Source organism: Lactimicrobium massiliense (genome assembly GCF_900343155.1).
Taxonomy (GTDB): Bacteria; Bacillota_I; Bacilli_A; order Erysipelotrichales; family Erysipelotrichaceae; genus Bulleidia; species Bulleidia massiliensis.
In genome coordinates this window covers 403,071-460,741 of the sequence record NZ_OUNG01000001.1, presented here as the reverse complement: position 1 = coordinate 460,741, position 57,671 = coordinate 403,071, and the positions used below count along the sequence as shown (strand labels likewise).

The following is a 57,671-nucleotide window of genomic DNA, read 5'->3' as shown; positions in this document are numbered from 1 at the left end:
CGCGGCATTGATGTCGGCGCCAAGTATGAAATCTATGAACTGATTATTCAGATGGCAAAGCAGGGCAAGACAATTATCGTTGTTTCTTCGGAAATGCCTGAAATTCTTGGTATCACAAACCGGATCGGCGTCATGAGCAACGGCCATCTGTCCGGCATTGTCAATACGAAGGAAACAAATCAGGAAGAGCTGCTGCGGCTCAGTGCAAAGTATCTTTGATTAGAAGGGGAAAGCAAAATGGAGAATACAAATAAGGATATTCTGACGGCAGAGCAGGAGGAACAGCTCCGCGAGCCGATCAGTGCATATGTAGAAGACATCCAGAAACAGATTGATGCAATGCGTGCTGAGGGAAGCACAAAGATTCAGACGCTGCGCAACGAGCTGATTCATGTAAAGAATGACAAGACACTCGATGCCAGAGAAGCCAATGACCGGAGTGTGGCGATTCACAAGGAGATTGAGGACGCCAAGGTTGTTGAAAACAAGCATAAGGATGAGATCAAGGCGCTTGTCAGCAAGGCTGAGGGATACCTCAAGGAGAACTACAAGAGCAAGTATCTGGACAAGGTGAATGCCAGCTGCGATGCCGAGCTTGATCAGGCAAAGCAGAAATACGCTGCTGCGCTGGATACCCTGAAGAAGGAACATGATGCCAATCTTGCCAAGCTGAGTGACAAGCATGAAATCAAGGATGAGAACTACGTTTACAAGAACCGTCAGTTTGATGCCAAGATGACATATCAGAATGAACTGCAGGAAATCAAGGACAGACGTCATGAGGCCTTCACTTACCAGTATCATCTGATTGATAATCTGCGCATGTCCAGATTCACATTCGGACAGAAACAGGCTCAGAAGTGGGAGAACTACCGCTACACATTTAATAAGAAGCAGTTCTTCCTCAAGAATGGACTGTACATTGTCATTGTGGCAATCTTCATCTTCCTGGCAATCATCACGCCGGTTGTCAAACATACTCAGTTGTTTACTGTCACCAATGTGCTGAACATTCTGCAGCAGGCAAGTCCGCGTATGTTCCTGGCACTGGGTGTTGCCGGACTGATCCTGTTAACCGGTACCGATCTGTCTGTCGGACGTATGGTCGGTATGGGTATGGTTACCGCGACGATCATCATGCACCAGGGAATCAACACCGGTGCTGTGTTCGGACATATCTTTGACTTCACATCTTGGCCGCTGGTCGGCAAGGCACTGTTTGCATTGCTGGTATGCATCATCCTGACAACAGCATTTGCTACTGTGGCTGGCTTCTTCATGGCAAAGTTCCGCATGCATCCGTTCATTTCCACAATGAGCAACATGCTGATTATCTTCGGTATTGTTACCTATGCGACAAAAGGTGTATCCTTCGGTGCTATCGATGCCAAGATTCCTCAGATATTCATTCCTAAGGTCAATGGTTTCCCGACAATTATCCTCTGGGCTGTGGCTGCCATCTTCGTTGTCTGGTTCATCTGGAACAAGACAACTCTTGGCAAGAATCTGTATGCCGTCGGCGGCAACCCTGAAGCAGCGACTGTTTCCGGTATCTCTGTCTTCAAGACAACACTGAGTGCCTTCATTCTTGCTGGTATCATGTATGGTATCGGTGCATGGCTCGAGTGCAACAGAATGGTTGGTTCTGGTTCTGCTGCGTATGGACAGGGCTGGGATATGGATGCCATTGCTGCCTGCGTGGTCGGCGGTGTCTCCTTCACTGGTGGTATTGGTAAGATCTCCGGCGTCGTCGTTGGTGTTCTGATCTTCACTTCTCTGACATATTCCCTGACGATTCTTGGTATTGATACCAACCTGCAGTTCGTCTTCGAAGGTATCATCATTCTGGCTGCCGTTACACTGGACTGCCTGAAGTACGTTCAGAAGAAGTAATCAATTGCTGTATCTCCTCCTGAGTTATGGGAAATTGGGACTGTGCAGGATGCACAGTCTCTTTTTCATGGGAAAATGTGGGAAAGAGGTATAATAAAACATATGTTCATGAAAAAGAAAGAAGCGGATCACAGCCAGTATCTTGAAGACTGGCCACTCCATTACTATGAGATCAAGGATATCAGCCTGCGTGAGAAAATCCTGCAGGAAAGGATCGCACAGTATGATGATCCTGATGATCAGCGGCGTCTTGTGATTCTGCAGAAGCGATATGGCAGAGCGCAGCTGAAACAGCGGCCGGACAACTTCATGCATACTTTGCTCATGATCCGGCAGATGGCAGACACAAAGCCAAATGCTTTTAATCGTAAGACGATGAATGAACAGCTGATCACGCATCTGGAGACACTTGGTGTCTATGATGAAGATCCTGTGATGGAGGCAGAATGGGCGGATCTGTTTGACTGTTATCTGACTGTTTCACGCAAATCTTTCTCCCGGCCGGCATTTCTTGGCATGGGCAGAAGGGATCAGGATACGGTCAGTGCAGCAGTGATGGACGATCTTTCACAAATGTTGGAAGAAGTGCCTGCCCGCTTTCATCTGCAGCAGGATGTAGCAAGCCTGCTTGCCATTGCCAGAAAACGGGCAGAAGTCTTTCTGGAGCAGAATTGAGACGACTGCATCACAAGTCCGCTGGCATCTGATATAATAAGAGCACATAAGTTTCAATAGAGGTGATGGGAATGAGCAAGAAACATGGGTATTGGATTCATCACAGAAAGCCATCTGACACAGTCATGGGCGGCTATCTGTATCTGCCTGCCTGCGATTGTTCGGAGTGCGGCCATACAGTGAATATCGAAAAGCCGATCTGTCCATACTGCGGCACGATCATGGACCGGACCGCACCTGCAGATCAGGAAGGCCCGATTGAAGGCGAACCGGAAACGGATAAAAAAGATTGAAAGGACTTGCAAAAGCGGGCAGGATCCCGCTTTTTTAAACGAAGAAGATGGAAGATAACGAAGAAGCAGTACTGGAAGACAAGAGTGCCGGCATTGTTCTGACAAGGGCGATTTTGCATATTCTTGACAGCAGTACAGATACCGAAATTCTCTCACAGCAGACATTGGATCTGGAAAAGCCGGAAATCCAGAAGTATGTCTATGGGCATACGAGAAGATGTTTCAATGACCTGCGCAGCCGCCATGGCACGTTTCTGCCCGACAGTCCGTTTCAGGTGCTGATGCATGACTTTTTTCATCAGCACAAAGACTTTGAAGAAACCAGTGGTGATGCGGCAGGGGTGCTTTCAGCCTGGCTGAAAGAGCATCCTGGTGCCTGCCTGGATGTACTGGCTGTGGATTTTCGGGCAGATGAGGTACCATACTTTGGCATCATGCTGTTAATGAACCAGAGTGCCTGGACGCATACAACACAGATGAATGGTGACAGGGTGGCTAACAGCTTTGCACACCAGCCGATTCTGCCTTCTGCCACCCGGAAGCTTTCTTCCTTCTGCTTTGTCAATCTGCTCAATGATGAGATTCTGTATACAGATGAAACAAACTGGCCGGATGATACAGCCCTGCTGCAGGATGTGCTGCTGCACTGCACTGGGAAGAAATCAGATCAGGAAGTCATTTCCCAGATGACACAGATCGCCAATGAGGTTGCCCAGCAGTATGATGAGAATCCATCGATTGCGGTATCCGGCATCAAGCGGGCGGTACGCACCAGTGCAAAGGAAGAAAGGCCGCTGGCGATGGAGGAGGCAGTGGAAGAAGCATTTGCCGGTTATGATCACCAGGAAGAGATGGCTGCTGCGTTTGAGCAGAAGCGCAAAGAGGCCGAGGTGCCGGATGCGCTGGAAGTGCCAAAGGCAGCCGTGGTGCGCAAAATGAAGAACCAGAAGCTCAAGACGGATACCGGTATTGAGTTGAGCTTTCCGGTGGAGTACTTTCAGAATCCGGATCTGATTGAGTTTATCAAGCATGAGGATGGCACCATCACGATTGAGATCAAGCACATTGGGAAAATACTGAATCGAAGCTGAACAGGACATTGTGCCTGTTTTTTTGCGGGATAACCTGAATCAGTATGGACCGACTGGGTACGTTGTCTTCAGTTCAATTGCCCTGGGAACATTTTTCGGCATCGATGGCGAGAACGAACATGAGGCAATATAGTGAGTCTTCGTCCTTTTTGACATCAATAACATAGGTGTCGCTGAGGTGGAACAGTTCTTTGCGGATCTCTGCGATGATTTCACCATGGCGGTCAAAGATGGAATAATTCCACCCGGTGAAGGATCCTTTTGCCTGCCAGCCGTTGAAGTCAATGTCATAGACCGGACTGAAGAATGTGAATCGTTTCTGGACAGAGCCGATTTTCTGATCTGCCACATACAGGTCGAAATGAGGCAGAAGACGGAATATTCTTTCCTGTACTGTTCCCTGTTCATTTCCACAGTTATCGAAGATTTTCAGACAGTGTCCCCATGCCAGTTGTCCTTTGACGACGTAAATGGTATTTCCTTCCTCATCATAAATGTCATAGCTGTCGAACCAGCTTAAGATGCGCTGTTTAAATAGCAGTTTCACAGTATTTCTTCCCTGATGAGAATATTATATGACAATATTCATATTCCTTTTCACTTTTGGTGGTTCAGATCAGCTTCTTTTATAATGATTTTTTCTGAAGCAGCTTTTTAATGGTACTTTAGCAAAATGATGCATAAATAAAACGATGATATATATTGGCAGGCAGATGGAAATTTCAATTTGGCAAAGATTTGAAATATATAAAAACAATTTGTGAATAAAAGCACATATTGAACTTTGTTTTACAGAAACCTGATTGAAAATCATACAGGCTTGTGGTATCTTTATTCGTGCATGAGAAAACTTTAACAAGTTGCTCATAAGGAAGGAGACACATCAGATGTCAAAGAAAATTGTTATTGCGAGTGCCTGCCGTACAGCCATTGGTAAGATGGGCGGCGAACTCAGCACCGTTCCGGCAGTGGATCTCGGTGCTGCTGTGATCAAGGAAGCAGTAAAGCGTGCAGGCTTGAAGCCTGAGCAGGTCGACCATGTATATATGGGTAATGTGATCCAGGCTGGTCTGGGACAGAACCCGGCAAGACAGGCTTCGATCAAGGCTGGTCTGCCGGTAGAAACACCGGCTGTCACCGTGAATGTTGTCTGTGGTTCTGGTTTGAACTGCGTCAATATGGCAGCTGAGATGATTGAAGCAGGTGATGCGGATGTCGTCGTTGCCGGTGGTATGGAATCCATGTCCAATGGTCCTTACCTGCTGCCGCATGCAAGATTCGGTTATCGTATGAATACACCGAAGGATGGCCTGGTTGATGCTATGGTCCATGATGCGCTGTGGGATGCATTCAATGACTATCACATGATGATTACAGCTGAGAACGTAGCTGAAAGATGGCATCTGACAAGAGAAGAGCTGGATGAGTTCTCCGCTCATTCTCAGAATAAAGCATGCGATGCCCGTGACAATGGCCGCTTCAAGGAAGAGATTGTTCCGATTGAGGTCAACATGGGCCGCAAGAAGGGTATTGTAACTGTTGATACAGATGAGGGCCCGAGAGAGGGTCAGACACCTGAGGTTCTTGCCAAGCTGAAGTGCTGCTCTGGCAAGCAGGGCGGTGTTGTTACTGCTGGCAACGCTTCTGGTATCAATGATGGTGCTGCTGCGCTTGTCATCATGTCTGAAGACAAGGCAAAGGAACTGGGCATCAAGCCGATGGCAACATGGATTGCCGGCTGCCTGGCTGGTGTTGATCCGGCAATTATGGGTGTCGGTCCGGTTGCGGCAACACGCAAGGTCATGAAGAGAACAGGCCTGACCATCGATGACTTCGATCTGTATGAGGCTAACGAGGCATTTGCTGCACAGAGCTGCGCAGTTGCCAAGGAACTGCATTTCGATCCTGAAAAGCTGAACGTCAATGGCGGTGCCATTGCCCTGGGTCATCCGGTTGGCGCTTCCGGTGCCAGAATCCTGGTTACTCTGCTGTATGCCATGAAGCAGAAGAATGCACACAGAGGTCTTGCAACACTGTGCATCGGCGGCGGCATGGGCTGCGCTACTGTTGTGGAGCGTGAGGACTGACAATGAGCTTTGTCGATTATGAGGTAAACGGTCAGGTTGGCATCATTACCATTGACCGTCCGAAGGCACTGAATGCACTGAATTCTCAGGTTCTGGATGATCTGAGCGCCGTGCTGGATGGTGTCGATGTCAATACAGTGCGCTGCCTGATTGTAACGGGTGCTGGTGACAGAAGCTTTGTGGCTGGTGCTGATATTGGTGAGATGAGCACACTGACCAAGGAAGAAGGAAAGGCATTCGGCAAGAAGGGCAATGATCTTTTCCGCCGTATTGAGACATTCCCGATCCCGGTGATTGCGGCTGTCAATGGCTTCGCTCTTGGCGGCGGCAATGAGCTTGCAATGAGCTGCGACTTCCGTATCGCCAGTGAAAATGCTGTGTTTGGCCAGCCTGAGGCAGGCCTGGGCATCACACCTGGTTTTGGCGGTACACAGCGTCTGGCAAGACTGGTTGGACCTGGCTATGCCAAGCAGATGATCTATACTGCCCGCAATATCAAGGCAGATGAGGCACTGCGCATTGGCCTGGTCAATCAGGTTGTCTCTGCAGAAGAACTGATGCCGACAGCACTGAAGCTGGCCCAGACAATCGCTGCAAATGCACCGATTGCGGTACGTGCCTGCAAGAAGGCTGTCAACGAAGGTCTTGAAAAAGAGATGGATGAAGCTGTGACAGTGGAAGAAGGACTGTTTGGCAGCTGCTTCGAGAGTGAGGATCAGAAGGAAGGTATGGCCAATTTCCTTCGCAAGAAAGATGATCCAAAGAAAGTCAAGCATGTGGCTTTCAAGAATGCATAAGGTAAGACAGGAGGAATAACAGATGAAGGTAGCAGTTATTGGTGCTGGCACAATGGGCCGCGGCATTGCCCAGGCATTTGCCCAGTGCGCTGATGTTGAGAAAGTGTATCTTTGCGATATCAAGCAGGAGTTCGCTGATGGCGGTAAGGCCAAGGTCAAAGCTTCTCTTGATAAGCGTGTTGCCAAGGGCAAGATGACACAGGAAGCAGAGGATGCCATCCTGAACAAGATGCAGACAGGCCTGAACTCTCAGGCTGTGGATCCGGATCTGGTTGTTGAGGCAGCTCTGGAAGTCATGGACATCAAGAAGAGCACATTCAAGGATCTGGAAGAGAACATTGTCAAGAATGACAAGTGCATCTTTGCCACAAATACTTCTTCTCTGTCTGTCACAGAGATTGGCGCAGGCCTGAAGAAGCCTGTGATCGGCATGCATTTCTTCAACCCGGCTCCGGTGATGAAGCTGGTTGAGGTCATCAAGGGTGCCAACACATCTGATGAAGATGTCAAGGCAGTCAAGGAAATCGCTGTCAAGCTGGGCAAGACGCCGGTTGAAGTCAATGAGGCTCCGGGCTTTGTTGTCAATCGTATCCTGATCCCGATGATCAACGAGGGTATCCAGGTTTACAGCGAAGGTGTCTCCAACATCGAAGGCATCGATACTGCCATGAAGCTTGGCTGCAACCATCCGATGGGACCGCTGGAACTGGGCGACTTCATTGGTCTGGATATCGTTCTTGCCATCATGGATACACTGTACAAAGAGACAGGCGATTCCAAGTACCGTCCGGCTATGCTGTTAAGAAAGATGGTCAGAGGCGGACATCTGGGTGTCAAGACTGGCTTTGGCTTCTACAAGTACAATGCGGACAGAACCAAGACACCGGTAGACGAGTTATAAGATCAGTTGCGAACTTCAGCGCTGGACGTATTTGACGCTCAGCGCTGTTGCTATGGTATGCGGGAGATGAAAGAATAGACGCTCCCGGCCATGTTTGAAATATTGGAGGAATATAGAAATGGATTTCCAGTTGGACAAGCCACATCAGATGGCGCAGAAGCTTTTCAAAGACTTTGCTGAAACAGAAGTAAAGCCGCATGCAATTGAAGTGGATGAAACGGAAGAATTCCCGCGGGAAACTGTCAAGAAGATGCAGAAGTACGGTTTCATGGGTGTTCCGATTCCGAAGGAATATGGCGGCCAGGGCTGCGATCCGCTGACATATGTCATGCTCGTTGAGGAGCTTTCCAAGGTCTGCGGCACAACCGGCGTCATCGTATCTGCACATACTTCCCTGTGCATGGATCCGATCAATACATTTGGTACAGAGGAGCAGAAGAAGAAGTTCCTGGTTCCGCTGGCCAAGGGTGAAAAGCTTGGTGCCTTCGCTCTGACTGAGCCGGGTGCTGGTACAGATGCTCAGGGTGCTCAGACAAAGGCTGTCTTTGATGAAGCTACCCAGGAGTGGGTTCTGAATGGTTCCAAGTGCTTCATTACCAATGGTAAGGAAGCAGATATCTATATCATCATTGCTTACACAGACATCGTGCTGGACAAGAAGGGCAGAAAGCAGAAGAGATTCTCTACCTTCATTGTTGAAAAGGGTACACCGGGATTCACCTTTGGTACAAAGGAGAACAAGATGGGTATCCGCGGTTCTTCCACATATGAGCTGATCTTCCAGGACTGCCGTATTCCGAAGGACAATCTGCTTGGCACAAGAGGCAAGGGCTTCCCGATTGCCATGCATACACTGGATGGCGGCCGTATTGGTATCGCTGCGCAGGCTCTTGGCCTTGCGGAAGGTGCTCTGGACCGCTGTGTGGCATATGTCAAGGAAAGAAAGCAGTTTGGCAGATCTCTGTCTCAGTTCCAGAATACACAGTTCCAGCTTGCTAATATGAAGACACAGGTTGAGGCAGCCAAGTTCCTTGTATACCGTGCTGCTGAGGCCAAGGCTCTCAAGCCGCGTTATTCTGTAGAGGCTGCTGAGGCTAAGCTGTTTGCGGCTGAAACAGCAATGCATGTTACAACCGAGTGTGTTCAGCTGATGGGCGGCTATGGCTACATCAGAGAATATGAAGTTGAACGTATGATGAGAGATGCGAAGATCACGGAAATCTATGAAGGTACTTCTGAAGTACAGAGAATGGTCATTTCCGCAGATATGCTGAAATAAGAGAAGGAGACAGAAGATGATGAATATCGTAGTATGCATCAAGCAGGTTCCTGATACAGCGGGCGGCGTCAAGTTCAAACCGGATGGAACCCTGGACCGCGGCGCTATGCTGGCGATCATGAACCCTGATGATAAGGCTGGTCTTGAAGCAGCTCTGGAAATCAAGGACAAGGATCCTGAGAATATCAAGGTTACTGTACTGACCATGGGTCTTCCGAAGGCCGATGAGGTACTGCGTGAAGCAATGGCCATGGGCGCTGATGATGGTGTCCTGGTAACTGACAGAGTGCTCGGCGGTGCTGATACATGGGCTACTTCTTCTACAATTGCCGGTGCTTTGAAGAATATGAAGTATGACCTGATCTTTACAGGACGTCAGGCAATCGATGGCGATACTGCACAGGTTGGTCCGCAGATTGCAGAACATCTGGGCATTCCGGTGATCTCTTATGCAAGAGAAGTCAAGGTTGAGGGCAATGAGGTTGTCGTCAAGAGACAGTTTGATGATGGCTATATGATTGTCAGAGCCAAGATGCCTTGCCTGATCACAGCTCTTTCTGAGCTGGATACGCCTCGTTATATGACACCTGGTGGAATCTTTGATGCATATGCCAAGGATGTGACTGTCTGGGGCAGAAAAAACCTGGATGTTGATGACTCCGATATTGGTAAGGCAGGTTCTCCGACCATGATTGCCAAGGCATCTGATAAGGTTGCCAAGGGCAAGGGTGTCAAGGTGACACCGGATACACCGGCAGATGCAGCTGACTATATCGTCAATGTGCTTGCTGAAAAGCATGTGATCTGAGTAATGGGAGGAAGAAGAGATGATTAAGAAGAATCTGGAAGAATACAAGGGTACTGCAATTTATGCCCAGCAGGTTGATGGAAAGCTTTCTCCGATTACCCTGGAGCTTCTTGGCAAAGCCAGAGAACTCGCTGAGTCTCTGGATGACAAGACAGTCACTGCTGTATTGATTGGTGAGAATGTCGGCGGCCTGGTTGATGAGCTGGCTGAATATGGTGCAGATAAGGTTGTCGTCATCGATGACCCGAAGCTGAAGGATTACCGCACAGAGCCGTATACACAGGCACTGGCTGGCTATATCAATGAGTTCAAGCCTGAAATCGTTCTGGTTGGTGCTACTGCCATCGGCCGTGATCTTGGTCCGCGTACTTCTGCCCGTGTTGAAACTGGTCTGACTGCTGACTGCACAAAGCTGGATATCGGTGATTATCCGCTGGTCGCAATCCCAGGTCAGGAACAGAAGCATAAGCAGCTGCTCATGACACGTCCTGCATTTGGCGGCAACACAATCGCTACCATTGCCTGCCCGAACAACCGTCCTCAGATGGCTACTGTCCGTCCGGGTGTTATGCAGAAGATTGAGCCTCGCAAGGGTGCCAAGGCTGAAGTGATCAACTGGAAGCCGGCTCTGGAAGAGAACAACTGCTATGTCACAATCGAAAAGGTTGTCAAGGAAGTCTCCAAGGTTGCGGATATCTCTGCTGCCAAGATCCTTGTTTCCGGCGGCCGTGGTGTTGGTTCTGCTGAAAACTTCAAGCTTCTGGATGATCTGGCTGCTGTTCTGGGTGGAACAGTATCCTGCTCCAGAGCAGTTGTTGATGCAGGCTGGAAGCCGAAGGAACTGCAGGTTGGCCAGACTGGTAAGACTGTCCGTCCGCATGTTTACTTCGCAATCGGTATTTCCGGTGCGATTCAGCATGTTGCCGGCATGGAAGAGTCCGATATCATCATTGCCATCAACAAGGATGAGAATGCACCGATCTTCGATGTCGCCGACTATGGTATCGTTGGTGATCTGAACAAGGTAGTGCCGCTGCTGACAGAAAAGCTGAAGGCTGCCATTGCCAAGGCGAACCAGAACTGATTGATTCAAAAATAAATCCGGTCTTTCATGGCAAACATGGAGGATCGGATTTTTTTGCGCATAGATGATGAAAGGAACGTCACATATTCATTTCCAGATGTTCAGAAAATCTTCATAATTCCTTAAAGTTTACTTCGCGTACCTCCGGTATTCTCTGAATGTGAACAGGAGAAACCGTATGAAACAACTGATATCACTGCTATGCTGCGCAGGCGGGGCAGCAGCACTTTTTACCGGTTTTGGCATGAAGAAAGAAGAACTTGTACAGGATGCTGCAGATGCCTATGAGAAGGTATCAGGAAGCGGTGTGATTCTGGAAGGCGTGGATGCGGTGAACCAGTATCCAGATTATCCGGATGGCTGTGAAGCGGTATCCCTGTATATGTTAATGCAGTACTATGACAGTTCCATCACGATGGAAGATGTCATTGATGCACTGCCCATTGCAGATAATCCCTATCAATCCAGAGAAGGCTTTGTTGGCTATGATCCGGAAGAATATTATATCGGCAATCCTACAATTGCCTGCTGGGGCAGCTATAACGGTCCGATTGCCGAGGCTGCCAATACTTTGCTGGATGGCGGCTTTACAGCAGAAACAGGTGTTTCTCTCAGTGAGATCAAGGCAATCCTGGACAGCGGCAATCCGGTAGAGGCATGGCGCTATCTGGATGACGATGCCACCTCTACGGAATATACAGAATGGACAGATCTTGAAACTGGAAAAACAGTGGAATATCCCCTGGAAATGCATGCTGTGGTCATCTACGGCTATGATTCCACGGGATTCTGGATTGCGGATCCAAATGGCGGTACAACGTATCATATGACCTATTCCAATTTTGAACCGCTGTTTGAAGGACTTGGATCCAGGATCGTTTACCGTACAGCATAAGAAAAAACAGATTGCAGACAGTGTATTGCACACACTGTTTACAGTCTGTTTTGCGTTTGATCTCAATAGTTGGAATCTTCAGGTTCTTCTTCGTAAACCTGTGCTTTTTCCTCACCGGTCAATACACGCAGGGCACCCTGAGCAAGTGCGATCATCTCACGCTCACCAGGAATGACAGCCACCGGTGCAATCCAGCCGACATAAGACTTGATGGCATCCGTGACATCCTTGCCATAGGCAATGCCGCCAGTCAGAATGATGACATCGACATCACCCTTGAGGACTGCTGCCAGAGCTGCAATATCCTTGGAATGCTGGTAAACGAAGGCTTCCTTGATCAGAGCAGCTTTCTTGTCACCCTTTTCAATCATCTTATTGACTTCACGCATATCTGCCGTGCCAAGGTAAGCAACCATGCCGGCATCACCAACCGCGTGACGCATCATGGCATCTTCCGTCGGATACTTGCCAGAGTAGCACAGATGAATCAGATCACCGACCGGAACACCGCCGCTTCTTGTCGGAGCGAAGGCGCCGTCGCCATCCAGGCCATTGTACATATCAATGATCTTGCCTTTGCGCAGCACAGCTGTTGTGCAGCCGCCGCCCATGTGGGCAACCACAGCATTGATCTCATTGAACTTCTTGCCGATGGACTTTGCATATTCTCTGGTGACAGCACGGATGTTCAGGGCATGAATCTTGGACCGTCTGGTGATATCCGGCATACCGGAAATGCGGGCAACATCCTGCATTTCATCAACTGCGGTAGGATCAACCGTGTAAGCCGGAATGCCCAGCGGATCAGCAATCTTCTTGGCCAGCAGGGCACCGAGGTTTGCGGCATGGTCACCATGCAGGGCAATGGTCAGATCATGCACGATGGCATCATTGACGGTGAAAGTGCCGGCTGGAATCGGATGCAGATAACCGCCTCTTCCAACACAGGCATCCAGCTGATGAATGTCATAGTTCTGTTCCTTCAGATAATTCATGATGACCTGATAGCGGAAATCCAGCTGATCGATGGTTTTCTTGAACTTTTCGATTTCAGATACCGGGTGGTCAAGGCCGACTTCCATGACTTTCTCTTCATCTGCGAAGATCGCAATCTTGGTGGAAGTGGAGCCAGGATTGATTACAAGAATGTTATATGCCATATGTTATCCGTTTACCTTTCTCATATGTTCTGCCAGCAGGGCGGCCAGGGCAATGGAATATACCTTGGTTTCCTTGGAATCGGAACGTGATGTCAGAATGACCGGGGCAGCTGTGCCAACCAGCACATTGCCGTTCTTGAGCCCCGGCACCATGTGTACCATGGTCTTGTATACGAGGTTGCCGGCATGAATATCCGGGAACAGCAGAATGTCTGCCTTGCCGGCAGCCGGACGATCTTCGGCACCCTTTTCCTTGGCAGCGGCAGGATACAGGGCAATATCCAGACTCAGCGGTCCATCCACGACACAGCCCTTGATCTCGCCGGCTTCATTGGCCTTGCGCAGCTCATCCGCATCTACCGTGCACGGCATCTTCGGGTTGACAACCTCAACCGCAGCCAGCGGAGCAACTTTCGGATTCTCTACGCCGCATGCATTGGCAACGTCAACATCATATTCAATGATGTGCTTCTTGTCTTCCAGTGTCGGATACGGAATGAAGGCAACATCGGACAAAAACAGCAGACGGTCGATGCCCGGTACTTCAAAGACACAGACATGGGAGAGAGGCTTGCCTGTACGCAGGCCGACTTCCTTGTTTAATACAGACTTCAGGAAATTCTTTGTCGGAAGAATTCCTTTCATATACATATCTGCCTTGCCATCATGGACAAGCTGCACTGCTGTTAACGGTGCCTTGTCACTATCCGGTTCATTAATGATGGTGAACTGGCTGCAGTCCATCTTGATTTCATTGGCAATTTCACGGATCTTTGCCTCATCGCCGACGAGAACGGCATCGATGATGCCAAGGTCATGAGCCTCCTTGACAGCCTCGAGAACCGCCGTGTCCTGTGCACAGGCAACACTCAGTGTCTTGCGGCCGCAGGAAGAAAGCTTTGATAACAGCTCCTGAAAGTTTTTCGCCATAATCTTGTGTAACAGCCTCCTTGTTTACTTTTACAGCATGTGTATGTTAACATATTCACATGATAGATTCAAGGCAGGAAAGCCCTTACACAGAACGCATTGATGATCTTTTCCATATGATGATCAATATTCAGGAGGGGACCTGCCTTTTAAGGGGGCATTTTGATGAAAGCAGTCTATTCTGGCACATTTGATCCGATCACAAATGGCCATCTGGATATTATCGAGCGGGCAAGCCGCATGTTTGATGAAGTGACGGTTCTGATCATGCGCAACGTAAACAAGAAGTGCCTGTTTACCGAGACAGAGCGCCGTGATCTGATCGTCAGAAGCCTTCAGACACTGCCGCAGGTGCACAATGTTTCGGTGGTGATTGGTGAGGGCTTAACAGTCGATATGGCCAGACAGCTGGGGGCAGTGGCAATCGTCAGAGGCATCCGGGCAGTTTCAGACTATGAGTATGAGCTGAAACAGGCAACAGCCAACATGATGCTCAATCCCGATATTGAGACGATGTTAATGATTGCAAGGCCGCAGTATTCGTTCCTGTCTTCCTCGGTTGTAAAGGAGATTGCACTCAATGGCGGTGCGATCACCGGCATGGTGCCGCAGGAAATTGAGAAAGAAGTCATGCAGGCACTGCAGGAGCAGATGAAACAAAGTCAGAAATAAATGAAAAAGATTTAGAAATTTGCAGAAAACAAGAAAATTTGATTGACATTCATTTTCATCAGGCGTAAAACAGAGACACAAGCGATGAAGGGGAGAAGTAAGCAGAAGGCGGATCCAAGTGAGTCGAAGAACAGTGAGAACTTCGATATTGCGCATTGCTGAAAGAACACCCCTGAGCCTCGGACCGAAATGTGAAAAGTAGGCTTCGACGGGAGCAGACCGTTATCTGATTGACCCCTGATGATTGTCAGGAGACTAAGCGATTGATCGAGTGATCAATAATTCTGGGTGGCACCGCGGAGTACAGTCCTTCGTCCCAAACATGGGATGAGGACTGTTTTTTCACGGGGAGGATACAAATCATGTGTGGATTGCTTGTAACAACAGATCCTGCCACCAGCAGGGAAGCTTTTGAAAAAGGGTTAAGAAGACTGCAGGACCGCGGGCCTGATGACAGCCGCATTGTAACAACAGATCATGGCATGCTTGGCTTTGACCGCCTGGCAATCATGGGTCTGACTCCGGCAGGCATGCAGCCATTTAAACTGGGTGATGATCTGGTCGTATGCAATGGTGAAATTTACGGCTTCCGTCCGATCAAAGAAACACTTTCTGATAAATATACATTCAAGTCCGGCTCAGACTGTGAGATTATTCTGCCGCTGTACAAAGAGATGGGAACAGCTATGTTCTCACTGCTGGATGCGGAGTATGCCATGGTAATCTATTCCGCAAAAGATGGCTGGATCGCATCCCGTGATCCGATCGGCATCCGTCCTTTGTTCTATGGCTATACCGAAAACGGAAAGATCTGCTTTGGCTCCACGGCCGCATCCTTACAGCCAATTGCCCAGCGCATCATGCCATTCCCGCCGGGCACTTTCTATAAGGATGGCAAGTTCACGCCATATACCGAAATCTGGCAGCCGATGCATGTTGGCAAAGAATCTCTGGAAGAAGTATGCGGCACCATTCATGATCTGCTGATTGATGGCGTATTAAAGCGGATGGATGCGGATGCCGAGGCAGGCTACCTGCTTTCCGGCGGTCTGGATTCCTCCCTTGTCTGTGCGATTGCCCAGCGCCATTCTGACAAGCCGATCCGCACGTTCTCCATCGGCATGGATACTGATGCCATCGACTGCCGCTATGCCCGTGAAGTGGCTGACTTCATCGGCAGTGAGCACACTGAGTTCCGCATGACAAAGAGTGACATCCTGGAAGCACTGCCGGAGGTGATCCGGATCCTTGGCACCTGGGATATCACGACCATCCGTGCTTCACTTGGCATGTATCTGCTGTGCAGGAAGATCCATGAGACAACCAACATCAAAGTACTGTTTACCGGCGAAATTTCCGACGAACTGTTTGGCTACAAATACACCGACTTTGCTCCGGATGCGGACAGCTTTGAAAAGGAAGCTGAGAAGCGTATCAGGGAGCTGTATATGTACGATGTGCTGCGCGCTGACCGCTGTATCTCTTCCAACTCCTTGGAAGGCAGAGTGCCGTTTGGTGACCTTACCTTTGTCCGCTATGTCATGGGCATTGATCCGGCTATGAAGATGAACACGTACCACATGGGCAAGTATCTGCTGCGCCATGCCTTTGAAAAGGACAACTGCCTGCCCCATAACATTCTGTTCCGTGACAAGGCAGCCTTCTCAGATGCTGTCGGCCATTCCCTGGCAGATGATCTGAAGGCATATGCAGCTGAATGCTATACAGATGAAGAATATGAACAGAAGCGCAGACAGTATGCCTACTGCACACCGTTTACAAAAGAATCACTGCTGTATCGTGAAATCTTTGAAAAGTTCTATCCTGGTGAAGCAGATATGATTAAGGATTTCTGGATGCCGAACCGCAGCTGGAAGGGATGCGACGTGAACGATCCTAGTGCACGCTACCTGTCCAACTATGGAGCCAGTGCATATTAAGCAAAGAAAGGGCAGAAGGGGAAATGCTGAAGATCAAGATTACACAGACCAAGTCATTTAAACCAAAGCCGAAGGATGAAACCCAGCTTGGCTTTGGCAAATACTTTACGGATCATATGTTCCTGATGGACTGGGATGCCAAAAGAGGCTGGCATGATGCCCGCATTGAGCCATATCACAGTTTTCAGCTGGATCCGTGTGCCGGTGTATTCCACTATGGTCAGGAAGTGTTCGAAGGTATCAAGGCATATCGGACCAAGGATGACAGGATTCTTCTTTTCAGACCGTGGGACAACGCTGAACGCTTTCAGAAGAGTGCCGAAAGAATGTGCATTCCGCCTGTGCTGCAGTCTGACTTCATTGATGGCATCAAGGCACTGATTCAGATTGACCGTGACTGGATTCCCCATCGGTTTGGTACATCACTGTATCTGAGACCATTTATTATTGCGACTGGTACCGGCTTTGGCGCTAAGGCAAGTTCCGCATACCGCTTTGTCATCATTGCCAGTCCCAGCGGCTGCTACTATGAAAACGGACTGGAACCAATCAAGGTCTATGTCGAGGATAAATACATCCGCACTGCCCCGGGACTGGCAGGCTATGCCAAGTGCGGCGGCAACTACGCTGCCAGCATGAAGTCGATGGCCAAGGCCAACCAGCTGGGCTATGATCAGGTGCTCTGGCTGGATGGCATTCATCACCGCTATGTCGAAGAAGCAGGCTCCATGAATGTGTTCTTTCTGAAGGACAATGTCCTGTATACTGCACCATGCGAAGGTACGATCCTGGATGGTGTTGTCCGCCGCAGTGTGATCACTCTTGCCAAAGAACAGGGCATAGAGACAAAGGAAATGCATATAGACATCGACGATGTCATGAAAGATGGAAAGGATGGCAGTCTGCAGGAGTGCTTTGGCACAAGCACTGCCGCATTGATTGCACCGATTGGCGAACTTCGCTATCATGATGAATCTGTCGTCATTTCCCAGGGACGCATCGGCCCCGTTTCTCAGATGCTGTATGGCCGCCTCAGCGGGATTCAGTGGGGACGGGAAGAAGATCCCTATCACTGGACAGTGGAAATTGTAAAGAAGTGAATTGTACAAAATGAAGGGAGTGAATGCTCCTTTTCATATACCCTGCAGGCAGTGTACAGATATTGCTCACATTGCAGTACTAAATTCATAACTGCAAGGAGGACATACAAACATGAAAAAGCACAGCGTCGTAAGTGCATTGCTGGCAGTGGGCATGCTGACAGGAAGTTTTTCCTCAGCGGCAGTGCTGGCGGATGATCAGACAGGAGGAGGCCCGGGTGGCTCAGCACCCCAAGGCACGCCACCCGATGGTGCTCCGGGTGGATCCGGTGGCGGCAGTTCTGCTGTGACTTCCTGGGATGCCGTCAAGGAATATTCTTCTGATACGGAAGAGAGTGATGGAACGTATGATTCCACCGGCACGGATGAGAATGCCATCCATGTCAGCGGCGGCAATGTTGTCCTGCATAATCCGACAATTACCAGAACGAGCAGTGAAAGTTCCGGCGGTAATAACTCCAGTTTCTATGGTGTTGGCGCAGCCGTGCTGACAACGGATGGTACATCCTACATTGACGGAGGCACCATCACAACCAATGCCAATGGTGCAGCTGGTGTGTTTGCCTACAGCAATGGCACTGCCTATGCAGGCAATACAACGATTTCAACAAGCGGCAATACAGCCGGCGGTATTCATGTCGCAGGCGGCGGCAAGCTGTATGCCTACAACCTGAATGTGACAACCCAGGGTGAAAGCTCAGCGGCGATTCGTTCTGACAGAGGCGGCGGTACGATGGTCGTGGATGGCGGCAGCTATACAACCAATGGCACCGGTTCCCCGGCAGTTTATGTCACAGCCGATGTGACCGCAGCCAATGCAGATCTGACGGCTAACAACTCAGAAGGTGTGTGCATTGAAGGTCTCAATACACTGCGGCTGTTCAATTCGAACCTGACATCCTCCATGCAGGATCTCTCGCAGAATGACAGCACATGGTCCGTGATTCTGTATCAGTCCATGTCAGGCGATTCCGAGGTTGGCAGCTCCAGTTTCTATATGGTGGATGGCAGCCTGAATTCAAAGAATGGCGGACTGTTCTATACAACCAATACAGAGTCCAACTTCTATCTGGAAAATGTCAAGATCACACAGAGTGATGATGCTGAATACTTCCTTCGTGTCTCTGGCAACAATAACCAAAGAGGCTGGGGTACCAGTGGTTCCAATGGTGCCCAGACAAACTTCACTGCCAATGATCAGGAAATGAAGGGTGATGTTATCTGGGACTCCATCTCGACACTGGATTTCTATATGGAAAACGGTTCGGCCTTAACAGGTGCTGTTGTGGATGATGAAACCTATGCCGGCAGCGGCGGATCAGGCTATGCAAACCTGTATATCGACAGCGGCTCCACATGGATCGTAACAGGTGATTCTACTGTGACAAATCTGTATAACACCGGTACGATCAAGGACGCCGATGGCAATGCCGTTACCATCAAGGGTACAGACGGTACTGTCTATGTACAGGGAACAAGCAGCTATACCATCACGGTTTCCAGCTATTCCACAACGGTGGATATGAGCGGTGCCATCAGCGGTGTCAGCTATGATGATTACAAGGTGGCAGCACCTTCCCAGTTAGCTTCTGTAACAACCACAGCAGTCTCTACTGCTTCCGCATCTGCTTCTGCCCCTGCCTCTTCTTCCACAGAGACAGCCAGTACAAAGGACAGTGTTTCTGCAAAGACGATCATCGTGATTGCGGCTGTTGCGGCAGCAGCTGGTCTGGCTGTATATGCAGTGATGCATAGCAGAAAGAACAAGAGCTGATCTAAGCTTTTGATACCAATTTCCAAGGAACCTTTGGCTGATATGCCAGAGGCTCTTTTTCTGTTTGCCTGGTGCTTATCATAGCAAGACGAATGCTTTACATGGATCTGTTATGTTATGCCAGCATTTTGGGGATTTAGAAAAAGAGGAATGTGAATGCAGAAAAAGCGGACTGATGAGCAGAAACGATGCCAAGTGGCTGTGTAATAGCAGCTCTGCGATAGTAGGATGGAGATTTTGGGAACCTCTGATCGAAGGAGCCAGATGAAGAAAACCCATCAGAAGAATGAATCATGCATTCAAGCATTCTCTGACGCCTTTGCAAGGTATTTGCTTCACACAGAGTTTCCCAATTTTCAAGTGCAGGGCGGACAAAATAGGAAACGGTATTTGAAAAGAGATCTGCTGTTCTTTTCAGTGCAGCATAGTCATCCCGAATACGCACACCATAGCTGCCAGCAACCTGCATGGTTTATTTCCTCCTGTGTACAGTACAACATATTTAGTGGTAATATATACAGAAGGAGACATTATTATGGACTATTCCACTGAATATCATAAGAATAGACACGCAATCTACAAACTTCAATACCATTTGGTTGTCGTTACAAAAAACAGACATCCAGTGCTTACAGAAGAACTCTCGGATCGGCTGATCCAGATCAGCCGCAAAGTAATAGAAGACGATTGGAAATGCCGGATCCTGGAAATTAATACGGACAAGGATCATGTTCATATTCTTTTTGAAGCCTCTCCGCAGACGCAGCTCTCTAAACTGGTGAACAATTATAAAACCGTCACCTCCCGGCTGCTAAGGAAAGAGTTTTCGTCCGCATTAGAAAAATATGATTGTAAGGACCGATTCTGGTCTGACACCTACTTCCTGAGTACCGTATCCGAGACTGCAGAAGAAGCAGTAAGAATTTATATTCAGGAACAGGAGAAGCGTGATAATGAAGGATATCGCCGTCATGCAGGAAGAAGAAAGGCGGCTAACCCCGCCTAAACGTCTTTTACCGCTATAGACGGGGTATGCGCCGCAACTAAATCAAAAGCGTGGATGACCTGATGCGGCGGATCACGAATGCAAAACGGCTCGCAAAGGCAGTGAAGGGCAGCAGCTTTGTGTAAATGAAAAAAAGGATATGATGTGCCGCAGCAGATCATACCCGGAAATGAATGACTGTGATCAGGCAAGATGCGCTTTCTGCAGTGCCTTGACAAGGAATGGAATGACAATCAGGTCAATGACAATTGCCGGTGCTGTAGAGACAAAGTATGCTGTGATCCAGACATTGAAGGAATAGCTGGAAACAAGCAGTGCGGTAATCAGTCCGCCGGCAATACGGCCCAGAATCATTGCTGGAACAAGTGCCAGATAGATGGAAGACATCTTCCGTTTATCTGCCTTTTTCATGATCAGGCCTGTTACCAGGCCATAAACACCAAGCTCTGCCATCATGGCAAGCGGCCCGATCTGGGGCAGCCCGTTGATCAGATAAGAAAGAGCAGGTGTGACAATACCGCAGATCAGTCCTTCCCATGGCCCAAGGACAAGACCGGCAATCAGCACCGGAAAGTGCATTGGCGAAAACAGAATCATGAACGAAACACCAAGCAGTGTCCGGCATATGGTGACAATAACCAGGCCGATGGCAATCATCAGGCCGGTCAGTACAATACTTCTTGTTTTATGCATAGAAAAATCCCCTTTTTCACTATTATACAAAACAAGTAAAGACTTTGAATCATGCCGGTTGAAATCTCCGGCAGACCCTGCTATATTCCAAATAGTTAGATATAACTAACTCAGGAGGAAGCCATGTATACACAATTTACTCTGGCAGCCCTGCTGGTAGCTGGATTTGTTACCCTGCGGCGCACCGTCAGACAGAAGGCCGGTTTACAGTAAAAACCGGCTTTGCTTTGTGCATGGACATGCCGTACCATATGCCATGGAGGAATGTATATGGAATGGCTGAAAGAACGTTTCCTATCAAATATGAACAGACATCCGGATATCAGCTGGGATCAGGTGGAATCTTTGCTGGAAAAAGATTCTGATGCCAGGGAAAGCCTGGAGTGGATGGAAGAAACCGGCGGAATGCCGGATGTGCTGCAAAGAGATGATTACCAGATTGTCTTTGTGGACTTTTCCAATGAGGAACCAGCTGGCAGAAGAAGTGTCTGCTATGACGAACAGGCAAGACTGGCAAGAAAGAAGAATGCGCCTGGCGACAGTGCCATGGCGTTGGCTGCACGCCATGGACTTACACTGCTGGATGAAGAAGATTACCGTGCCCTGCAGGAATCTGGCGATTTTGATCTGAAAACGAGCTGCTGGCTGTTAACGCCAGATGATATCCGTAACAGTGGTGGCGCTCTATTTGGCGAGAAGCGCTATGGCCATATTTTCATCTATCATAATGGAGCCGACTCCTACTATCAGGTACGCGGCTTCCGATGTAAACTGATTCTGCCCTTATCTGAAAAGGGCAATGCATAAGGAGCGCTTATTCCATGAGTATGATGAAAGGTGAAAGTGTACTGCACTTCAGCCTGCTGGATGGCCTGTTCTGGGCATTCTTTGCCTGCTTCGGCGGTCTGGTCAGTGCCTATTTCCTTGCCTGCGGCATGGCAAATACCACATTGAGCATCACCCTCGCCGGCTACATGCTGGCAAGCTTTGTGGGAAGCTTTGTCCTTGGCCAGCTGTGTGACCGTCTCACCAGCAACCGCAAGGTCTTCCTGCCCGTATTTGCACTGTCTGTATTAACAGCCTTTCTTGCCTTTTTCATGGCGAAAACAAACCTGACTATCGCTGCCATCCTTTTCATCCTGTTTGGCTTTCTGTGCCTGCCGCTGGGATCCAGCCTGGATGCCTGGATGCTGAGAAGCTTCCACAACGATGGCGCCAAATACGGCCGGGCGCGTTCATCCGGATCTGCCGGCTATGCCTTTGCCATGTTAATCATGGGCATCTGGATCCAGAAACAAGGTTATGATGTCATGCCCATTGCGATGACTGTTCTTGGCATTCTTGTGTTTGTCTTTGCATTTGCTGCAAAAGAAGAGCCCTATCCCAAGAAACAGGCACAGCAGAAAAAAACCGGCATGAAAGACCTGTTTCAGATCCATCCATATATGTTTTTGCTGGTGATCATTCTGCTCTGCGGTCTGTCTGTTTCACCCATCAATAATCTTAAGATTGTCATTCTGAAAAGTGTCGGCGGTGATGTCGGCATCATGGGTCTGGATTCCTTCCTGGGCGTGATGATCCAGGCACTTTGCATCATGATGGCCGGACCTATGCAGAAGATCAACAGCCACCTGCGCCTGTTCCTGATGAGCGCATCACTGCTTGTGACGATGTTGCTGATTGTATTTGCCGTCAATCCTGCCATGGTCATTCTCAGTACCTGTTTTGTCAACCTCAGCTACGGTCTCATGCTGGTAACCCAGAGACAGATCACCGAAGAAACCGTCATGAGTGACCTGCGCACAACGGCACATGCACTGTGCGATACGATGTATTCCGGTGTCTCCGGTACCATTGCCCTGATGTATTCTGGTGCCATGATGGACCACCTGGGTGCCAAGAGTCCGGCTGTATTAGGCCTTGTCCTGACAATCATTGCATCATTGCTGAGCATTGTGCCAATGCTGAAAAAGAGCAAACAATAGAAAATTGATACTTAGTTTTTAGGCTTTTCTGTACTCATGGTGGGTGAATACTCATGAATGCATGGGCTTCTCATCAGGCATCTTGTCTGGTTCTCAGACAGATGTTTTTTTCTTTCTTCACGCTGCTGAATGATGGAGCTGCGATTGCAGTAGAATAAGGTTTTGCTCTGCGGCAATACGAAATCCTGGTTTTGTATGCCTGATTATGAACACATTAGATGAAATCGTTTTGGAAATGATTCATAATGCAGGTAGAGAAAGAGTTTTCTTTCCAACAGTATTGTTCAAACGATATGGAATGTATCAGAAAGGAGCGTCAGAGGACGTATGAATGAAGAACAACTGAAACGTATGGAATCAGGAAAGGGGTTTATTGCTGCACTGGATCAGAGCGGCGGCAGTACACCGAAGGCATTGAAGACGTATGGTATCGATTCTTCTGCTTGGCATAATGATGAAGAAATGTTTGATATCGTGCATCAGATGAGAACGAGAATCATTACATCACCATCATTTACAAGTGAGCATATTCTGGCCGCAATTTTGTTTGAAAACACCATGAACCGTACCATTGATGGCATGCCGACGGCGGATTATCTGTGGCAGCGCAAGGGTATAGTGCCGATTCTCAAGGTTGACAAGGGCCTTGCCGAAGAGAAAGACGGCGTACAGCTGATGAAACCGATGCCGCAGCTGGAAGAGCTGCTTGACTCTGCTGTCAAACATCACATCTTTGGTACAAAGATGCGTTCTGTGATCCATGAAGCTAATACCAAGGGAATCAAGGATATCATTGACCAGCAGTTTGAAGTCGGCATGAAGATCGGCCATCATGGCCTTGTACCGATTCTTGAACCGGAAGTCGATATCCACTGCCCGGAAAAGGAAAAGGCAGAAGAGCTGATGAAGGCAGAGATCATGAAACATCTCAAGGATCTGCCGAAAGAATGCAAACTGATGTTCAAGGTGACCATCCCGAGTGTTGATAATTTCTACAGTGATCTGATGCAGGATCCGCGTGTTGTCAGAGTGGTGGCACTGTCCGGCGGTTATTCGCAGGCAGAAGCCAATGAGAAGCTGGCCCGCAACCATGGCCTGATTGCGTCCTTCTCACGTGCTCTTGCACAGGATCTGCGTGTGAATCAGACCGATGCAGAATTCAATGCAACCCTGAAGGATGCCATCGATAAGATCTATGCCGCATCCATTGCCTGAAGACAACGCAATAGCAGCGCATCTATAACAGAGGATTTTGGCTGCTGCCAGCCTCTGTTTTATTATGCTTTCATCTGTCTTTGGGAAACGATGGCGAAGGATTATAATAAGGGCAGCACCAGGAAGAATGGTGCCTGTGAAATAAGAGAATAAAGATGGAAAAGCACAGCATTCTGGTGCTTTTTGTATCTTCGGGAGAATGTGAATATGAAGAATCAGCAATTGAAGAAGAAAGGTGTGCATGTAGGCAGGAATGAGTCTGCCTATGAGGCACTGAAGAAGAGTGTGCCGCACTGGATCCATCATACCGTGGAGGATCCCAGCTATGTCGGCGGCATCAAGTATCTGCCTGAGTGTGACTGCTCGGAGTGCGGCTATACCAGCAGCACGGAACACGATGTATGCCCGCACTGCGGAGCAAAGATGCACCAGCTTTCATGAGTGAACGTGTTTACATTGCCATTGATCTGAAATCGTTCTATGCCTCAGTCGAATGCCGCAAGCGTGGACTGGATCCTCTGCGCACCAATCTGGTGGTGGCGGATGTTTCCCGCACCGATAAGACAATCTGTCTGGCTGTGTCACCGGCTTTGAAAAGCTTTGGCATCCCGGGCAGACCGCGCCTGTATGAAGTCAAACAGGATGTCGCTGCGATCAACCGGAAACGCCGTATGGCGATTCATGGTGCACCGTTCCATGGTGTCTCAACCGACATGATTGAACTGCAGAAAGATCCTTACCTCAAGCTTGGCTTTATTGCCGCAAAGCCGCATATGGCCCATTACATCGAGATAAGTACGAAGATCTATGATATCTATCTGAAATACATATCCATGGATGATATCCATGTGTATTCCATTGATGAAGTGTTCATGGATGCAACGGACTATCTGGAAGCCATGCATCTGAGTGCAAGACAGCTTGCCGTAAAGATGATTCATGATGTGCTGAATGAGACCGGTATTACGGCAACAGCGGGCATCGGCACAAATCTTTTCCTGTGTAAATGCGCCATGGATATTGTGGCCAAGCATATTCCGGCGGACAAAGATGGTGTGCGCATTGCCTGCCTGGATGAAATGAGTTTTCGAAGAACCCTGTGGACCCATAAGCCGCTGACCGATTTCTGGCGGGTCGGCCATGGCATTGCCAGACGGCTGGAAGCCAATGGCATGTATACCATGGGTGATGTGGCCAGATGTTCGCTTGGGAAAAAAGGTGAATTCTTCAACGAAGATCTTTTGTATTCCATGTTTGGCATCAATGCCGAACTGCTGATTGATCATGCCTGGGGCTATGAACCATGTACGATGGCAGATATCAAGGGCTATGCGCCTTCGGCCAATTCCTTAGGTGCAGGACAGGTATTGATGGAGCCGTACAGCTATGAAAAAGCAGGATTGATCGTCAAGGAGATGAGTGATTCCCTGGCCCTGGATCTGACAGAAAAACATCTGGTGACATATGAATTGTTTCTTGGCATCGGCTATGATGCGTCTTCTGTGCATGATGATAATTTTGACGGAAATGTATCAACAGACTGGTATGGTCGCAAAGTGCCGTCTTCTGCCCATGGCAGTGTGCGTCTTGATTACCGTACCAACAGTGCTGCCATGCTGCGGAAAGCCTTTTTCAGCCTGTATGAGAAGATCACCAATCCTTCCCTGAAAGTCAGAAGAGTGAATCTGACTGCTTTGAATATTGTGGATGAAAGCAAAGCTGGCAAGGTTGTCAAAAACGAACAGACCAGCCTGTTTGACAGTGCCCGTGAAGAAAATGATGATGCTGCCTGGAAACGGGCAATGGAAAAAGAACATAAAGCGCAGGAAGCGATTCTGAAGGTACGGCAGAAGTATGGCAAGAATGCTGTAGTCAAAGGCATGGATCTTGAGGAAGGGGCTACGGGCAGACAGCGCAATGCACAGATTGGAGGACATAAAGCATGACACCGATTTCTTTGAATCAGAATGATCCTCACCGCTATGATGACATCCTTGATCTGCCGCATCATGTGTCAAAGAAACATCCGCAGATGGCCCGGGCTGCACGGGCTGCCCAGTTTGCACCGTTTTCAGCGCTGACAGGTTATGGGGAAGCAATCAATGAAACCGGAAGACAGGTAGATGCCAGGCATCTGCCGGGGGCTGATGAGCAGGATGAGATCAATGCCGTACTGCAGGAAATACTGCAGCTGGACCACCCGGCTGTTGATGTCTGTTACTTTGTGAAAGATGAAAAGAAAGATGGCGGCCATTATCAGGAAAAGGAAGGCAGTGTACGCCGGATTGACAGCGGCATGATGGAGTTTGATGACCGCAGTAAGATTGCGATTGGCGATATCTGGAATATCCGTATTCTGAAGCGTTAAAAAAACCTTAAGATTACTGAATTCTTATGACACTGTGCTTTGACAGGGATATACTAGCTGTCGTTGCATGTGAGGTGTCCATGTCTTATAACGTTAACGTTTACTTTATATATTTCCTGCCGGCACTGATGCTGGCCTACCAGCTGACCCCGAAGAAGTTCCGTTGGCTTACGCTGCTTGGCGGCAGTGCCGTCTTTTTCTGGCTCATCAGTCATGAGCTGATTGTATGGTGCATCGCCGCCGCACTGATCTGCTGGGCAGCAGGTCTTTGGATGGAACATTTTCAAAAGAAGGCAGTTGATCGGGAAAGCCGGAAAAAGATGAAGAAAGCTTCCGGCAGAGTCTGCTTTGCAGCGGGATTCCTGATCGTTGCAGCACTTGCTTATCTGAAATACACACCTTTTGTCCTGAGTAATTATGCGGCAATTACCCATCATGAGATCACCATTCCCAAACTGATTGCACCGATTGGTATTTCCTTCTATTCCCTGCAGGCCATCAGTTATCTGCTGGATGTCCACTGGGGCAGAATCAAGGCAGAACACAACCCATTGAAGGTCATGCTGTACCTGATGTTTTTTGCCACAGTCATGGAAGGCCCGATGGGCAGATGGGAAGATGAAGCCGATACCTTGTTTGCCGGCAATCCGATTACCGGTCTGAGCATCACAACCGGCGGTGTACGAATTCTATGGGGCCTGTTCAAGCGCATGGTCATCTCTGACCGCATGAACACCCTGGTCAATGAACTGTTCTCTGTCCATGCCGAATACACCGGCATGATGGTCATCTTTTCATCAGTTGTCGTGACTGTCCAGCTGTATCTGGAATTCTCCGGTACGATCGATATTGTCATCGGCAGTGCCCAGTTGTTTGGAGTCAAACTGCCTGAGAATTTCCGGCAGCCATTCCTGGCCCGCAATGCGGCGGAATTTTGGCGTAGATGGCATATCTCTCTTGGCACCTGGTTCAAGAACTACATCTTCTTCCCGGTATCTACCTCGAAATTGATGAAGAAATGGGGCAGATTCGGCCGCAAACACTGCGGTAAATATCTGACCAATGTCGTCACCAGTGCCATTGCCTTACTGCCAGTATGGCTGTTAAACGGACTGTGGCATGGCGGTGAGTGGCCCTACATCATGTATGGCGTCTATTACTTTGTTATTCTGCTGCTGGAAGTTATGCTCAAACCTGTACAGGACAAACTGCTGGAAAAGCTGCACTGGTCTGAGAATGCAGCAGGGTTTGTATGGTTCTGCCGGGTGCGTACCTGGATTATTATCTGTCTGGGTGAAACACTGTTCCGCTGCAGCACGCTGGCCCAGTTTGGCCACATGATGAAGGAACTGTTTACCACACCGTTTATCTCTGGTTTTCTTGCCAATGTCATGGATCTGAATCTTGATCTGGGTGATTACATCGTGATTCTGGCTGGCATCATCATCGTTGCCATTGTAGATCTCAGGATGGAGAAGAATCCGGATCTGTTAACCAATGTGCCGCAGCTTTCCACACCGCGCCGCTGGGCTATCTACTACAGTCTGATCATTGCCATTGCGCTGCTGGGTGCCTATGGTGCCGGCTATGATCCGGTAGATCTGATCTATGCTGGGTTCTAAGGAGGAACATAAGATGAAAAAAGTAATGCGAAATCTTCTGTTCTTCATCATCCTTGCCGCTCTGCTCATTGTGCCGGGTAAGATCCTGACCCCGAACTATATGATCGATCACAATCTTGTCTCAGGCAGGAATGCAGTTTACAGCGGCATTGCCAGCCAGGAAAAGAATTCCCTGGATGTCATTGCGGTTGGTGACTCGCTTTCCTATAGTTCCATGAATCCGATGGAGCTTTGGCTGAAATACGGCTACACAAGCTATGACGGCGGTCAGCCGGGTGCCAAGCTGCAGGAAACGGTAGAAGTTTTGCGGCTTGTTTTCCAAACGCAGAAACCAAGCGTGATTCTGCTGGAAACCAATGGCTTTTTCCGCAAGGTCAAAGCATCATCACTGACCCAGCAGAAGTCAGATCTTGCCGAAGTAATTTACAACACATTCCCGATCCTGCGCTATCACAACTTCTGGAAGACGCTGTTTACACCATTTTCTTCCCAGAGTTTCATGGGTTTCTCCATCAACCGCAGCGTCAAGCCTTATAAAGGCGGTGATTACATGGAAGAAACTGGCAAGATCAAAAATATTCCGGAAGCCAATATTGAATCTCTGCATGCCATTGAAAAGCTGTGCGAGGAAAACGGCGCTTCTTTGATCCTGTACTCAGCACCGAGTCCGAAGAATTATACGGTTGCCAAGCACAATGCTCTGGAAGAGCTTGCGGCGGATGAAAATCTGGAATACATTGATCTGAATACAAAACTGAAAGAGCTGAATATCTCCTGGGACGCGGATACGCGTGACAAGGGAGATCATCTCAACTTCTTCGGTGCTGAAAAGACAACTGCCTATCTTGGCAGCTATCTCGCTGACCACTATGATCTGCAGGACCACCGCAATGATGATGTGGCTGCAGTCTGGAATTCGCTGGCCGCAAAGTATCTGAAGGCCAAAGGAGGAAACAATGCCTGAGAATATTCTTGATGTGCTGGAAAAAACAGCAGGAACATATGGCAGTGAAACAGCTGTCTGTGATCCTTCATCTGCCTTAAGCTGGCATGAACTTGTCTCTGCTGCCAGGGGAATTGGCACAGCATTATGCAAAGACGGCTGCGACAATATTTGTCTGCCAGTGGCTGTATTTGCGGATAAATCCTGCGCCATGCTGGCAGCAATGTTTGGCGCTGTCTATGCCGGGGGCTTCTATGTGCCGATCAATCCTGAACAGCCTTCTGCCCGCATTGCCAGTATTCTGACAGTACTGGAACCAGCCGCTGTCATCGTGCAGAAATCTCTTGTGGAAACATTGAACAGTACTGGCTGGAAAGGCAGAACACTCCTGCTGGAAGATGTATTCCAGGAAACAGCAGATGAAGATCTGCTGAACAAAAACAGAGGTCAGATCAACCGCAATTCACCACTGTACGGCCTGTTTACATCCGGCTCTACCGGCGTGCCGAAGTGTGTGCTGATCTCTCATGGCGATGTGCTGGATTTCATCGGCCACTTTGTGGAAATCTTCCACTTTTCACATGATGATGTCATTGGCAACCAGGCACCATTTGATTTTGATGTATCCACCAAAGATATTTACAGCAGTATGGCCACAGGTGCCAGAATGGTGCTGATTCCCCGTGAATACTTCTCTACGCCGGCACGTCTGATTGATTATCTGATCGATCAGAAGGTAACAAGCCTGACCTGGGCTGTCAGTGCCCTGTGCATCATCTCTGGTCTGAAGGGATTCAGCTATAAAGTTCCATCCGCAATTCACCGCGTCATGTTCTCTGGTGAGGTGATGCCGGCAAGACAGCTTGCCATTTGGCAGAAATATCTGCCGGATGCGTTGTATGTCAATCTGTATGGACCAAGTGAAATCACCTGCAACTGCACGTATGAAGTCATTGATCATGTGGTGCAGAAGGGTGAAAAGCTCTCTCTTGGCAAGGTGTTCCCGGGCCGTAAGGTCGTTTTGCTGGATAAAGACGGCAGGCAGGTTGATGGCATTGGCGCCGAAGGTGAGATTGCCGTATCGGGTGAATCACTCGCACTGGGCTATTATCACAACCCTGAACAGACCAGAACGCATTTTGTGATGCGTGATGGTGTGCGTACATATCTGACAGGCGATCTTGCCGTGATTGGTGAAGATGGCAAGCTGTACTTTGCCGGCCGCCGTGATTTCCAGATCAAGCATATGGGCCACAGAATTGAGCTGGAAGAAGTGGAGCGCGGCATTGACAGCATGGATGGGGTAGCGCGCAGCTGCTGTGCCTACAATCAGGAAAGAAGCCTGATCATTGCCTATTACACCGGCACCTGTGACAAGCGTGATCTGCATATTGCGCTCAAGAGCAAGCTGCCTGTATACATGGTGCCAAACCGCTTCGTCCACGTAAAATCATTCATTCTGAATAAGAATGGCAAGATTGACCGTAAACAGCTGGCCAATCTGGAGGTTGTACAATGAACAAGGATCTGCTTTCTCAGCTGGAAAAGGAAGGCACGCCAGCCTATGTGTTTGATCTGGACGTCTTCCGCAATCGTTTTGCCTATCTGCACAATGGCATTGGCTTAGACACGGGCATGACATTCTCCATGAAGGCCAATCCCTTTCTGACCAGCACTGCTGCAAAGATTGCCGAACACATTGAAGTCTGTTCGTTTGGCGAGTTCTGTCTGTGCCGCCATCTTGGCATCAGGCCGGAAAAACTGCTGATCTCCGGTGTTCTCAAGAAAGAAGAAGATGCCAGAGAAATGGCTGGCTATGGCAAAGATGCGGCATTGTACACTGCTGAATCACCTGACCAGATGGAGATTCTCAATGCCTGCGGCAAAGCGCTTGGCCTGACATTAGAAGTACTGCCGCGGCTTTCCAGCGGCTCTCAGTTTGGCATGGATGCTGAGACTGTCAAAGGCCTGATTGCGCATCGTGACCAGTATCCATATCTGCATATCAAGGGCATTCATTTCTTCTCCGGCACCCAGAAAAAGATGCTGAAGAAACATACCAAAGAAATTGCGATGCTTGATGCCTTCCTGCAGTCGGCTGAAGCAGAAACAGGATATCATCTGCAGATGCTGGAATATGGCACCGGTTTTGGTGTGCCGTACTTTGTGGATCAGAAGGAAACTGTCACAACACCGGAAAGTCTGGCTGAATTCAAGGCTCTGCTTGCCGGCATGAAGTGGCAGGGACATAAGAGTGTGGAGATGGGCAGGGCACTTGCTTATTCCTGCGGCAGCTACTGCACAGCGGTTGAGGATCTGAAAACAACCGACAGCACCAACTATGTCATCTGTGACGGCGGCATTCATCAGCTGCATTATGACGGCCAGCTGCGCGGCATGTACATTCCCAACATCGACGTCATTTCCACACAGCAGCCTGGATCAGAAGAAACCTATGCCATCTGTGGGTCATTATGTACGACCAATGACATCCTTGTCTCGGGATTCAAACATGCCCAGCTGCACAAAGGTGATATCCTTGTCTTTGGCAATACCGGAGCTTATTCATTCTATGAAGGTATGAGTCTGTTTCTCTCTCATGAGCTGCCGGCTGTCTGGCTTGTGGACCAGAATGGATTGCTGCTGGCCAGAAGCAGACGTGAAACATGGATGCTCAATGGTGCCGGATGCGCTACAATAGCAGAGTAACTGGAGGATAAAATCATGGATCGTGTATTGGAAATTCTCAACGATATTGATGACAGTATTGACTATACAAAAGAGACAAAGCTGATTGACAACCATCTGCTGGATTCCTTTGCCATCATCTCACTGGTCTCTGAACTGGAAGATGCCTTCGACATTGAGGTTGATGCCGCTGAAATGACACCGGAGAACTTCAACTCAGCCGAAGCGATCTGGAAGATGGTACAGAGACTGCAGGAAAACTGACAACATTGAACCGGGGAAACCCGGTTTTCATTTTGACATCTTCTGTGAACATGATTATATTGGTTAGTGCTTTCTAACAGGAGGTAGAGATGCATACAAATATTACGTTAAATACAGCAGATGTCATTGTCATTCTGCTGATTCTGGTTCTGATGGCAGCAGGTTTACGGGCTGTGTTTGGGTTCTTTCATCCCCATAAGCATGAAAAGATTGCATCGGATTACAATGGCCATGGTGCCGTGAAGCTTGTGCTGCAGGTAGATGGCATGATGTGCGGCCAGTGCGAAGCTCATGTTTCAGATGCCATCCGCAAACAGTTCCAGGTGAAAAAGGTGAAGTCTTCCCATACCAAGGGAAAAACGGTGATCATCTCCAGTCATGATATTCCCGATGCCAGTTTGAAAGAGGCTGTTGCCTCAGCTGGTTATACCGTGACAGATATTGCCCGCTTCAATGCCTGAGGTACAAAGCAGATGAATTATGCCGCATGCCTGCGCATGCGGTTTTCTTATGCAAAGCAGGAATCACAAATGTGTATAATGGACTGCATACAGGAGAACGCATATGGAACTGCCAGAGAGTTACCAGCAGGAAATGAAACAATTGCTAAAAGAGGAATATACGGACTATCTTTCTGCTTTGCACAAGCCGGCTCTGCATGCACTGCGCATCAATACGCTGAAGATCTCTGTACCGGACTTTCTGGCTGCCTTTCCTTATGATCTTTCACCAGTGCCATGGTGTTCCACATCGTTCTATTATCATCAGGATGGCATCACAACAGATCCGTATGATTATGCCGGCCTGTACTATGTGCAGGAGCCAAGTGCCTCTTTGCCCGCATCGGTTCTGCCGGTTGAACCTGGTGACAAGGTACTGGATCTTTGTGCTGCCCCGGGCGGCAAGACAACCCAGCTTGCCGCAAAGCTGCAGGGCCAGGGTGTACTGATTGCCAATGACCTCTCTGTCTCACGCTGTCAAATTCTGTTGCGCGCTCTGGAAAGAGCGGGTGTGAAAAACAGTATTGTCACCAGTGCGGCACCATCCCAGCTGTCTGATCTTTTTGCGGGCTGGTTTGACAAGATTCTGGTCGATGCGCCATGTTCTGGAGAGGGCATGTTCCGCAAAGACCCTGCCATGCGCACATCCTGGCTGGAAAAAGGACCGGACTACTATGCGCCATTGCAGAAAGAGATTCTGGCCAATGCCGTGCATATGTTAAAGCCAGGCGGCAGGCTTGTTTACAGCACCTGTACCTTTTCCATCAAGGAAGATGAAGAAGTCATCCAGGATGCCCTTGACCGTTTTTCTGATCTGCATGTTGTGTCAGTGCCTTATACAGACGGCTTTGTGCAGAATGCGTACGGCACCAAATTGTTCCCTCACCGCATCAAAGGGGAAGGACACTTTGTCTGCCTGCTTGCAAAGGATGGAAGCAGTGAAAAGCATATTGAGAAACAGGATGTTGCCTTTGCAAAGGATGGCATGCAGGTTACGGCAGACCATGCTCAGATCAGAAGAATCAAAGAAAAGATACTTCTGGAGCCGGATATCGATATTGACCTGCATGGCATCCGGGTGCTGCGCAGCGGTCTATTGCTGGGAGAAGATAAAGGAAAGCAGTTTGCCTTCAGCCAGCCGATGGCGATGGCAATGCGTGAAGAGGATGCTGAAAACTGTCTGTATCTGTTCCGAAAGGATGAGCGCGTGATGCGCTATCTGCGGGGAGAAACGATCGATATTCATGATGAACCAGTCAAACCGGGATGGTGTCTTGTCTGTGTGGATCACAATCCGCTTGGCTTTGGCAAAGTGACAGGACACATATTGAAAAACAAGCTGTCATCCTCATGGGTGATGCATTAAGGAGTTACATATGGATTTGAAAAGTCAGCTAGAAGCGTATCAGCCGTTCAATGAGCAGGAAGAAAAAGACAGAATTGAGATTCTGCGCCGTCTGACATCGGAAGAAATCTATACACGTGATAATCATGGTGCGCATCTGACTGCCAGTGCCTGGGTTGTTTCAAAGGATTATGCACATGTACTGATGTGCTATCACAAGATCTATCATTCCTGGAGCTGGCTTGGCGGCCATGCGGATGGAGACAGAGACCTGCTGCATACAGCAATCCGTGAAGTACAGGAAGAAAGCGGGCTGCAGAATGTCATCCCGCTTTCCCAGGATATTTTCTCTTTGGAGATTCTGTGCGTGGACGGGCATGAAAAAAGAGGAGAATATGTCTCCTCGCACCTGCATCTGAATGTGACGTATTTACTGCAGGCAGATATGCATGAACCGCTGCGCATCAAGCCGGATGAAAATACAGGTGTGAAATGGTTTGGCCTGCAGGAAGCCATTGATGCCTCCAGTGAGCCATGGTTCAAACAGCGCATTTACAGCAAGCTCAATCAGAAACTGGCCATCTATCTGGCCAGTCATCACTCATAACAGTCCCATTGTCCCTGCGGCGATGCCAATGCCGGCAGACAGCAGGATCAGCAGAATCGGATTGACCTTTTTGTGCAGCAGGTACATCGTCAGGGCAAAAATGCCTGCACTGAGCCAGAAGGAAACAGCACTCAGGCGTGTCAGGGTAATGCTGGCGGGGAAGAAGACGGCTTTGGCAACGGAGAGGAAGGAGGCTGTGATCATGCCGACAACGGCAGGACGCAGCCCTTTCATCATGCCGGAAACAACTTTGGAAGTTTTGAATGCTTCAAAGAACCTGGCAACAAGCAGAATGACAATGAAGCTTGGCAGCACGACACCGAGTGTTGCTACAAAGGCACCGGGGATGCCAGCTGCAATGGAGCCGACATAGGTGGAAACATTGACGGCAAACGGGCCGGGCGTGCTTTCAGATACAGCAATGAAATTGATCAGCTCATCCATGGTCATCCAGCCATGGGCTGCCACTTCCTGCTCTACCAGCGGCAGCATGGCATAGCCGCCGCCAAAGGTGAAGGCACCGATCTTAAAGAAGGTAATAAACAATTCCCAGAAAACCATCTCAGTTTCCTCCTTTCCTGATCCGCAAAGAAGAAAGCAGGCCGATACCGGCACAAAGCAGCAGTACCAGAATGGCATTGACATTGAAGAAGGTGACAAGAACCAGAGCAGCCGCCATCAGAATGATGGAGACCAGATCCTTGGGACACTGTTTGTACATCGAGATGGCCGCATTCAGGATCAATGCCATGACACCGGCACGGATGCCAGTAAAGGCATAACTGACATACTTGTTTGTCTCAAAGGCATTCAGGATATGAGAGATTGCCAGAATGATCAGAAAGGATGGCAGCACGACGCCAAGGGTTGCCATGAAGGCACCTTTCTTACCGGCAATCTTTGCCCCGACAAAGGTAGCGCTGTTCACTGCGATGGGGCCTGGTGTGCTTTCGGCAATCGCAATAATATCGAGAATCTCATCGGCATCGATCCAATGGCGCTTGTCCACGATTTCCCGCTGAATCATCGGGATCATGGCATAGCCGCCGCCAAAGGTGAATGCGCCGATTTTGAAGAATGTTGTAAACAGGGTCAGCTCTTTGTGTTCTTCCATAACCTTCCTCCAACGCTTCTATGGTAAGAAAAGAAAATGCATGAATCAATTCATATGTTAAAATAAAATACATAAGTAAAAACATATGATTAAACAGTTAGAAGTTTTTCAAAGAGCAGCAGAACTTGGCTCGTTTACCAAGACAGCCGAACAGATGCACATGAGCCAGCCGGCAGTCAGCAGTGCCATCCGTGATCTGGAGGCGTACTATGGCATTCGGCTGTTTGACCGTGCCAACCGCACGGTCTATCTGACGGATGATGGCAGGAAGATGCTTGCCTATGCCAACAGCATTCTGTCTCAGCTCAATGAAATGCATACCATCTTCCATGAGAATCATGGGCCGGTGCACTGCCGGCTTGGCCTGAATGAAACAATTGCGGAAACCATGATGGATGCCATCTTTGGCCATCTTGGCCAGGCAGATGTGACAATGCACATTGATAACAATGAAGCAGTGCTGAAGATGCTGCGGCACAATGCACTCGATTTTGGCATTGTGGATGATACAGACAGTGAGGATCTTGAAAGAATTCCTTTTATGCAGCAGGACATTGTGCCGGCCTGCCGGAAAGGGTATCAGAAGCAGACAAAATTATCGGCTGCACATCTGAGTGAACTGCCGCTTCTGGTCAGAGAAAATGGCAGCGGCTCCTATCAGAACGTCGCATCCTTATTCCAGGCCCATGGCTGTGCCATGCATATTGCCGTGCAGGGCATTTCAGATCTGGCTTTGATGAAGCTTGCCAAAGCAGGAAAAGGCATTGTGTTTGTGCCGGAACAGCTGGCAGAGGAAGCAGGACTTGTCAAACTGGAATTGACAGATGGCATCCTGCAGCGGCATTATGTGCTTTGTGCCCTGAAGACAAAATACCGCTCTGACGGGATGAATCAGATTTTTCACCAGCTGGCTGCCATTGGCAGCGCTGAAGATAAAACAGGAGAAAGTGTATGAAGGTATTCGCATCTGACTTTGATAACACACTGCATTTCATGGACCGCACGGGCGGTTACTTCCGCTCGGGCGATCTATCTGCCATTCTGGATTTTCAGGACCATGGCGGACAGTTTGGCCTGTGTACAGGCAGACCGCTGTTTGGCTTTGGCAATGATCTGGATCATGGCCCGGAACTGGATTTCATTGTGGCTTCAAGCGGTGCGGTTGTTGCTGAAAAAAAAGAGGATACGTTTGTCCCGGTGTTTGAAAGCGTTCTGACCACAAAGCAGATTGCCATGCTGGACGAAACATTCGGTAAAGAGAGCATTTTCTATATTCATGCGGACGGCCATATCTTTACGCTGTATGAGCGCCGGCCCCAATATCCGCAGCAGACAGTTCTGCCATCCATTGATGCACTGAATGGCCGCCATATCACATGCGTATCCGTATGGACGCCATCCAATCGTACAGCTTCTTTGATCGCAGCCCGTATCAATGCCATGTATGGCAAAGAAATGGCAGGGTATCAGAATACCCAGTGGATCGATGTTGTCCATGCCGGTGTATCCAAAGGAACCGGTGCCCTGCATGCAAAGCAGCTGCTGCACGGAGATGTCATTGCCGGCATCGGTGATTCTGTCAACGATATCCCACTTCTGGAAGCGGCGGATATCTCCTTCAGTTTCCATGCCAGTGAGGATGAGGTGAAAGAAAAGGCAGACTATCTTGTGGATACCGTTGCCGAAGCACTGGCAATCTTTGCAAAAATCTGATCAAAGCATAAAAAATGAGACAGCCGAAGCTGTCTCGTTTTTGTTTATAGAAAACTCCCGGATAGTCCGGGAGTTCAAAAGAGGTTAACCGATGAGTCTCTGACAGCGTAGCTATAATGAAATTGCGGTCTGCCAACTGCAAAACATTATAGGAGGGCGCATGTCAGAGACACATACATTATCCCACACAACTTGGAACTGTAAGTACCATATCGTATTTGCACCAAAGTACAGGAGACAAGTATTTTATGGAGAGAAGAGACTGGAGATTGGGGCAATTCTGAGACAACTGTGTAAATGGAAAGGGGTAACAATCCTGGAAGCAGAGGTATGTCCGGACCATGTACACATGCTTGTAGAGATTCCACCAAAGTACAGCGTATCTCAATTCATGGGATTCCTGAAAGGAAAAAGCAGTTTGATGATTTATGAGAAATGGGGAAACATGAAGTACAAGTATCGTAATCGGGAATTCTGGTGCAGAGGATATTACGTAGATACGGTTGGAAAGAACACGAAGAAAATAAAGGAATACATCGCACATCAGCTGGACGAAGATAAGGCAGCAGACCAGCTGACACTTGATCTGGGAGACCCGTTTAACGGGAAAAAGCGGTAGTTTGCGTGTGGCAGACCGCTTCATGCGCTTCTGAGCGCAGCCAGTAATAAGAGGGCTACGCCCGTCTTGTGAAAAACCACCAGCTCAGCTGGTGGATACTTATTGTCAGCAGGTAACTTACTTAGCCTTGACTGCAGAAGCATCCTTGTTGAAGGTGACATTCTGCTGTGTAGCAGAAGAGCTCAGATCAGCAACCTTGACCAGGCTGAAGTCAGCTTCCTCCAGGCTCAGAGTCTGGAAGGAATCCTCAGTATCGCCGGACTCAGTTGTGAACTCAACTGTCTGCATATAGCCGGAAGCGTCCTTCTCGTCAACCTTGACATCAACCTTGACGGAAGCACCATCATCCAGACCATTCTCAGCATAGTTTGTGCCCTTGTCAGAAGAACCTGTCTTGTAGACATACAGAGCAGTAACCTTCTCGCCAGTAGCGTTGGTAATGTTGTAATGTCCTTCTGTAGGTACTGTTGTAGCAGTAGCTGCTGCTGTAGACTCAGCAGCCTTTGTAGCTGCTGCGCTGGAAGCTGCTGCAGTTGTTGAGGAGCTGCCGCAAGCTGCCAGGGATGCTGCCATGATGCCAGCAGCTGCCAGTTTGATTAACTTCTTCATAATTTCTTTACTCTCCTTTGATCACGCTATAATGAAAGCGCATCACAATAGTAGCATCTTTGCATTTACGGTTCAAATGAATTCAGGCCAAATGTACGAAATGTTCACATTGATACTCACATTAGCCACTTATGAAAACCGTTTCCGGAGAATGGGTGAAAAATGCTACTATATCTGAAGAACAGGAAAGTTGAGGAATAATCAGAATGAAGAATGCACAGGAGAGATACCGGCAGTGGCTGGATGCGCTGGAGCAGGATGATCCTTTGCGTGGTGAGCTGACGGCGATCAAAGATGATCCGTCTGAGATCGAAGACCGCTTTTATCAGGATCTGTCTTTTGGCACCGCCGGTCTGCGCGGCAAAGTGGGTGCTGGCACCAACCGCATGAATAGATATACAGTTGGACGTGCCTCTCAGGGAATTGCGGATTATATTGCCGCCCATGGCAAAGAGGCAATGAACAAAGGAGTGATCATTGCCCATGATCCCCGCCATTTCTCCAAAGAATTTTCACAACTGGCCGCATCGATCTATGCTGCAAAGGGAATCAAAGTCTATGTCTTTGATGATCTGCGGCCAACCCCGGAGCTTGCCTTTTTAATCCGCAAACTGCATACCACATCCGGCATCAATATCACCGCCAGCCACAACCCGAAAGAATACAATGGCTACAAGGCATACTGGAGTGATGGCTGCCAGGTATCCAGTGATATCGCGGATGGCATGACAGCATGCATTGAGAAGGTGGATCTGTTCCATGGCGTTCATGCCATTCCGTTTGAACAGGGCGTCAAAGACGGCCTGATTACCGTGCTGGATCACAGCTATGACCGCATGTATCTGGATGCCATTGAAAGCCTGGCCATTCACCATGGCGATGAACTGGATCTTTCCATTCCGCTTGTTTATACACCGCTCAATGGTGCCGGCTCAAAGCCGTTCCGGCAGATGCTGAAAGACCGCGGTTTTACCAACTGGCAGATTGTGCCGGAACAGGAAAATCCGGATCCTGATTTCACGACCGTCGGCTATCCGAATCCGGAAGATCCCAAGGCGTTCAAAATGAGTGAAGAGCTTGGCAGAAAGAGCGGAGCAGAACTGCTGATGGCAACCGATCCTGACAGTGACCGGTTTGCCATTGAAATCCGGGATGATAAAGGAAACTACATCCCGCTCAACGGCAACCAGACTGGCTATATCCTTGTCAATTACATTCTGGAAGGACATAAGACAGCAGGAACGCTGCCTGCGAATGGTGCCATGGTCAAGTCCATTGTGACATCTGATCTTTCCACCCGTATTGCCAAGGCATATGGAGTCAGAATGTTTGAGTCTTTAACCGGATTCAAGAACATCTGCGGCCGCATTCCGGATCTGCAGAAGCAGGGCTATACGTATCTGTTTGGCTATGAGGAGTCGGTTGGCTATGCAGCCCATCCGGAAATCCGTGATAAAGATGGTATTTCGGCGGGAATGCTGGTGGCAGAAGCCGCAGCCTATTACCGCAAACAGGGCAAGACACTGTTTGATGTCCTGGATGATATCTACCAGAAGTATGGCTATTATGCCGAAGCAGAACCAAACATCATTCTGGAAGGCATCCCTGGTGCCCAGCGCATTTCCCGCATGATGGCATATGTCAGAGCCAATCTGCCAAAGGAAGTGGCTGGTATTCCGGTTGTAAAAGTCATCGATTACAAAGATGGATATGAAGACATCCCGGCAAGCAATGTACTGCGCTTCTTCCTTGCCAACGAAAGCTGGTTTGCCATTCGTCCATCCGGCACTGAGCCAAAGATCAAGTTCTATTTCTACTCCATGCAGAAAGACAGAAAAACGGCTCTGGATGTGAACAATGCCATCAAGGATGACATTCTGGCCATGATCCAGAATGTAGAGTAACAGCACAATATCTTCTCAATAAAAGGACCATTCGGTCCTTTTTGGTACACTGCATTTGCAGTGTCCTGCGCCAATTGTTTAGTGTCGAAAGGATTTCAATAAATGGATAAGAATGACAGGAAAAAACGTCTGAAAACGCTGAATATGATGATTCATGTAATTGCCGCATTTACCAGTATTACCTTCATACTTGCACTGGATCACAAAATTGTTTACAACTTCAACTTGTTTGCAATGCTTGCGGTTGGGGTTTGTGAGGTGTACTGTGCCTATTTGATCAGCTTGGAAGAAAAGTAATTGCAGTACTTAGATGAACAGGTAGCTATCCTTTGTTATGCCTGTATGAATGGGCTGGTATTGTATTGGTTCAGAAGATTTGTTAAAAGAGGAAGATCTAAGACAAGATCATCTTTGCCGGGATTGACGACGGCTGCTTCCACATTGCGGTTGATGGAAAGGAATGATGCCAGATCAACAATATCGGCCCAGTACAGCTGCATGTGCTCATCAATCTTTCCTGGCATATACTGCATCATTTCTTCACAGGAGAAAACGGGGAGGTAGCGTTTGCCGTCTGCCTGCAGTAAAGTGACATGGCTGATGTGATCTGCCGGCACCTCAGGTGATCCGCTCATTTCCGGCACTGGCTGTATCGCTGCCAGAAAATGGGAAGATGAAACGGTGGCAGCGAGCTGCTGCAGCACTTTCTGTTCTCCTTCCGGCGTTAATGGCAGTCTTCTTTGATCCAGCAGCAGCTGCAGCTGTTTAGGATTCTGGATTTGTTCATTTTCATCATGTCTTTTCATGCTATTATCATAACATTCCTATGGGCAGGATTCTGTCATTTTAAACAATTGTGAAATTCTGTCTCTTTGATGCAATTCACAGCCTGCGCTTTCAGGCATTACAATGAAGGTGGTGAATGGATATGAGTGAAGAAAAGATTGAAATGAGAGGACTTCGTCAGGATGAGGTGGATAGCCGCATCCGGCATGGTCTTGTCAATAAAGCGGCAGAAAGCGGTACGAAGACAAAAGAAGAGATTATCCGCCGTAATGTGCTGACTCCCTTTAACCTGATCTTTATTGTTCTGGCAATTCTTTTATTGATCGCGGGTAAGTACAAGGACATCACTTTCCTTGGTGTTGTCATCTGCAACACCCTGATTGGTACCATCCAGGAGCTTAAGAGTAAGGAAGCCGTTGATAAGCTGACCATTCTTTCGGCCAGAAAATATCCGGTCATTCGGGCTGAGGGCAGAATTGAGATTCCAAGCGATCAGCTTGTGCGTGATGATGTCGTGGAACTGTGCGGCGGAGATCAGATTCCGGCTGATGCCGTCATTCTTTCGGGCAAAGTAAAAGTCAATGAATCATTGCTTACCGGTGAGGAAGATGACATTGAAAAAACAATTGGTGATACATTGCATTCAGGCTCTGCCTGCACAACCGGAAAATGCCTTGTCAGACTGACTGCCGTTGGTGATGAATCCTATGCATCACGCCTTTCCAAAGAGGCGACTACTAATGTCAAGGTTGCCAAGAGTGACATGATGCGGTCACTTGACCGTTTGATCATGGTCATCGGCTTCATGCTTGTGCCGATTGGTATTCTCTTGTTCTGCAATGAGTATCTGACACTGCATAACAGCTTTGGCGATGCCATTCAGTCTACTGTTGCTGCATTGATTGGCATGATTCCGGAAGGCCTGTATCTTTTGACTTCCGTTGCACTGGCGGCATCCGTATTGCGGCTGACCCAGAAGCGTGTGCTTGTACGGGACCTCAATTGCGTTGAAACACTGGCACGTATTGATACGCTCTGCGTAGATAAAACCGGCACCATCACGGAGCCCGGCATGAAGACAGAAGCCTATGAAGTGTTGGATCGTTCGTTATCCAAGCCGGAATTTGTATCCATCATGAGTGCCTATGCCAATGCGTTTGACCAAAGCAATGAGACCGGTGATGCCCTGAAAGCGTTCTTCAGGGAAGATCCGCACTGGCACTGCACAAAGATCGTGCCGTTTACTTCTTCGATCAAATATTCGGCGGCATCCTTTTCAGAAGGATGGAATGTCGCCGTTGGCGCACCGCAGTTTATCTACCACGAAAAGATGGATGAGATCAGACCGCATCTGGAACCGTATGTACGCAAGGGAATGCGTGTTCTTCTTGCTGTAACGGTGGATCATCTGGATGGCGGGGTGATTCATGCCGAAGATGCCAAACCGCTTGGCTTGATCATTCTTTCCAATAACATCCGCAAGAATGCGGCGGATACATTTGCCTACTTTGCAAAGCAGAAAGTGCGGGTGAAGGTGATCTCTGGTGATGATCCGGAAACGGTTTCCCGGATTGCTTCACAGGTACATATTCCCCATAGTGAAAGCTATGTGGATGCCTCCACATTAACGAGTGATGAGGATATCGCTGCAGCAGTGGCGAAATATACGGTATTTGGCAGAACAACGCCGGCCCAGAAGAAAAAGATGGTGGTGGCACTGCAGAAACAGGGCCATCATGTGGCTATGACGGGTGATGGTGTCAATGACGTGCTTGCCTTGAAAGAGGCAGACTGCGGCATTGCCATGGCCAGCGGCTCAGATGCGGCAAGCCAGATTGCCCAGCTTGTTCTGCTGGATTCCAACTTTTCTGCAGTGCCGGATATCGTTGCCGAAGGCAGACGGGTCATCAATAACATTGACCGTTCCGCCCGGCTGTTCCTCAGCAAAAACATCTTCTCGGTAACCCTGTCCATCATGTGTGTTATCCTGCACCTGTCCTATCCGCTCAAACCATTGCAGCTGTCATTTATCAGTGCATTGACCATTGGCATCCCGGGCTTCTTCCTGGCGATGCAGCCAAATGACGGCCGCATCAAGGGGCACTTTCTGTCGAATGTGCTCTATCATGCATTCCCCGGCGGCCTGTGTGAGCTGATCCTGATCGGAGGCGTGAATGTGTATGCCAGTGCGTTTGGTTTTTCGGAAGCAGAAGCCAATACCATGGCAGTCATCATTGCCATGACGGTCGGACTGGTCATTCTCTATCATGCCTGCAAGCCATTCAATCTGTTCCGCGGGTTTGTCCTGGCGGGATGTGCGGCAGCAGCCCTCTTCTGTATTTTCTTCTTTGACAGTCTGCTCTCTTTGACATCACTGTCACTGCAGGCAATCATGATCTTCATCCTGTTCATGTTACTGACATATCCAACCATGCAGGCGGTGCGCTGGACCATCCTCAAGCTCAACCGACTGTATCATTGGATCCTGGATCATATACATCATCTTCAGCAGCGCTTTACAAAGAAGAATTCTCAGCATGCCTGAGATTCTTTTTTGCGTTGACAGGCATCCTCTGATCACGGTAGACTATCCATCTCTATGCGACATTTATAAATAAATGTCGCAATGGAGGATACCATGATCAGAATCTTTGCGGACAGCGGCTGTGACCTGAGTCAAAAACAGGCAGCTGCGCTTGGCGTAACCATCCTGCCTCTGCATGTGCGCTTTAAAGAGCAGGAATACCTGGATGGTGTGATCATGACACCGGATGAATTCTATGCAAAACTGGGTCAACTACCCGCAGCTGAAGCTGCAGGCTTGAAGGAACATCAGTACATGCATGACATGCACTGATACACTTCAACTTGCCCTGATACAGCGGACTCGCTTATCTGCCTCAGCAGGTAAGTGGAGGTCTGCCAATGAGAGGGCGGTTATCATAGTGAGTTGCCAAACTATTAGGCAGAACATACTGCCATACCGCTGATCAGCGGATATCTATTGCCATGCCGGATTCTTTCAATAATGAAAGACCGGCATTTTTGATATTTACTGCGGCATTGTAATCACGCACATGATGCGTGCCGCATATCGGGCATGTCCACTCTTCCTGACCAAGCACAATTTTGCTGTCGCCTGACATGACATGCTCACACTTTGAGCATGTCTGCGTCGTGTGCTTTGGATCGACAAGCAGACATGTTTTACCGTGTTTGGAAGCAGTGTTCTGCAGTTCTGTCAGAAAAGTACGCCATCCACTGTCTGAGATTGCTTTTGCCAATGTGTGATTCTTCTTCAGATTGCAAACTTTCAGATCTTCTGCAAACAAATAATCGTGGCTTTTGACTTCTTTGTCTGCCATGCATCTGATAAAGTTCAATCTCTGATTTGCCACATGGCGATGGCACTCTGCCAGTCTGATACGTGCTTCCTGATAGTTTCTGCATGTACGATAGTCTCTGCCGTCACGCTTTGCAGCCTCGTACTTGCGTGACAGCGCCCGCTGTGCCTTGCACAGCTTCCTCTCCGCCTTCTTCAGCCAGTGCGGCTGATCAACAGCCACGCCGTCACTGTCTGTGAAAAAGTTTGTCAGATTCATGTCTATACCGACGGCTGTCCCTGTCTGCGTATAAGCATGATGAAATGGCTCATCGGATGCCAGGGCAAGCGAAATGTAACAGTCACCGCATGCATCCAGACGGATGGAAACCGTGCCTATGCGTGTCTCAGATGTGCGATCCAGCAATGCACTCACAAGCTTTGGTGAGCCTTTGACACGAATCGTGCCAAGCATGGGGAGCACAATATGATTTTTGTCCTTGAAGCGGGCGCTTCCTTCATACAGACCAATCACATGTGGAATGGCATCAAGCTTCTTTCTGGCATAGTGATTGCTCGTCTGATAGCAATATGTGTTATCGAATTTATGAAAGGTCGGAATGCGTGTTCCCTTAACGCTCCTGAACTGTTTCCAGGCACGCTGATAGTTGGCTATCGTATGAAGAACCATGTCTGAATCACAGTCCCACAGGAACGGTGCGGCATTCTTAATCGCTCTGGCATCCTGATAGGACGCCTGCAGAAAAGAAAGCCTGCCGGCATCTGCTGATGACACAGCCGCACTCTTTTTCAGCTGGAACATCTCGTTGTGTACAGCCACAAGACGGTTGTATACAAAGCGTGATGCACCGCCATTCATACGGATGACGGATTTCTGCCTGTAAGACGGATAAGCCCGCATCTGCAGTCCAATATGAAACGTGTATTCTGCCATCTTCTTCATGCCTATATTATAACACATATGTATTGTACTATTTGAACAATATTAATGTATAATCCAAGTGTGAAAGGGTTACACATATGAAAAGACATATTGACCGAATTGAGGACGCTGTTTATGAACGCGGATACGTATATAATCTGCATTTCCATATTATCTGGTGCACGAAGTATCGCAGCCCATGCTTTTGCACACCGGAACTGGTGAATGAGATGAAGGGCATTCTTCAAAGCATTGCAGGACTGGCAGATGTGGATATTCAGGAAATGGAAGTGATGCCTGATCATGTCCATTTGCTATGCAGCTTCAAGCCAAAGTACAGCATTACCGATGTTGTAAAAAACCTGAAAGGTGCATCTGCCAGACTGTTTCTGAAAGCACATCCGGAAATCAGAAAAGCGATGTTCTGGGGAGACAGGTTATGGGCGCCAAGCTACTATGTTGGCAGTGTAGGCAACATGAGCAAAGAAACTATCAAGCGTTATATTCAGAACCAGTATGATGGCAAAGGTGGTGATCACTCCCCGGAAAGAGAAAAAGAAAGCAATTCCTCCCCGCAATAAATTGCTGGGATTTCTTGCTTATTTTCCTCATTGAAACAGATGTATTTCCCAAGACATCCCAGATTCCGCCGTTTCAATATGAGGAAGCTTTGCAGAGTGAAATGCAGGAAAAAGATGAAGCAGTCATACTGACGATTGCTTCAAAGCTTTCCGGCTGCTATCATTCTGCGCTGCTTGGTACAAGAGAGATGAAACACGTCTATGTTGTGGACAGCGAGACATGCAGTATGGGAGAACAGCTGCTTGTGCGCAAGGCATGTATGTACCGTGAGGCAGGCCTGGATGCAGAGACCATTGTTTCCCGGCTGGAGGCAGACAGAAAACAGATCCGGATCATTGCCTTGCTGAATACACTGGAATATCTGAAGAAGGGCGGCCGTATCTCTGCCGTGAAAGCCATGGCTGGCAGAGTGCTTGGCATCAAGCCGGTCATCCAGATTGTGGATGGTGAAGTATCACTGCTTGGCACAGCCCGCGGTTCGAAAAGCGGCGGCAATCTGCTGATGCAGTATGTGCAAAAAGAAGGATTGCATCTGGAGCAATGTCATTAAGATAAGCTCATGAAAGTGATATTGAGATTTTGACCCGTTAAGTTAAGAAGCTGGATGAAGAATAATAATGTTATTCTTCAGGACTCAGCTTCTTTTTTGCTCAGCTCTTAGAGGACAATCCAGAGGTTCTCGAAAAGAAGGCATGACGAAAACATCTTTTGAGCAATCTGTCACTTTATCATTGAATCCAAAGGCTGACCTCGTATAATGAAGTTGCTTAGGCAGCTCTATAGAGTGACAGTCTTGCGGGTTGTGACTTTATATTGCGCTTGAACTTTCTTCCTGGTCGTACGGGACTCAGGAAGTTTTTTATTCTGTCTATGAATGCTTTTGTCGTAATAAGCTTCTTCAGGAATAATCGCGCATTCGTAACGGCAGGCTTAAAAGCAATCTGATACGTCCATTTTCTGCCATCCTTTTCTACCGGCACAGCATTGATCAGAAGCTGGGTGTAGTTGTACATGATGAGAGCGGCATAGATTTCCTGTCTTGCGTTTTTCTGCTTGATTGAATTGAAGTAAACCATGTTTGTATCGTATTTCAAGTGGCGGAATGCACCTTCAATCTCCCAGCGCATATGGTAAAGTTCCTTAAGCTCAGTGATGGAAAATTCATCTTTGGGCAGATTCGTAACCAGGCACTCATAAGTACCGTCCGTGATTTTGAAACGGGCGACACGGAAAGTCATATTGTAGAACGGATGATCAAAATCCAGATAACTGAAATTTACGTTTGATGGCAGGAATACGTATTTCTGCTTGTTTTGCTTGATCTCTTTCGTCTGGCTTCTTGTCAATATACGAGTGATATCTCGATCGAATTCTTCATCTGGCAGATCAATGGCAGATAAGATCCCGCTGCTGAATATATCCTTTATACGAATGGCGAAGTGAATGCTGTTTTCAAGCATATAGGCAAGCAGCTCATAGCTTTCGTAGCCGCGGTCAGCAGTAATAATCGTTTTGGCTGGCAGATCATGGGCTTTAAGCATATCAAGCAGAGCGCCTTTCTCATGAGACTTCTGTTTCGTATCTATCATAGCGTCTGTATATACGCGATTCAGAACGTCATACAGAGCATTGAGATGAAGCTGATTGTAGCCCTGGCTGTTCTCATCATTCTTCAGAAATGTCTCTGGATCATCAGGGTTATAAGGGATACGTACATCTGATCCATCACAAGCGAATACACGATAGCCTTTGAAGAATCTGGTTCCAGGAATGTTTTCAGTCATTAAGTGCATTACTCTTTCAAGAGCTTCGGGATCGAGCTTTGAACGCTGCTGGCAGAAAGCCGAAGCAGACGGCGGGACTTTGGAAACAAAGAAATCAGAGAGTTCCTGGTTTAATGCCTTGGCCTGTTTCTGGATAAGGAAGCGAATCAGAATACCAGCGGGCAGTGCACGTATCCGAGTGAAGTCAACACCTGGCTGCGTACAATAGCAGCTTATATTTTGCTCGACCATATCAATGGCCTTGGCTAAAATGTCATCTACGCACTTAACAGAATCAATGGAAATCATAATGAATTTTTCCTCCTACAATTTCCTTCGGATTGTGTAAAAAAGGCTGATTTTTGGCTGTCAAGTGTTTTTTAGAAAATCATCCAAAAAAATACGGACCTTTTGGCCATCAAAAAAAACGCCTTGTATTCTTACAAAATACAAAGCGTTTCAATCATCAAGCCCTAACTTAATGACATTGGCATCTGGAGGAGCCTTTTGGCATGGTGTACTCTGGCTTTGACGATCACATGCTGCAGAAATATATCAAAGATTCTGCGGTCCTGTATGAGGGAAAGGATCCTGCTTCCTTCCTGATTTCCCGCATGGGTGCTGTCATTGGATCTTATGCCGGCAATGATGGCATTGGCTTTGCTTTCTTTGCCAAAGGTATTGCATCCAGATGATGCAGGCATGTATCATGTGAGAAAACACAGGAGGGATTATCATGGCGGACAGTGAGTTTCATTATGATATTGAGCAGTCTTTTGGGACTGTAAGTAAGAAAGAGGCCAGAACCGGCAGTGTGTATACAAAAGAATTAAATCTGATCAGCTACAATGACGGGGAACCGGTGTATGATCTGCGCAACTGGTCAAAGATGAGTGATGGCACCCGCCGCATGGGGAAGGGCATTACGTTTACGCTGGATGAGCTGAAAGAGCTGAAGAACTTGCTGAATGATATGCAGGATCTGGAAGACTGAGCATCACATTTGCAAGTGAAGGAATCAACTGCTAACATATCATCGTAAGCATTCAAGCGTTACAGAAAGGAAATAGAATGATGAATCGTAAGAGTGACGTTTTTGTTGTTACTTACGAGACACAGAATTCTGTTGTCCATGCCTATATGTCTGAAGTTGATTTCCACGTATTGAAAAATCTGGAACATAATGGTCAGATCAGAATCATGGACCACAAAGTATTCTGAGTCTTGCAAGCTAGGATGGCCTTCGGGCCATCTTTTTTAATTGCAACAATTTACATTTTATTCGAAAATAATGCCATCCTTCTTACAGAAACATCTTGCATTTTCTTGAGGCCGTGCTTTGGGAAGACTACACTTTCGCTCATAGAAAGAGAGGGAAAGTATTATGCATGCAAGAAGTATTGGTTTTCTAGGCCTGACTGCCGCACTGCTGGCATCCTGCGGCACGGCGGCGGCCACGCCATCGTCTGCCTCAACATCCAGCAGTTCCAGTCTTGTGACAATTGCGGTGGATGCGGACCTGAATACGATGGACTATGAAACAGCAACCGATGGTACATCCTTTGTCATGCAGGGCTTATGTGAGTCAGGCCTGACAGAGCGTGATGAAAACGGGGAAGCCCAGCCGGATCTGGCAGAGAGCTGGGATATTTCGAATGATGGCAAGACCTATACATTCCATCTGCGGGATGGTATCAAGTGGTCCAATGGCGATCCCGTCACGGCTGCTGATTTTGTTTATGGCTGGCAGCGGCTTGTGGATCCTGATACCGCATCGGAATATAACTTCATTGCTTCGGCGATCCATGTTGAAAATGCAGATGAAGTCATTGCCGGTACACTGCCGGTCAGTGAACTTGGTGTAGAAGCCACCGATGATCAGACGTTTGTCGTACATCTGAGCCTGCCGTGTTCCTTCATGCTTTCACTGATGAGTTTCCCGTCTTTCTTCCCGCTGAACCAGAAATTCTATGAATCTGAGGGTGACAATTATGCCCAGAGTGTGGATGACCTGCTGTATTGCGGGCCATATACAATGACCGACTGGGAAACGGGCAACCAGTATACCTTTACCAAGAATCCCGATTACTGGGGCAAAGATACGATCTATACAGATCAGATCCGCATCCGCTTCCTGCAGGATACGCAGTCTGCACTGCTGGAATATCAGAGCGGCAATATTGACTTTGTGACATTGACAAGTGAACAGGTAGATGCCATGAAGAATGAAGCTGGCTTTACAACCAGAATGCAGGGCTCTTCCTGGAGACTTGCGTTTAACTTCACGGATGAACGCTTCCAGAACAAGGATCTGCGTGAAGCCATTTCCAAGGCTATTGACCGCACAAGCATTACCGATAATGTATTGAAGGATGGTTCTGTGGCAGCCCAGGGATTTATTCCCCAGCAGTTTGCTTCGGGACCGGATGGCACATACTTCCGTGATACGGCCGGTGATCTGATCAGCGAAGATGTAGCAGAAGCACAGGCCGCCTATGCAAGGGCAAAGGAAGCCCTTGGCGGGGATGTGAGCATTACGCTGCTGTATGATGACTCTGAGGAGTGCAAGGCCGTGGCTGAAAACCTGCAGTCACAGCTGCAGACAAATCTGCCTGGTCTGACAGTTTCCCTTGACAGCAGGCCCAAGAAGACAAGACTGCAGCTGATGAACAGCAATGACTATGAGATCGGCCTGACCAGATGGGGACCTGACTATGATGATCCACAGACCTTCCTGGATCTGTACAAGTCCAATTCTCCAGGGTATACCGGTTCCTATTTCAACAGTGAATATGATGCGCTGCTTGATCAGGCAGAAACCGGGGAAGATGCGGCAGATTCCCAAGCACGCTGGAATGATCTGATCGCGGCTGAGAAAGTGCTTCTGGATGATTATGCCTGTGTGCCGATCTATCAGAACGGCGGTGCCCTGATGATCAATCCGAAGGTGAGCGGCTATATCCTGACGGTCAGTACAACAAGCTACCGCCACGTCAAGAAAGAAGCCTGAGTACAGCAGAATATGATAAGAGAACCCCGAAGCCTGTGATGCAGCGGCGGGGTTTTCTTGTGGCAGAACAAAGTGAAACAGGGCTACAATGAAGCTGAACAGGAGGAGTAAAAGATGAGTGAAGAGAAATGGCCGGGACCCAAGGGACTGATTCCGGTAACGGATGGCAGAGAGGATGATGCCAATGTGCATAACCGGCGTTATCTGGATCATATGCTGGTAGAGATGCGGGTGATTGACAGCGTCAAGCCGGATCTGCATACAAAGATCTTTGGCCGTACGTATGATACGCCGCTGATGATGCCTGCCTTTTCACATTTGAATAAAGTTGGTGAAAATGGCCATATGCCGATGGAGGCATATGCGCTTGCTGCAAAGCAATTGCATATGCTGAACTGGGTCGGCATGGAATCAGATGAAACCTTTGCGCGCATCATGGAAACAGGTGCCGATACGGTGCGGATTATCAAGCCTTTTGCGGATCATGATACGATCCTGGAACAGATTGATTTTGCCTGTGATCAGGGGGCCGTTGCGGTTGGCGTCGACATTGATCACATTGCCGGCAAAGATGGCGGCTATGATGTCGTGGATGGCATGCCTTTAGGTCCGGTATACTTTGCGGATCTGAAGGAATACTGCCAGCACAGTGCCGTGCCGTTTGTGGCAAAAGGCGTGCTGAGTGTGACGGATGCTGTGAAAGCCAAAGAAGCTGGCTGTGCTGCGATTGTGGTTTCCCACCACCACGGCCGCATTCCGTGCGGTATGCCTCCGGCGGCGATGCTCAAAGACATTAAAAAAGCACTGGCGGGCAGCGGGGTTGCCATCTTCTGTGACTGCGGCCTTGCAAGCGGCTATGACTGCTACAAGACGCTTGCCCTTGGTGCGGATGCGGTATCGCTTGGCAGAGTGATTCTGAAACCACTGCTGCAGGAGGGTGCAGACGGTGTGATCCGCACTGTCAGACAGTTGAATAACGAGCTGTCAGAAATGATGATGTATACATGTGTTCCGGATACATCCAGTTTTGATGACAGTGTGCTGTATGAAAAACAACTGTAATAAAAAAATCACAGAACGGTAAAATTCTGGTTATAATTGCACCCATGGAACAAGATGCAGAACAGCAATATAACCGGATGGTCAAGACCCCGGTATCAAAACTGATCTTATCACTGAGTATCCCGACCATTGTTTCCATGCTGGTCACCAACATCTACAACATGGCGGATACCTACTTTGTTGGCACGATCAGCACCAGCGCTTCCGGTGCCACCGGCATTGTGTTTGGCCTGATGGCCATCCTGCAGGCCTTTGGCTTCATGTTCGGCCATGGGGCCGGATCCAACATTTCCCGCCGATTGGGTGCCAGAGATATTGAAGGAGCCAGACAGTACAGTGCTGTCAGTTTCTATCTTTCCATCTTTGCAGGATTGATCATCATGGCACTTGGCATGGCATTCATCAATCCGTTTATGCGGTTGCTTGGCTCAACGGAAACAATCCTGCCTTATGCCCGCACCTATGCATTCTATATCCTGATTGCCGGACCGGCATTTACATCCAGCTGTGTCATGAATAACATCCTGCGCTATGAGGGCAAAGCCTTCTATGCCATGGTCGGCCTGACGACCGGCGGTATTCTGAATATCTTTGGTGATGCCCTGCTGATCCGTGTTTTCCATATGGGTATCGCCGGTGCCGGTCTTTCCACAGCAGTCTCCCAATACATCAGCGCCGTAATTCTGCTGCTGCCATATCTGCAGGGCAAAACACAGAGCCGCATGGGCTGGTCTTACTTCAAGCCGACCCGCGAAGTTACTTCCAATATTATTGCGGTTGGTATGCCGTCTTTGATGCGCCAGGGACTGAACTCGGTATCCATGATGGTATTGAATACATGTGCAGGCGGCTATGGAGATGCCGCCGTAGCGGCGATCTCCATCGTCAACCGCATCATGAATTTCCTGCTGTGTGTATCCATTGGCATCGGCCAGGGCTTCCAGCCTGTATCGGCATTCAACTATGGTGCCAGAATCTATTCCCGCGTAAAGAACGGCTTCCTGTTTGGCTTACTGCTGGGAACTGTCATCATGGCAGTCCTTGGCTTTGCCGGCATGTTTGCCGGTGCCCAGATGGTTGCCTTCTTCCGCAACGACCCGGAAGTCATTGAAATCGGTATCCATGCCATGCACAGGCAGTGCCTGGCCCTGTGGCTGGAACCACTGTCTGTCTTTGGCAACATGCTGTTCCAGTCCATTGGCAAAGCCAAAGTGGCAACTTTCCTTGCCGCTCTTCGCAGCGGCCTGGTCATGATTCCGGCGGTGCTGCTGTTAACAGCTCTGTTTGGCTTAAGCGGACTGGAGAGTGCACAGGCCGTATCACAAGTCATTTCAGCACTGGTTTCACTGCCGTTCATTGTAGCTATCCTGCATCATCTGCCTGCCGATGGCACGTATTCCTATTAAATAGGATAGTAAGTGATCAGATTAGAATCGAGTAGGAGGATGAGAGCGTGAGCTCTCATCTTTTTTTTCCTCTCACACCACCGGAGAAGCCGTTCGGCGTCCGGCGGTTCGAAACACCAACAAATTACAACACTGTTACATGTACCAAGGTAAAATACTCTTCCGAGCTGATCAATCCGGCCTCTCTTTTCAAGAGGTCATTGGTAATCCAGCGACTTAGGAATAGTCCCGAGGCATAGATTCCTTTACGCGTATTGGCATAACGCCATGCCCAGTATGTTTTCATACCAAGTGCGTACAGGTGGTTAGCCCGGTTTCTGACCGTTTTCCACTGTTTCCAGTAGATCATCCGGATATGCAGCCGTACCCAGCTGTCAATCTTTTTCAGGGCCGTCTTCATGTTACACAGACGATAGTAATTGACCCATCCCCGTACAACCTGATTTATTTTGGTTATCCTCTGGTCCATCGGAATGTTATATTTCCTTGTTAACAGCGGCACCAGCTTGTATTCCAGCTTCTTCAATGATTTGATATGCGGCTTAGGTCTCCACTTTCCATCTTTGAAGTAAAAGGAATGTCCAAGATATTTGATTTGGTTAGGCCGTGCTACTTTTGTTTTCGCTGCATTAACCTGTACGCGAAGACGTTTTTCGAGCCAGTTTGTTACCGACTTCATCACTCTGTTGGCTGCTGCTTCACTTCTGACACAGATGATGCAGTCATCTGCGTATCTGGTAAAGTGCAGACCTCTGGATTCAAGTTCCTTGTCGAATTCATTCAGATAGACATTTGCCAGCAGTGGAGAAATCGGAGATCCTTATGTAGAGTATTGCATTATGCCGAGTTAACCGGATTATATCCGTGTTATCTCCCACCACTGTTCTGATTATCTCCACATAATACTGATCCCTCTTCTTTCATTATGACTCTGCAAAAGGCTGACTATAAGACTTATAATGAACCGATTTTCTATCTATCTTGATATTGAAGATGCCACATCTTAGAAAGGAGAATCGGACATGAGGCTGGAAGAAATAACGGCAGGTTTAATACAGTTACTCAACAAAAATAACTACAATCCAGTAACCATTCAGTTTTACCAGCGTGAATGGACTAAGATTGGATCTTTCCTCAATGAGACATATGGCGATACTTCATTCGACATTGAGAAGGGTCTACGTTACCTTGAAAAGCAGTATGGTTTGAAAACACGATATAACGACGGAACACTATCACAACAGCGTGTGCAGCTGTTACGCGTTGTCAATATGCTTGAAGATTACAGGATTTATCAAGTTCTCACACGTCGATATTACGCATCACACAATCCAATACAGATCTGTAAAGAACATCTGGAGATTTACAATGGTTATCTGACATATTTGAAATCGGGCGAACTGTCTAAATGCACTGTAAAGCATTATGAATGTACGGCAACGGAATTTCTGGACTATCTAAATCAAAAAGATGTTTATGATCTGAGCGGCTTGAATCTTGAGCTTTGTAATCTGTATATCCACACTTTTGCGGGCTTAAGCTATAAATCGGTTGAACAAAAGATTTGCGGATTACGACATTTCCTTAGATATTTGATCAGCCAACAAATACTCACTGAAGATATACCCTCGATGATTCATATGGCGCCGATTTCAAAAAGCGCAAAAATCCCTTCCGCCTGGACGCTTGATGAAATCAAGCGATTGATTAGTGTCATTGATCGTTCAAGCCCTATTGGTAAAAGGAATTATGCAATGATCCTGATTGCATGCGTTTTGGGCTTCCGTGTAGGGGACATCAAAGATCTTAGATTCAGTAACTTTGATTGGGAGTCCAAAACACTTAATATCATTCAAAACAAAACACATAAACCATTGACACTGCCTATTCCTGAACCTGTTGGCTGGGCAGTTATTGACTATATCCAGAATGGCAGACCCAAATACGATGGTTCTGATTATGTTTTCATCAAGCACATGCCTCCCTTCGACCATTTCCCAGATAATGATCATTTAAGCAATGTCATATTTCAATACATGAATAAGGCTGGAATCCGCAGGGACAAGAATAAACATTCTGGTTTTCATTCTCTCAGGCACTCGGCAGGAACTATGTTATTGGAAATGGGTACCCCACTTCCTGTTATTTCTGAAGTCCTTGGCCATTCCGATATGGATGTCACAGGCGTTTATCTGAAAACGGATCTGAAGAGATTGGCGGAATGCGTATTAGCGCCACCGGGGTTGTGAGTATGACCGACATTAAATATAAGAGTGTATTCCACGATGAATTTCGTGATCTTGTCAGCTTAAAACAGGCCTTGGGTTTCTCATATAAAACTGAGAAACTTGGCTTTAGACGAATTGATCGTTTTCTGATAGAAAACGGTGTTACGGAAAAAGTCATCACGAGAGAAATCTCTGATGAGTGGTGCAGAAAACGCAGTTGGGAAACCAGTTCCAATCAAGCTTCAAGAATCAGCCAGTTCAGAGTGTTCTGTACTTATCTGGACAGTATACATATACCTGCATATATTCCGAGAAAAGGTTTAACTCGCCATTCTCCAAAATATGATGCGCATATCTATAGCGATGACGAATTGAAGAGATTTTTCAATGCAGTGGATCTAAGTCAATCGGTACCTGCTGAATGTCCGTACCGTGCGCAGGTAATGCCGGTGTTTTTCCGGATACTCTACACAAGCGGACTCCGTGTTTCAGAACTGAGATTGGCGAAGATTTGTGACTTTAACCTTACTGATGGATATTTGACTGTTCGGATGGCTAAGAACCACAAAGATCGTATCGTCCCAATACATCCCTCATTAGTTCAGAAATGTATTGAGTTAAAAAATGCGATTCATTTGAATTCCCCTGAGGATGAATATTTCTTCATGATCCGTCCTGGTCGGGAAATGAAACTGAATAACATTTATCATAATTTCCGGCGGTATCTTGACAAAGCTGGAATTCCGCACACCGGTAAAGGGCCGCGTGTACATGATTTTCGGCATACTTATTGTGTAAATCTGTTAAGAAAATGGGTAGAAGAAGAAAAAGATTTATTGGCTTTCCTTCCATATATGCGGACTATGCTTGGGCATGAAACATTCGAGGAGACAGCTTATTATCTTAAACTTACTGCCGCGTCATTTCCTGCAATCAGAGAAAGTCTTTCCAGATCATTTCCCAACATCATTGAGGAGGTGACCTTCAGTGACAAAGAATACTACTGATTTCGCAGGGTTGGTTACTGACTATCTGACCAATTATCTTCCTCTGCAGAGGAATTATTCTCATAACACTGTATGCAGTTATAAGGACGCACTTAAGCTACTTGTCAGATTTATCATGGAGGAGAAAAGTCTTAGCTGGTCAGATTTTAAGATGAATGATTTCAATCGCTCATTGATGATCGAGTATCTTGAGTGGCTGCGCAGTAACGGATCAGGTATATCTACAACCAACCAAAGGCTTGCGGCGCTGAAATCATTCGCAGATTACGCAGGACTTGAAAACGTTGAATATCTCAGTAATCTGCAGACTGTGATAACCATCAAGCAGACAAAGACAACAAGCAGGGAGATTAAATACCTCACAGTCGAACAGGTTTCGAAGCTGATCAATTTGCCGGATATTAACAAACCTACTGGATTGAGACATAGAGCTGTTCTTACACTTCTTTACGACAGTGGATGTCGTGTCCAAGAATTATGTGATATTCAGTTACGGGATATACATCTGGGAAGTAATCCAACATTACGTCTGCACGGAAAGGGTGATAAATATAGAACTGTTGTGATATCTGATAACACCGGTGAACTGGTTTCTGAATATATTTCACGCCAAAGAAGATTTGCGCCAAGCGATAGTCCTCTTATTGTCAATCGTGAAAAAGGTAAGATGAGCAGAGACGGAATCAGTTATATCGTTGAAAAGTATTCTGCAGAAATACGTAAGAGCGATCCGTCATTTCCGGAAAATGTTCATCCGCATGTATTACGTCACAGTAAAGCTATGCATATGTTGGCTGCTGGTATAAACATCGTATATATCCGGGATTTTCTGGGTCACGAAGATATTTCCACAACTATGATTTATGCACGTACAGATAATCGGCTCAAGACAGAAGCGATTACTAAACTTGCACCGAAAGTGGCAGGAGAATCTGTATTCGGTGACTGGTCGCAGAACCAGGATCTCCTGGATTTCCTCAACAGTTTC

Annotated in this window: 60 protein-coding genes and 1 other annotated feature (2 of these 61 cut by a window edge); of the genes, 49 read left to right on the top strand and 11 right to left on the bottom strand. The window is 48.0% G+C overall.

The annotated features are described in order from the left end of the window. The 5 genes from DHU66_RS02275 to DHU66_RS02255 all read left to right on the top strand — a co-directional run. A protein-coding gene (locus DHU66_RS02275; RefSeq protein ID WP_108774268.1) for a sugar ABC transporter ATP-binding protein crosses the window boundary here: on the top strand, positions 1-219 show its 3' portion. It extends 1,290 nt beyond the left edge of the window; the window shows 219 of its 1,509 coding nt (coding positions 1,291-1,509); its start codon lies beyond the left edge, outside the window; the stop codon is at positions 217-219. Between the two features lie 18 nt (positions 220-237). Beyond that, positions 238-1,893, top strand: coding sequence for an ABC transporter permease subunit (locus tag DHU66_RS02270; protein WP_108774267.1), 1,656 nt, complete (start codon positions 238-240; stop codon positions 1,891-1,893). A gap of 108 nt (positions 1,894-2,001) precedes the next feature. Then, a complete protein-coding gene (locus DHU66_RS02265; protein WP_135358283.1) occupies positions 2,002-2,568 on the top strand; it encodes a DUF6553 family protein in 567 nt (188 codons plus the stop codon). 71 nt (positions 2,569-2,639) lie between these two features. After that, positions 2,640-2,861: a toprim domain-containing protein gene (locus tag DHU66_RS02260; protein WP_108774265.1), complete on the top strand. Its 222-nt coding sequence runs from the start codon at positions 2,640-2,642 to the stop codon at positions 2,859-2,861. 47 nt (positions 2,862-2,908) lie between these two features. Continuing rightward, on the top strand, positions 2,909-3,952 hold the full coding sequence (locus DHU66_RS02255) for a nucleoid-associated protein (protein WP_108774264.1): 1,044 nt from the start codon (positions 2,909-2,911) through the stop codon (positions 3,950-3,952). Positions 3,953-4,025: 73 nt separating this feature from the next. Here the strand turns inward: DHU66_RS02255 and DHU66_RS02250 are convergent, their stop codons facing one another. After that, positions 4,026-4,499, bottom strand: a complete 474-nt coding sequence (locus DHU66_RS02250; RefSeq protein ID WP_108774263.1) for an LURP-one-related/scramblase family protein — start codon at positions 4,497-4,499, stop codon at positions 4,026-4,028. Between the two features lie 340 nt (positions 4,500-4,839). Here DHU66_RS02250 and DHU66_RS02245 point away from each other — a divergent pair, with 340 nt between their 5' ends. The 7 genes from DHU66_RS02245 (at position 4,840) to DHU66_RS02215 (ending at position 11,803) form a co-directional block, all read left to right on the top strand. Beyond that, entirely contained in the window at positions 4,840-6,039 is a 1,200-nt protein-coding gene (locus tag DHU66_RS02245) for an acetyl-CoA C-acetyltransferase (protein ID WP_108774262.1), read from the top strand. 2 nt (positions 6,040-6,041) lie between these two features. Beyond that, positions 6,042-6,836, top strand: a complete 795-nt coding sequence (locus tag DHU66_RS02240; RefSeq protein WP_108774261.1) for an enoyl-CoA hydratase-related protein — start codon at positions 6,042-6,044, stop codon at positions 6,834-6,836. Positions 6,837-6,858: 22 nt separating this feature from the next. After that, the gene (locus tag DHU66_RS02235) at positions 6,859-7,737 is read left to right on the top strand and encodes a 3-hydroxyacyl-CoA dehydrogenase NAD-binding domain-containing protein (protein ID WP_108774260.1); all 879 of its coding nucleotides are present in this window, start codon (positions 6,859-6,861) and stop codon (positions 7,735-7,737) included. Between the two features lie 118 nt (positions 7,738-7,855). Beyond that, positions 7,856-9,016, top strand: coding sequence for an acyl-CoA dehydrogenase (locus tag DHU66_RS02230; RefSeq protein WP_108774259.1), 1,161 nt, complete (start codon positions 7,856-7,858; stop codon positions 9,014-9,016). Between the two features lie 16 nt (positions 9,017-9,032). Continuing rightward, on the top strand, positions 9,033-9,824 hold the full coding sequence (locus DHU66_RS02225; RefSeq protein WP_245309327.1) for an electron transfer flavoprotein subunit beta/FixA family protein: 792 nt from the start codon (positions 9,033-9,035) through the stop codon (positions 9,822-9,824). Between the two features lie 19 nt (positions 9,825-9,843). Continuing rightward, on the top strand, positions 9,844-10,908 hold the full coding sequence (locus tag DHU66_RS02220) for an electron transfer flavoprotein subunit alpha/FixB family protein (protein WP_108774258.1): 1,065 nt from the start codon (positions 9,844-9,846) through the stop codon (positions 10,906-10,908). 178 nt (positions 10,909-11,086) lie between these two features. Then, positions 11,087-11,803, top strand: a complete 717-nt coding sequence (locus DHU66_RS02215) for a C39 family peptidase (protein ID WP_108774257.1) — start codon at positions 11,087-11,089, stop codon at positions 11,801-11,803. A 62-nt stretch (positions 11,804-11,865) separates the two neighbouring features. On the opposite strand, the gene buk is transcribed toward DHU66_RS02215, so the two are convergent. Together buk and ptb are read right to left on the bottom strand one after the other, a co-directional pair. Beyond that, positions 11,866-12,963: a butyrate kinase gene (gene buk / locus DHU66_RS02210; protein ID WP_108774256.1), complete on the bottom strand. Its 1,098-nt coding sequence runs from the start codon at positions 12,961-12,963 to the stop codon at positions 11,866-11,868. Positions 12,964-12,966: 3 nt separating this feature from the next. Continuing rightward, positions 12,967-13,893 (bottom strand): phosphate butyryltransferase, encoded by a 927-nt coding sequence (gene ptb, locus DHU66_RS02205; protein ID WP_108774255.1) that lies wholly within the window; start codon positions 13,891-13,893, stop codon positions 12,967-12,969. Positions 13,894-14,058: 165 nt separating this feature from the next. Here ptb and coaD point away from each other — a divergent pair, with 165 nt between their 5' ends. From coaD to tnpA (DHU66_RS02175), 5 genes are all read left to right on the top strand, one after another. Then, positions 14,059-14,565 (top strand): pantetheine-phosphate adenylyltransferase, encoded by a 507-nt coding sequence (gene coaD / locus DHU66_RS02200; RefSeq protein WP_108774254.1) that lies wholly within the window; start codon positions 14,059-14,061, stop codon positions 14,563-14,565. Positions 14,566-14,640: 75 nt separating this feature from the next. Next, positions 14,641-14,887 (top strand) — a binding site (T-box leader). Positions 14,888-14,927: 40 nt separating this feature from the next. Then, positions 14,928-16,505, top strand: a complete 1,578-nt coding sequence (gene asnB, locus DHU66_RS02195) for an asparagine synthase B (RefSeq protein WP_108774253.1) — start codon at positions 14,928-14,930, stop codon at positions 16,503-16,505. A 23-nt stretch (positions 16,506-16,528) separates the two neighbouring features. After that, a complete protein-coding gene (locus tag DHU66_RS02190) occupies positions 16,529-17,605 on the top strand; it encodes a branched-chain amino acid aminotransferase (RefSeq protein ID WP_108774252.1) in 1,077 nt (358 codons plus the stop codon). A gap of 112 nt (positions 17,606-17,717) precedes the next feature. Next, positions 17,718-19,379, top strand: a complete 1,662-nt coding sequence (locus DHU66_RS02185) for a hypothetical protein (RefSeq protein WP_108774251.1) — start codon at positions 17,718-17,720, stop codon at positions 19,377-19,379. 535 nt (positions 19,380-19,914) lie between these two features. Beyond that, on the top strand, positions 19,915-20,385 hold the full coding sequence (gene tnpA / locus DHU66_RS02175) for an IS200/IS605 family transposase (protein ID WP_108774249.1): 471 nt from the start codon (positions 19,915-19,917) through the stop codon (positions 20,383-20,385). A 183-nt stretch (positions 20,386-20,568) separates the two neighbouring features. Here the strand turns inward: tnpA (DHU66_RS02175) and DHU66_RS02170 are convergent, their stop codons facing one another. After that, the gene (locus DHU66_RS02170; protein WP_108774248.1) at positions 20,569-21,078 is read right to left on the bottom strand and encodes an ECF transporter S component; all 510 of its coding nucleotides are present in this window, start codon (positions 21,076-21,078) and stop codon (positions 20,569-20,571) included. Positions 21,079-21,348: 270 nt separating this feature from the next. Here DHU66_RS02170 and DHU66_RS02165 point away from each other — a divergent pair, with 270 nt between their 5' ends. The 14 genes from DHU66_RS02165 (at position 21,349) to DHU66_RS02100 (ending at position 34,615) form a co-directional block, all read left to right on the top strand. Next, positions 21,349-21,885 (top strand): DUF4256 domain-containing protein, encoded by a 537-nt coding sequence (locus DHU66_RS02165; protein WP_245309324.1) that lies wholly within the window; start codon positions 21,349-21,351, stop codon positions 21,883-21,885. Positions 21,886-21,899: 14 nt separating this feature from the next. Further along, on the top strand, positions 21,900-23,063 hold the full coding sequence (locus DHU66_RS02160) for an MFS transporter (RefSeq protein WP_108774246.1): 1,164 nt from the start codon (positions 21,900-21,902) through the stop codon (positions 23,061-23,063). Between the two features lie 327 nt (positions 23,064-23,390). Further along, positions 23,391-24,278 (top strand): fructose bisphosphate aldolase, encoded by an 888-nt coding sequence (locus tag DHU66_RS02155; protein WP_108774245.1) that lies wholly within the window; start codon positions 23,391-23,393, stop codon positions 24,276-24,278. 207 nt (positions 24,279-24,485) lie between these two features. Then, the gene (locus DHU66_RS02150; RefSeq protein ID WP_108774244.1) at positions 24,486-24,719 is read left to right on the top strand and encodes a hypothetical protein; all 234 of its coding nucleotides are present in this window, start codon (positions 24,486-24,488) and stop codon (positions 24,717-24,719) included. After that, entirely contained in the window at positions 24,716-26,224 is a 1,509-nt protein-coding gene (locus DHU66_RS02145; protein WP_108774243.1) for a Y-family DNA polymerase, read from the top strand. The genes DHU66_RS02150 and DHU66_RS02145 overlap by 4 nt, the downstream gene beginning before the upstream one ends. Continuing rightward, positions 26,221-26,646: a hypothetical protein gene (locus DHU66_RS02140; protein WP_108774242.1), complete on the top strand. Its 426-nt coding sequence runs from the start codon at positions 26,221-26,223 to the stop codon at positions 26,644-26,646. The genes DHU66_RS02145 and DHU66_RS02140 overlap by 4 nt, the downstream gene beginning before the upstream one ends. Positions 26,647-26,726: 80 nt before the next feature. Continuing rightward, the gene (locus DHU66_RS02135) at positions 26,727-28,268 is read left to right on the top strand and encodes an MBOAT family O-acyltransferase (RefSeq protein WP_167836217.1); all 1,542 of its coding nucleotides are present in this window, start codon (positions 26,727-26,729) and stop codon (positions 28,266-28,268) included. A 13-nt stretch (positions 28,269-28,281) separates the two neighbouring features. Continuing rightward, complete coding sequence (locus DHU66_RS02130; RefSeq protein WP_108774240.1) at positions 28,282-29,232, top strand: SGNH/GDSL hydrolase family protein; 951 nt, start codon at positions 28,282-28,284, stop codon at positions 29,230-29,232. Next, a complete protein-coding gene (locus DHU66_RS02125) occupies positions 29,225-30,730 on the top strand; it encodes an AMP-binding protein (RefSeq protein ID WP_108774239.1) in 1,506 nt (501 codons plus the stop codon). The genes DHU66_RS02130 and DHU66_RS02125 overlap by 8 nt, the downstream gene beginning before the upstream one ends. Then, positions 30,727-31,920, top strand: a complete 1,194-nt coding sequence (locus tag DHU66_RS02120; protein ID WP_108774238.1) for a diaminopimelate decarboxylase family protein — start codon at positions 30,727-30,729, stop codon at positions 31,918-31,920. Before DHU66_RS02125 ends, DHU66_RS02120 begins: the two co-directional genes overlap by 4 nt. Before the next feature lie 15 nt (positions 31,921-31,935). Beyond that, a complete protein-coding gene (locus DHU66_RS02115; RefSeq protein ID WP_108774237.1) occupies positions 31,936-32,163 on the top strand; it encodes an acyl carrier protein in 228 nt (75 codons plus the stop codon). A gap of 89 nt (positions 32,164-32,252) precedes the next feature. Next, entirely contained in the window at positions 32,253-32,624 is a 372-nt protein-coding gene (locus DHU66_RS02110) for a heavy-metal-associated domain-containing protein (RefSeq protein ID WP_245309322.1), read from the top strand. 103 nt (positions 32,625-32,727) lie between these two features. Beyond that, a complete protein-coding gene (locus DHU66_RS02105) occupies positions 32,728-34,029 on the top strand; it encodes an RsmB/NOP family class I SAM-dependent RNA methyltransferase (protein ID WP_108774236.1) in 1,302 nt (433 codons plus the stop codon). Positions 34,030-34,039: 10 nt separating this feature from the next. After that, entirely contained in the window at positions 34,040-34,615 is a 576-nt protein-coding gene (locus DHU66_RS02100; RefSeq protein WP_108774235.1) for an NUDIX hydrolase, read from the top strand. On the opposite strand, the gene DHU66_RS02095 is transcribed toward DHU66_RS02100, so the two are convergent. Next, on the bottom strand, positions 34,610-35,176 hold the full coding sequence (locus tag DHU66_RS02095) for a chromate transporter (protein WP_108774234.1): 567 nt from the start codon (positions 35,174-35,176) through the stop codon (positions 34,610-34,612). The two genes, DHU66_RS02100 and DHU66_RS02095, sit on opposite strands and share 6 nt — an antisense overlap. Position 35,177: 1 nt before the next feature. Beyond that, entirely contained in the window at positions 35,178-35,729 is a 552-nt protein-coding gene (locus tag DHU66_RS02090; protein ID WP_108774233.1) for a chromate transporter, read from the bottom strand. Between the two features lie 85 nt (positions 35,730-35,814). Here DHU66_RS02090 and DHU66_RS02085 point away from each other — a divergent pair, with 85 nt between their 5' ends. The 3 genes from DHU66_RS02085 to tnpA (DHU66_RS02075) all read left to right on the top strand — a co-directional run bounded on the left by DHU66_RS02085 (position 35,815) and on the right by tnpA (DHU66_RS02075) (position 38,061). Then, the gene (locus DHU66_RS02085; RefSeq protein ID WP_108774232.1) at positions 35,815-36,684 is read left to right on the top strand and encodes a LysR family transcriptional regulator; all 870 of its coding nucleotides are present in this window, start codon (positions 35,815-35,817) and stop codon (positions 36,682-36,684) included. Further along, a complete protein-coding gene (locus tag DHU66_RS02080) occupies positions 36,681-37,442 on the top strand; it encodes an HAD hydrolase family protein (RefSeq protein WP_108774231.1) in 762 nt (253 codons plus the stop codon). The genes DHU66_RS02085 and DHU66_RS02080 overlap by 4 nt, the downstream gene beginning before the upstream one ends. Before the next feature lie 160 nt (positions 37,443-37,602). Further along, positions 37,603-38,061: an IS200/IS605 family transposase gene (gene tnpA / locus DHU66_RS02075; protein WP_108774230.1), complete on the top strand. Its 459-nt coding sequence runs from the start codon at positions 37,603-37,605 to the stop codon at positions 38,059-38,061. Positions 38,062-38,178: 117 nt separating this feature from the next. On the opposite strand, the gene DHU66_RS02070 is transcribed toward tnpA (DHU66_RS02075), so the two are convergent. Beyond that, positions 38,179-38,670, bottom strand: coding sequence for a cytochrome C (locus DHU66_RS02070; RefSeq protein WP_108774229.1), 492 nt, complete (start codon positions 38,668-38,670; stop codon positions 38,179-38,181). Between the two features lie 206 nt (positions 38,671-38,876). On the opposite strand from DHU66_RS02070, the gene DHU66_RS02065 reads away from it, so the two are divergent. Continuing rightward, positions 38,877-40,574, top strand: a complete 1,698-nt coding sequence (locus DHU66_RS02065) for a phospho-sugar mutase (protein ID WP_108774228.1) — start codon at positions 38,877-38,879, stop codon at positions 40,572-40,574. A gap of 102 nt (positions 40,575-40,676) precedes the next feature. Then, complete coding sequence (locus DHU66_RS02060; RefSeq protein WP_108774227.1) at positions 40,677-40,871, top strand: hypothetical protein; 195 nt, start codon at positions 40,677-40,679, stop codon at positions 40,869-40,871. 35 nt (positions 40,872-40,906) lie between these two features. Here DHU66_RS02060 and DHU66_RS02055 read toward each other — a convergent pair whose 3' ends face one another. Further along, positions 40,907-41,380, bottom strand: a complete 474-nt coding sequence (locus DHU66_RS02055) for an SseB family protein (protein ID WP_108774226.1) — start codon at positions 41,378-41,380, stop codon at positions 40,907-40,909. A gap of 122 nt (positions 41,381-41,502) precedes the next feature. On the opposite strand from DHU66_RS02055, the gene DHU66_RS02050 reads away from it, so the two are divergent. Next, entirely contained in the window at positions 41,503-43,905 is a 2,403-nt protein-coding gene (locus DHU66_RS02050) for an HAD-IC family P-type ATPase (protein ID WP_167836216.1), read from the top strand. A gap of 93 nt (positions 43,906-43,998) precedes the next feature. Then, positions 43,999-44,217: a DegV family protein gene (locus DHU66_RS02045; protein WP_167836215.1), complete on the top strand. Its 219-nt coding sequence runs from the start codon at positions 43,999-44,001 to the stop codon at positions 44,215-44,217. A gap of 133 nt (positions 44,218-44,350) precedes the next feature. Here the strand turns inward: DHU66_RS02045 and DHU66_RS02040 are convergent, their stop codons facing one another. After that, on the bottom strand, positions 44,351-45,646 hold the full coding sequence (locus tag DHU66_RS02040; RefSeq protein ID WP_167836214.1) for an RNA-guided endonuclease InsQ/TnpB family protein: 1,296 nt from the start codon (positions 45,644-45,646) through the stop codon (positions 44,351-44,353). A 77-nt stretch (positions 45,647-45,723) separates the two neighbouring features. Between DHU66_RS02040 and tnpA (DHU66_RS02035) the strand changes: the two genes are divergently transcribed. Then, a complete protein-coding gene (gene tnpA, locus DHU66_RS02035; protein ID WP_108774222.1) occupies positions 45,724-46,206 on the top strand; it encodes an IS200/IS605 family transposase in 483 nt (160 codons plus the stop codon). 14 nt (positions 46,207-46,220) lie between these two features. Then, positions 46,221-46,757 (top strand): DegV family protein, encoded by a 537-nt coding sequence (locus tag DHU66_RS02030; protein WP_167836213.1) that lies wholly within the window; start codon positions 46,221-46,223, stop codon positions 46,755-46,757. Positions 46,758-46,974: 217 nt separating this feature from the next. Here DHU66_RS02030 and DHU66_RS02025 read toward each other — a convergent pair whose 3' ends face one another. Further along, positions 46,975-48,279 (bottom strand): IS4 family transposase, encoded by a 1,305-nt coding sequence (locus DHU66_RS02025; protein WP_108773886.1) that lies wholly within the window; start codon positions 48,277-48,279, stop codon positions 46,975-46,977. Positions 48,280-48,482: 203 nt separating this feature from the next. Here DHU66_RS02025 and DHU66_RS02020 point away from each other — a divergent pair, with 203 nt between their 5' ends. The 6 genes from DHU66_RS02020 (at position 48,483) to DHU66_RS02000 (ending at position 53,448) form a co-directional block, all read left to right on the top strand. Next, positions 48,483-48,665 carry a hypothetical protein gene (locus DHU66_RS02020; RefSeq protein ID WP_108774220.1) on the top strand — a complete coding sequence of 61 codons (183 nt, stop codon included), beginning with the start codon at positions 48,483-48,485 and terminating at the stop codon, positions 48,663-48,665. Positions 48,666-48,706: 41 nt separating this feature from the next. Continuing rightward, on the top strand, positions 48,707-48,964 hold the full coding sequence (locus DHU66_RS02015; protein ID WP_108774219.1) for a YdbC family protein: 258 nt from the start codon (positions 48,707-48,709) through the stop codon (positions 48,962-48,964). Between the two features lie 77 nt (positions 48,965-49,041). Next, entirely contained in the window at positions 49,042-49,191 is a 150-nt protein-coding gene (locus DHU66_RS12115; RefSeq protein ID WP_167836212.1) for a hypothetical protein, read from the top strand. Positions 49,192-49,354: 163 nt separating this feature from the next. Further along, positions 49,355-50,980 carry a peptide ABC transporter substrate-binding protein gene (locus DHU66_RS02010; RefSeq protein ID WP_108774218.1) on the top strand — a complete coding sequence of 542 codons (1,626 nt, stop codon included), beginning with the start codon at positions 49,355-49,357 and terminating at the stop codon, positions 50,978-50,980. 114 nt (positions 50,981-51,094) lie between these two features. Further along, complete coding sequence (locus DHU66_RS02005; protein ID WP_108774217.1) at positions 51,095-52,042, top strand: alpha-hydroxy-acid oxidizing protein; 948 nt, start codon at positions 51,095-51,097, stop codon at positions 52,040-52,042. Positions 52,043-52,086: 44 nt separating this feature from the next. Beyond that, positions 52,087-53,448 (top strand): MATE family efflux transporter, encoded by a 1,362-nt coding sequence (locus DHU66_RS02000; protein WP_209451714.1) that lies wholly within the window; start codon positions 52,087-52,089, stop codon positions 53,446-53,448. A gap of 124 nt (positions 53,449-53,572) precedes the next feature. Here DHU66_RS02000 and DHU66_RS01995 read toward each other — a convergent pair whose 3' ends face one another. After that, positions 53,573-54,259 carry a group II intron maturase-specific domain-containing protein gene (locus DHU66_RS01995; RefSeq protein WP_280952615.1) on the bottom strand — a complete coding sequence of 229 codons (687 nt, stop codon included), beginning with the start codon at positions 54,257-54,259 and terminating at the stop codon, positions 53,573-53,575. Between the two features lie 211 nt (positions 54,260-54,470). Here DHU66_RS01995 and DHU66_RS01990 point away from each other — a divergent pair, with 211 nt between their 5' ends. The 3 genes in view from DHU66_RS01990 to DHU66_RS01980 are tightly spaced (at most 2 nt apart) and all read left to right on the top strand, a layout consistent with a single transcriptional unit that may run on beyond the window. Beyond that, positions 54,471-55,697 carry a site-specific integrase gene (locus DHU66_RS01990; protein WP_108774214.1) on the top strand — a complete coding sequence of 409 codons (1,227 nt, stop codon included), beginning with the start codon at positions 54,471-54,473 and terminating at the stop codon, positions 55,695-55,697. A gap of 2 nt (positions 55,698-55,699) precedes the next feature. Then, positions 55,700-56,683 carry a tyrosine-type recombinase/integrase gene (locus tag DHU66_RS01985; protein ID WP_108774486.1) on the top strand — a complete coding sequence of 328 codons (984 nt, stop codon included), beginning with the start codon at positions 55,700-55,702 and terminating at the stop codon, positions 56,681-56,683. Next, positions 56,664-57,671, top strand: the 5' portion of a protein-coding gene (locus DHU66_RS01980) for a site-specific integrase (RefSeq protein WP_108774213.1). 6 nt of this gene lie beyond the right edge of the window; the window shows 1,008 of its 1,014 coding nt (coding positions 1-1,008); the start codon lies at positions 56,664-56,666; its stop codon lies beyond the right edge, outside the window. The genes DHU66_RS01985 and DHU66_RS01980 overlap by 20 nt, the downstream gene beginning before the upstream one ends.

Coding starts and splice junctions, on each gene's coding strand:
- DHU66_RS02190 (WP_108774252.1), top strand. CDS start 16,529: ATGCTGAAGATCAAGATTACACAGACCAAGTCATTTAAACCAAAGCCG.
- DHU66_RS02160 (WP_108774246.1), top strand. CDS start 21,900: ATGAGTATGATGAAAGGTGAAAGTGTACTGCACTTCAGCCTGCTGGAT.
- DHU66_RS02150 (WP_108774244.1), top strand. CDS start 24,486: ATGAAGAATCAGCAATTGAAGAAGAAAGGTGTGCATGTAGGCAGGAAT.
- DHU66_RS02120 (WP_108774238.1), top strand. CDS start 30,727: ATGAACAAGGATCTGCTTTCTCAGCTGGAAAAGGAAGGCACGCCAGCC.
- DHU66_RS02225 (WP_245309327.1), top strand. CDS start 9,033: ATGATGAATATCGTAGTATGCATCAAGCAGGTTCCTGATACAGCGGGC.
- DHU66_RS02000 (WP_209451714.1), top strand. CDS start 52,087: ATGGAACAAGATGCAGAACAGCAATATAACCGGATGGTCAAGACCCCG.
- DHU66_RS02060 (WP_108774227.1), top strand. CDS start 40,677: ATGGATAAGAATGACAGGAAAAAACGTCTGAAAACGCTGAATATGATG.
- DHU66_RS02045 (WP_167836215.1), top strand. CDS start 43,999: ATGATCAGAATCTTTGCGGACAGCGGCTGTGACCTGAGTCAAAAACAG.
- DHU66_RS02140 (WP_108774242.1), top strand. CDS start 26,221: ATGACACCGATTTCTTTGAATCAGAATGATCCTCACCGCTATGATGAC.
- DHU66_RS02005 (WP_108774217.1), top strand. CDS start 51,095: ATGAGTGAAGAGAAATGGCCGGGACCCAAGGGACTGATTCCGGTAACG.
- tnpA (WP_108774249.1), top strand. CDS start 19,915: ATGGACTATTCCACTGAATATCATAAGAATAGACACGCAATCTACAAA.
- DHU66_RS02100 (WP_108774235.1), top strand. CDS start 34,040: ATGGATTTGAAAAGTCAGCTAGAAGCGTATCAGCCGTTCAATGAGCAG.
- DHU66_RS02255 (WP_108774264.1), top strand. CDS start 2,909: ATGGAAGATAACGAAGAAGCAGTACTGGAAGACAAGAGTGCCGGCATT.
- DHU66_RS12115 (WP_167836212.1), top strand. CDS start 49,042: ATGATGAATCGTAAGAGTGACGTTTTTGTTGTTACTTACGAGACACAG.
- tnpA (WP_108774222.1), top strand. CDS start 45,724: ATGAAAAGACATATTGACCGAATTGAGGACGCTGTTTATGAACGCGGA.
- DHU66_RS02020 (WP_108774220.1), top strand. CDS start 48,483: ATGGTGTACTCTGGCTTTGACGATCACATGCTGCAGAAATATATCAAA.
- coaD (WP_108774254.1), top strand. CDS start 14,059: ATGAAAGCAGTCTATTCTGGCACATTTGATCCGATCACAAATGGCCAT.
- DHU66_RS02010 (WP_108774218.1), top strand. CDS start 49,355: ATGCATGCAAGAAGTATTGGTTTTCTAGGCCTGACTGCCGCACTGCTG.
- DHU66_RS02135 (WP_167836217.1), top strand. CDS start 26,727: ATGTCTTATAACGTTAACGTTTACTTTATATATTTCCTGCCGGCACTG.
- DHU66_RS02015 (WP_108774219.1), top strand. CDS start 48,707: ATGGCGGACAGTGAGTTTCATTATGATATTGAGCAGTCTTTTGGGACT.
- DHU66_RS02245 (WP_108774262.1), top strand. CDS start 4,840: ATGTCAAAGAAAATTGTTATTGCGAGTGCCTGCCGTACAGCCATTGGT.
- DHU66_RS02230 (WP_108774259.1), top strand. CDS start 7,856: ATGGATTTCCAGTTGGACAAGCCACATCAGATGGCGCAGAAGCTTTTC.
- DHU66_RS02145 (WP_108774243.1), top strand. CDS start 24,716: ATGAGTGAACGTGTTTACATTGCCATTGATCTGAAATCGTTCTATGCC.
- buk (WP_108774256.1), bottom strand. CDS start 12,963: ATGGCATATAACATTCTTGTAATCAATCCTGGCTCCACTTCCACCAAG.
- DHU66_RS02025 (WP_108773886.1), bottom strand. CDS start 48,279: ATGATTTCCATTGATTCTGTTAAGTGCGTAGATGACATTTTAGCCAAG.
- DHU66_RS02235 (WP_108774260.1), top strand. CDS start 6,859: ATGAAGGTAGCAGTTATTGGTGCTGGCACAATGGGCCGCGGCATTGCC.
- DHU66_RS02165 (WP_245309324.1), top strand. CDS start 21,349: ATGGAATGGCTGAAAGAACGTTTCCTATCAAATATGAACAGACATCCG.
- DHU66_RS02265 (WP_135358283.1), top strand. CDS start 2,002: ATGAAAAAGAAAGAAGCGGATCACAGCCAGTATCTTGAAGACTGGCCA.
- asnB (WP_108774253.1), top strand. CDS start 14,928: ATGTGTGGATTGCTTGTAACAACAGATCCTGCCACCAGCAGGGAAGCT.
- DHU66_RS02080 (WP_108774231.1), top strand. CDS start 36,681: ATGAAGGTATTCGCATCTGACTTTGATAACACACTGCATTTCATGGAC.
- DHU66_RS02095 (WP_108774234.1), bottom strand. CDS start 35,176: ATGGTTTTCTGGGAATTGTTTATTACCTTCTTTAAGATCGGTGCCTTC.
- DHU66_RS01985 (WP_108774486.1), top strand. CDS start 55,700: ATGACCGACATTAAATATAAGAGTGTATTCCACGATGAATTTCGTGAT.
- DHU66_RS02155 (WP_108774245.1), top strand. CDS start 23,391: ATGAATGAAGAACAACTGAAACGTATGGAATCAGGAAAGGGGTTTATT.
- DHU66_RS02090 (WP_108774233.1), bottom strand. CDS start 35,729: ATGGAAGAACACAAAGAGCTGACCCTGTTTACAACATTCTTCAAAATC.
- DHU66_RS01990 (WP_108774214.1), top strand. CDS start 54,471: ATGAGGCTGGAAGAAATAACGGCAGGTTTAATACAGTTACTCAACAAA.
- DHU66_RS02040 (WP_167836214.1), bottom strand. CDS start 45,646: ATGAAGAAGATGGCAGAATACACGTTTCATATTGGACTGCAGATGCGG.
- DHU66_RS02170 (WP_108774248.1), bottom strand. CDS start 21,078: ATGCATAAAACAAGAAGTATTGTACTGACCGGCCTGATGATTGCCATC.
- DHU66_RS02220 (WP_108774258.1), top strand. CDS start 9,844: ATGATTAAGAAGAATCTGGAAGAATACAAGGGTACTGCAATTTATGCC.
- DHU66_RS02050 (WP_167836216.1), top strand. CDS start 41,503: ATGAGTGAAGAAAAGATTGAAATGAGAGGACTTCGTCAGGATGAGGTG.
- DHU66_RS02105 (WP_108774236.1), top strand. CDS start 32,728: ATGGAACTGCCAGAGAGTTACCAGCAGGAAATGAAACAATTGCTAAAA.
- DHU66_RS02130 (WP_108774240.1), top strand. CDS start 28,282: ATGAAAAAAGTAATGCGAAATCTTCTGTTCTTCATCATCCTTGCCGCT.
- ptb (WP_108774255.1), bottom strand. CDS start 13,893: ATGGCGAAAAACTTTCAGGAGCTGTTATCAAAGCTTTCTTCCTGCGGC.
- DHU66_RS02085 (WP_108774232.1), top strand. CDS start 35,815: ATGATTAAACAGTTAGAAGTTTTTCAAAGAGCAGCAGAACTTGGCTCG.
- DHU66_RS02240 (WP_108774261.1), top strand. CDS start 6,042: ATGAGCTTTGTCGATTATGAGGTAAACGGTCAGGTTGGCATCATTACC.
- DHU66_RS02065 (WP_108774228.1), top strand. CDS start 38,877: ATGAAGAATGCACAGGAGAGATACCGGCAGTGGCTGGATGCGCTGGAG.
- DHU66_RS02260 (WP_108774265.1), top strand. CDS start 2,640: ATGAGCAAGAAACATGGGTATTGGATTCATCACAGAAAGCCATCTGAC.
- tnpA (WP_108774230.1), top strand. CDS start 37,603: ATGTCAGAGACACATACATTATCCCACACAACTTGGAACTGTAAGTAC.
- DHU66_RS02115 (WP_108774237.1), top strand. CDS start 31,936: ATGGATCGTGTATTGGAAATTCTCAACGATATTGATGACAGTATTGAC.
- DHU66_RS02270 (WP_108774267.1), top strand. CDS start 238: ATGGAGAATACAAATAAGGATATTCTGACGGCAGAGCAGGAGGAACAG.
- DHU66_RS02215 (WP_108774257.1), top strand. CDS start 11,087: ATGAAACAACTGATATCACTGCTATGCTGCGCAGGCGGGGCAGCAGCA.
- DHU66_RS02185 (WP_108774251.1), top strand. CDS start 17,718: ATGAAAAAGCACAGCGTCGTAAGTGCATTGCTGGCAGTGGGCATGCTG.
- DHU66_RS02110 (WP_245309322.1), top strand. CDS start 32,253: ATGCATACAAATATTACGTTAAATACAGCAGATGTCATTGTCATTCTG.
- DHU66_RS02125 (WP_108774239.1), top strand. CDS start 29,225: ATGCCTGAGAATATTCTTGATGTGCTGGAAAAAACAGCAGGAACATAT.
- DHU66_RS02070 (WP_108774229.1), bottom strand. CDS start 38,670: ATGAAGAAGTTAATCAAACTGGCAGCTGCTGGCATCATGGCAGCATCC.
- DHU66_RS02055 (WP_108774226.1), bottom strand. CDS start 41,380: ATGAAAAGACATGATGAAAATGAACAAATCCAGAATCCTAAACAGCTG.